Origin of the sequence: Enterococcus sp. FR204 (assembly GCF_031143325.1) — a bacterium.
GTDB lineage: Bacteria > Bacillota > Bacilli > Lactobacillales > Enterococcaceae > Enterococcus_B > Enterococcus_B faecium.
This window is the reverse complement of record NZ_JAKZIW010000013.1, coordinates 1-51,087: the sequence shown is the minus strand read 5'-3', so window position 1 is coordinate 51,087 and position 51,087 is coordinate 1. Positions and strand designations below refer to the sequence as shown.

General features: G+C 38.4%; 45 protein-coding genes, 1 other RNA gene and 2 pseudogenes. 32 read left to right on the top strand and 16 right to left on the bottom strand.

The window, feature by feature from the left end:
* Window positions 1-35: 35 nt before the first annotated feature.
* From RG571_RS05235 to RG571_RS05225, 3 genes are all read right to left on the bottom strand, one after another.
* Window positions 36-1,046, bottom strand: a complete 1,011-nt coding sequence (locus RG571_RS05235) for a peptidylprolyl isomerase (RefSeq protein WP_002319182.1) — start codon at window positions 1,044-1,046, stop codon at window positions 36-38.
* A gap of 179 nt (window positions 1,047-1,225) precedes the next feature.
* On the bottom strand, window positions 1,226-1,570 hold the full coding sequence (locus RG571_RS05230) for a YtxH domain-containing protein (protein WP_002319183.1): 345 nt from the start codon (window positions 1,568-1,570) through the stop codon (window positions 1,226-1,228).
* The gene (locus RG571_RS05225; protein ID WP_002319184.1) at window positions 1,563-1,997 is read right to left on the bottom strand and encodes an HIT family protein; all 435 of its coding nucleotides are present in this window, start codon (window positions 1,995-1,997) and stop codon (window positions 1,563-1,565) included. The genes RG571_RS05230 and RG571_RS05225 overlap by 8 nt, the downstream gene beginning before the upstream one ends.
* A gap of 137 nt (window positions 1,998-2,134) precedes the next feature.
* Here RG571_RS05225 and RG571_RS05220 point away from each other — a divergent pair, with 137 nt between their 5' ends.
* The 4 genes from RG571_RS05220 to trmB all read left to right on the top strand — a co-directional run bounded on the left by RG571_RS05220 (window position 2,135) and on the right by trmB (window position 5,800).
* Window positions 2,135-2,872, top strand: coding sequence for an ABC transporter ATP-binding protein (locus RG571_RS05220; RefSeq protein ID WP_002319185.1), 738 nt, complete (start codon window positions 2,135-2,137; stop codon window positions 2,870-2,872).
* Window positions 2,865-4,076 (top strand): ABC transporter permease, encoded by a 1,212-nt coding sequence (locus RG571_RS05215; protein ID WP_131774244.1) that lies wholly within the window; start codon window positions 2,865-2,867, stop codon window positions 4,074-4,076. Before RG571_RS05220 ends, RG571_RS05215 begins: the two co-directional genes overlap by 8 nt.
* Window positions 4,077-4,279: 203 nt before the next feature.
* Window positions 4,280-5,062 carry a phosphotransferase family protein gene (locus tag RG571_RS05210; protein WP_002286194.1) on the top strand — a complete coding sequence of 261 codons (783 nt, stop codon included), beginning with the start codon at window positions 4,280-4,282 and terminating at the stop codon, window positions 5,060-5,062.
* 69 nt (window positions 5,063-5,131) lie between these two features.
* Window positions 5,132-5,800 carry a tRNA (guanosine(46)-N7)-methyltransferase TrmB gene (gene trmB / locus RG571_RS05205; protein ID WP_002319186.1) on the top strand — a complete coding sequence of 223 codons (669 nt, stop codon included), beginning with the start codon at window positions 5,132-5,134 and terminating at the stop codon, window positions 5,798-5,800.
* 91 nt (window positions 5,801-5,891) lie between these two features.
* Here trmB and ade read toward each other — a convergent pair whose 3' ends face one another.
* On the bottom strand, window positions 5,892-7,646 hold the full coding sequence (gene ade / locus RG571_RS05200) for an adenine deaminase (RefSeq protein ID WP_308947525.1): 1,755 nt from the start codon (window positions 7,644-7,646) through the stop codon (window positions 5,892-5,894).
* 131 nt (window positions 7,647-7,777) lie between these two features.
* On the opposite strand from ade, the gene comGA reads away from it, so the two are divergent.
* From comGA to comGF, 6 genes and pseudogenes are all read left to right on the top strand, one after another.
* Window positions 7,778-8,707 carry a competence type IV pilus ATPase ComGA gene (comGA, locus tag RG571_RS05195; protein ID WP_002339890.1) on the top strand — a complete coding sequence of 310 codons (930 nt, stop codon included), beginning with the start codon at window positions 7,778-7,780 and terminating at the stop codon, window positions 8,705-8,707.
* Window positions 8,664-9,713, top strand: a complete 1,050-nt coding sequence (gene comGB / locus RG571_RS05190) for a competence type IV pilus assembly protein ComGB (protein ID WP_131774245.1) — start codon at window positions 8,664-8,666, stop codon at window positions 9,711-9,713. Before comGA ends, comGB begins: the two co-directional genes overlap by 44 nt.
* Window positions 9,710-9,989: pseudogene (comGC, locus tag RG571_RS05185) on the top strand (competence type IV pilus major pilin ComGC). Before comGB ends, comGC begins: the two are co-directional and overlap by 4 nt.
* Window positions 9,964-10,434 carry a competence type IV pilus minor pilin ComGD gene (comGD, locus tag RG571_RS05180; RefSeq protein WP_002317395.1) on the top strand — a complete coding sequence of 157 codons (471 nt, stop codon included), beginning with the start codon at window positions 9,964-9,966 and terminating at the stop codon, window positions 10,432-10,434. The pseudogene comGC and the gene comGD overlap by 26 nt, the downstream one beginning before the upstream one ends.
* The gene (locus RG571_RS05175; protein WP_002286177.1) at window positions 10,406-10,753 is read left to right on the top strand and encodes a hypothetical protein; all 348 of its coding nucleotides are present in this window, start codon (window positions 10,406-10,408) and stop codon (window positions 10,751-10,753) included. Before comGD ends, RG571_RS05175 begins: the two co-directional genes overlap by 29 nt.
* Window positions 10,716-11,141, top strand: coding sequence for a competence type IV pilus minor pilin ComGF (comGF, locus tag RG571_RS05170; RefSeq protein ID WP_002325315.1), 426 nt, complete (start codon window positions 10,716-10,718; stop codon window positions 11,139-11,141). The genes RG571_RS05175 and comGF overlap by 38 nt, the downstream gene beginning before the upstream one ends.
* A 143-nt stretch (window positions 11,142-11,284) precedes the next feature.
* On the opposite strand, the gene RG571_RS05165 is transcribed toward comGF, so the two are convergent.
* Window positions 11,285-12,244 (bottom strand): IS30-like element IS1252 family transposase, encoded by a 960-nt coding sequence (locus RG571_RS05165; RefSeq protein ID WP_000222577.1) that lies wholly within the window; start codon window positions 12,242-12,244, stop codon window positions 11,285-11,287.
* Window positions 12,245-12,338: 94 nt separating this feature from the next.
* Here RG571_RS05165 and RG571_RS05160 point away from each other — a divergent pair.
* The 3 genes and pseudogenes from RG571_RS05160 to RG571_RS05150 all read left to right on the top strand — a co-directional run.
* Window positions 12,339-12,539: pseudogene (locus tag RG571_RS05160) on the top strand (hypothetical protein); the annotation flags it as partial.
* 171 nt (window positions 12,540-12,710) lie between these two features.
* Window positions 12,711-13,718, top strand: coding sequence for a class I SAM-dependent methyltransferase (locus RG571_RS05155; protein ID WP_002339889.1), 1,008 nt, complete (start codon window positions 12,711-12,713; stop codon window positions 13,716-13,718).
* 24 nt (window positions 13,719-13,742) lie between these two features.
* Window positions 13,743-14,927, top strand: coding sequence for an acetate/propionate family kinase (locus RG571_RS05150; RefSeq protein WP_002286171.1), 1,185 nt, complete (start codon window positions 13,743-13,745; stop codon window positions 14,925-14,927).
* Window positions 14,928-15,364: 437 nt separating this feature from the next.
* On the opposite strand, the gene abc-f is transcribed toward RG571_RS05150, so the two are convergent.
* The 7 genes from abc-f to RG571_RS05115 form a co-directional block, all read right to left on the bottom strand.
* Entirely contained in the window at window positions 15,365-16,948 is a 1,584-nt protein-coding gene (gene abc-f, locus RG571_RS05145) for a ribosomal protection-like ABC-F family protein (protein ID WP_131774247.1), read from the bottom strand.
* A 104-nt stretch (window positions 16,949-17,052) separates the two neighbouring features.
* Entirely contained in the window at window positions 17,053-17,181 is a 129-nt protein-coding gene (locus RG571_RS05140) for a hypothetical protein (protein ID WP_002293651.1), read from the bottom strand.
* Window positions 17,182-17,516: 335 nt separating this feature from the next.
* The gene (locus RG571_RS05135) at window positions 17,517-17,660 is read right to left on the bottom strand and encodes a portal protein (RefSeq protein ID WP_002293650.1); all 144 of its coding nucleotides are present in this window, start codon (window positions 17,658-17,660) and stop codon (window positions 17,517-17,519) included.
* A gap of 223 nt (window positions 17,661-17,883) precedes the next feature.
* Window positions 17,884-18,363 (bottom strand): universal stress protein, encoded by a 480-nt coding sequence (locus tag RG571_RS05130; RefSeq protein WP_002293649.1) that lies wholly within the window; start codon window positions 18,361-18,363, stop codon window positions 17,884-17,886.
* A gap of 72 nt (window positions 18,364-18,435) precedes the next feature.
* The gene (locus RG571_RS05125) at window positions 18,436-18,720 is read right to left on the bottom strand and encodes a hypothetical protein (protein ID WP_002327297.1); all 285 of its coding nucleotides are present in this window, start codon (window positions 18,718-18,720) and stop codon (window positions 18,436-18,438) included.
* A 77-nt stretch (window positions 18,721-18,797) separates the two neighbouring features.
* A non-coding RNA gene (ssrS, locus tag RG571_RS05120) (6S RNA) lies at window positions 18,798-18,992 on the bottom strand.
* 71 nt (window positions 18,993-19,063) lie between these two features.
* Complete coding sequence (locus tag RG571_RS05115) at window positions 19,064-20,350, bottom strand: replication-associated recombination protein A (RefSeq protein ID WP_002289088.1); 1,287 nt, start codon at window positions 20,348-20,350, stop codon at window positions 19,064-19,066.
* Window positions 20,351-20,487: 137 nt separating this feature from the next.
* Here RG571_RS05115 and RG571_RS05110 point away from each other — a divergent pair, with 137 nt between their 5' ends.
* From RG571_RS05110 to RG571_RS05080, 7 genes are all read left to right on the top strand, one after another.
* Window positions 20,488-21,159 carry a DNA-3-methyladenine glycosylase gene (locus RG571_RS05110; protein WP_131774248.1) on the top strand — a complete coding sequence of 224 codons (672 nt, stop codon included), beginning with the start codon at window positions 20,488-20,490 and terminating at the stop codon, window positions 21,157-21,159.
* Window positions 21,125-21,613, top strand: a complete 489-nt coding sequence (locus RG571_RS05105; RefSeq protein ID WP_002289091.1) for a DUF3013 family protein — start codon at window positions 21,125-21,127, stop codon at window positions 21,611-21,613. The genes RG571_RS05110 and RG571_RS05105 overlap by 35 nt, the downstream gene beginning before the upstream one ends.
* A 12-nt stretch (window positions 21,614-21,625) precedes the next feature.
* Entirely contained in the window at window positions 21,626-22,573 is a 948-nt protein-coding gene (prmA, locus tag RG571_RS05100; RefSeq protein WP_002289093.1) for a 50S ribosomal protein L11 methyltransferase, read from the top strand.
* Window positions 22,574-23,338 (top strand): 16S rRNA (uracil(1498)-N(3))-methyltransferase, encoded by a 765-nt coding sequence (locus tag RG571_RS05095; RefSeq protein ID WP_002319196.1) that lies wholly within the window; start codon window positions 22,574-22,576, stop codon window positions 23,336-23,338.
* A gap of 232 nt (window positions 23,339-23,570) precedes the next feature.
* Window positions 23,571-25,784, top strand: coding sequence for a bifunctional (p)ppGpp synthetase/guanosine-3',5'-bis(diphosphate) 3'-pyrophosphohydrolase (locus RG571_RS05090; protein WP_002289096.1), 2,214 nt, complete (start codon window positions 23,571-23,573; stop codon window positions 25,782-25,784).
* Window positions 25,785-25,794: 10 nt separating this feature from the next.
* Complete coding sequence (gene dtd / locus RG571_RS05085; RefSeq protein WP_002289097.1) at window positions 25,795-26,241, top strand: D-aminoacyl-tRNA deacylase; 447 nt, start codon at window positions 25,795-25,797, stop codon at window positions 26,239-26,241.
* Window positions 26,242-26,411: 170 nt separating this feature from the next.
* Window positions 26,412-27,671: a cytochrome P450 gene (locus RG571_RS05080; RefSeq protein WP_002327293.1), complete on the top strand. Its 1,260-nt coding sequence runs from the start codon at window positions 26,412-26,414 to the stop codon at window positions 27,669-27,671.
* Between the two features lie 88 nt (window positions 27,672-27,759).
* Here the strand turns inward: RG571_RS05080 and RG571_RS05075 are convergent, their stop codons facing one another.
* Window positions 27,760-28,707, bottom strand: a complete 948-nt coding sequence (locus RG571_RS05075; RefSeq protein ID WP_308947782.1) for an aldo/keto reductase — start codon at window positions 28,705-28,707, stop codon at window positions 27,760-27,762.
* A gap of 393 nt (window positions 28,708-29,100) precedes the next feature.
* On the opposite strand from RG571_RS05075, the gene hisS reads away from it, so the two are divergent.
* The 4 genes from hisS (at window position 29,101) to RG571_RS05055 (ending at window position 35,310) form a co-directional block, all read left to right on the top strand.
* Window positions 29,101-30,393: a histidine--tRNA ligase gene (gene hisS, locus RG571_RS05070; RefSeq protein ID WP_002289103.1), complete on the top strand. Its 1,293-nt coding sequence runs from the start codon at window positions 29,101-29,103 to the stop codon at window positions 30,391-30,393.
* A 14-nt stretch (window positions 30,394-30,407) separates the two neighbouring features.
* Window positions 30,408-32,177 (top strand): aspartate--tRNA ligase, encoded by a 1,770-nt coding sequence (gene aspS, locus RG571_RS05065; RefSeq protein WP_002289105.1) that lies wholly within the window; start codon window positions 30,408-30,410, stop codon window positions 32,175-32,177.
* Between the two features lie 108 nt (window positions 32,178-32,285).
* On the top strand, window positions 32,286-33,161 hold the full coding sequence (locus RG571_RS05060) for a YitT family protein (RefSeq protein WP_002293644.1): 876 nt from the start codon (window positions 32,286-32,288) through the stop codon (window positions 33,159-33,161).
* A gap of 265 nt (window positions 33,162-33,426) precedes the next feature.
* Entirely contained in the window at window positions 33,427-35,310 is a 1,884-nt protein-coding gene (locus RG571_RS05055; protein ID WP_002301277.1) for an acyltransferase family protein, read from the top strand.
* 74 nt (window positions 35,311-35,384) lie between these two features.
* Here the strand turns inward: RG571_RS05055 and RG571_RS05050 are convergent, their stop codons facing one another.
* Entirely contained in the window at window positions 35,385-35,669 is a 285-nt protein-coding gene (locus RG571_RS05050) for a GIY-YIG nuclease family protein (protein ID WP_002304776.1), read from the bottom strand.
* Window positions 35,659-36,393, bottom strand: coding sequence for a tRNA1(Val) (adenine(37)-N6)-methyltransferase (locus RG571_RS05045; RefSeq protein ID WP_002299374.1), 735 nt, complete (start codon window positions 36,391-36,393; stop codon window positions 35,659-35,661). The genes RG571_RS05050 and RG571_RS05045 overlap by 11 nt, the downstream gene beginning before the upstream one ends.
* 128 nt (window positions 36,394-36,521) lie before the next feature.
* On the opposite strand from RG571_RS05045, the gene RG571_RS05040 reads away from it, so the two are divergent.
* The 4 genes from RG571_RS05040 (at window position 36,522) to RG571_RS05025 (ending at window position 44,806) form a co-directional block, all read left to right on the top strand.
* The gene (locus tag RG571_RS05040; RefSeq protein ID WP_002318535.1) at window positions 36,522-37,145 is read left to right on the top strand and encodes a 1-acyl-sn-glycerol-3-phosphate acyltransferase; all 624 of its coding nucleotides are present in this window, start codon (window positions 36,522-36,524) and stop codon (window positions 37,143-37,145) included.
* A 191-nt stretch (window positions 37,146-37,336) separates the two neighbouring features.
* Window positions 37,337-38,458 carry an exonuclease SbcCD subunit D gene (locus RG571_RS05035; protein WP_131774252.1) on the top strand — a complete coding sequence of 374 codons (1,122 nt, stop codon included), beginning with the start codon at window positions 37,337-37,339 and terminating at the stop codon, window positions 38,456-38,458.
* A gap of 6 nt (window positions 38,459-38,464) precedes the next feature.
* Complete coding sequence (locus RG571_RS05030) at window positions 38,465-41,593, top strand: AAA family ATPase (protein ID WP_131774253.1); 3,129 nt, start codon at window positions 38,465-38,467, stop codon at window positions 41,591-41,593.
* A gap of 18 nt (window positions 41,594-41,611) precedes the next feature.
* Window positions 41,612-44,806 (top strand): DEAD/DEAH box helicase, encoded by a 3,195-nt coding sequence (locus RG571_RS05025; RefSeq protein ID WP_002318538.1) that lies wholly within the window; start codon window positions 41,612-41,614, stop codon window positions 44,804-44,806.
* Between the two features lie 145 nt (window positions 44,807-44,951).
* Here RG571_RS05025 and RG571_RS05020 read toward each other — a convergent pair whose 3' ends face one another.
* Window positions 44,952-45,659 (bottom strand): HAD family hydrolase, encoded by a 708-nt coding sequence (locus RG571_RS05020; RefSeq protein WP_002294563.1) that lies wholly within the window; start codon window positions 45,657-45,659, stop codon window positions 44,952-44,954.
* A 764-nt stretch (window positions 45,660-46,423) separates the two neighbouring features.
* Here RG571_RS05020 and spxA point away from each other — a divergent pair.
* The 4 genes from spxA to pepF all read left to right on the top strand — a co-directional run bounded on the left by spxA (window position 46,424) and on the right by pepF (window position 51,016).
* A complete protein-coding gene (spxA, locus tag RG571_RS05015) occupies window positions 46,424-46,822 on the top strand; it encodes a transcriptional regulator SpxA (protein ID WP_002296384.1) in 399 nt (132 codons plus the stop codon).
* Window positions 46,823-47,153: 331 nt separating this feature from the next.
* A complete protein-coding gene (locus tag RG571_RS05010; RefSeq protein WP_308947780.1) occupies window positions 47,154-47,807 on the top strand; it encodes an adaptor protein MecA in 654 nt (217 codons plus the stop codon).
* Window positions 47,808-48,033: 226 nt separating this feature from the next.
* Window positions 48,034-49,032: a competence protein CoiA gene (locus RG571_RS05005; protein ID WP_258430675.1), complete on the top strand. Its 999-nt coding sequence runs from the start codon at window positions 48,034-48,036 to the stop codon at window positions 49,030-49,032.
* 175 nt (window positions 49,033-49,207) lie between these two features.
* Window positions 49,208-51,016 carry an oligoendopeptidase F gene (gene pepF / locus RG571_RS05000; RefSeq protein ID WP_002327288.1) on the top strand — a complete coding sequence of 603 codons (1,809 nt, stop codon included), beginning with the start codon at window positions 49,208-49,210 and terminating at the stop codon, window positions 51,014-51,016.
* Window positions 51,017-51,087 lie beyond the last annotated feature (71 nt).

Here is a 51,087-nt window from a genome sequence, read left to right as displayed (position 1 = left end):
AGCGAGACATAAGTCTTCGCTTTTTTTGTTTTCTTTTATTTTGATGAATCAGTTGTTTCTTTAGTTGAAGATTCTTTTGTTGAATCAGTTGATTTTGTGTCAGAACTCTTTGTTGAAGCTGTAGTTTCACTTGAGTCTTTCGTACTTGATGAAGTTGTTGTGAATGCACTCAACACATTTTCAAAGGCATCATCTTTGATTTTTACATTTGCATCTTTTAATTCTTCACCGATTACTTTAGTTGTGAATGCATTGTCACTTAGTTTAATTTCAGTAGCGATATCTTTTAGTTGATCTTTGTATTTATCCATGTCATTGCCTTTATTTTGGTTTTTCACCATTTTGACAACGTAGTATTCTGTCGCATAAGAAGTAGGATTTGTTGTAGTAATAACATCGGAGATCTCACCGTCTTTCAATTTGAAAGCTGCTTCTTTTACTTCTGCAGGAATAGTTGTTGTCGTTGAGTCGAATTTAACTTTACCGCCATCTTCTTTTGTCTCTGTATCAGTTGATTTGTCTTTGGCTAATTTAGAGAAATCATCTCCATCATCCGCTGATTTTTTCACATCTTTTGCTTCATCTTCACTTGATAATTTGATGATTTGTGCTTCTACTTCTGGATGGAAAGATTTCCAAGCAGTTTTCAAATCGTCATCTGTAATATCTACGTGAGCTTTCAAGCCAGCTTCAAAAGCTAAATTGTTACGAATATATTCTTTATAAGTATCTTTCGTATATCCAGCAGCTTCTAATTGTGATTCAAAAGTATCACCTAATGATTTCGCTTGTTTGTCGTATTCTGCATCCACTTGCTTATCGGTTACTTTATCGCCATATTTGTTATTGAATACTTTATAAATGATCATCCGTTGTACTAAGGATTGGTTCGATGATTCAAGTTTTGCTTCATCATAGAAATCAGATACAGTGATCGTTCCGCCTTTCATCGTTGCGATATCTTTATTAGTATCGCCTGAACAAGCTGCTAGAGTTAAAACAGCCAACGCACTAGTAGCTGCCAAAATAATTGATTTTTTTTTCATTAAAATTTGCACTCCTGTAATTAGTTATTATTTTTATATATTAACTATACCATATCCCATTTCCTTTAAAAACGTTGTCGTGGTAGTTTCAAACAAAATTCAAAATTTCATCACATTCCTAGGAATTACGCAAACTTTTCTCACTTATATAGTTAAATCTGTTGAGAAAATAATCATTATTATATTTGTTCAGTATACTCTGGCAGATCAGCTTTTAGTTTTTCTACTTGTTCATTGATTTGTGTGATACGTGGTTCAGCTTGGAATTTAAAATCTTCGATATCTTTTTTGATTGCTTCTTGGAAAGCAGGGATCACAGATTCAGCTGTTTCTTTTGTTTCGATCAATGCGCTTTTAAAATGATTCAGGCTGTTATTTAAATCGTTTGTCAGAGTTGCTGCTTCTTCCAATTCTTCGATCAGTTTCTTTCTTGTTTCATTCCCGCTCCTGGGCGCCAATAACAGACCTCCGACAGTGCCAGCAGCAACTCCAAATAACAGTCCTTTGAAAAAGTTTTTAATCATCGCAGGACACCTGCTTTACGATTGTTTCTTGAACAGCTTTTAGTTCTTCCGATCCATAACTATCTTGATGATTGCCAAAGTGAATAGAAAAATCATCCTCTTTGCTGTAGCGAGGGACTAAATGGATATGTGAATGAAAAACAGATTGATAGGCTAGTTCACGGTTGTTATTCAAGATATTAAGACCTTTCATTTCTGGAAAAGCTTTTTCCAATGCTTGAGCAATCTTAGGCACACGTGAAAAAACCTCTCCTGCAAGTTCGGGATCATATTCAAAAATATCTGCTACATGACGTTTAGGCACAACTAATGTGTGTCCTTTCGTTGCTTGAGAGATGTCTAAAAAAGCATAGACCTTGTCGTCTTCATATATTTTATAGCTTGGGATTTCTTGATTGATGATTTTGCAAAAAATACAGTTTTCCATATAAAACATCCTTTCTATAAAGAATAAATACTTCAGCTTAACTTTACCATAAGTTAAAGCTATTGTAAGGAAAAAAACAAAATACCGTCATTTTCTTCGTGGTATAATAAATAAAAATAAATGGCGGAGGAAAAAGAATGAGTTTAATTATCGATCATGTCACAGGGGGGTACGGACATCTCCCTGTGTTAAAAGATATCAGTTTCGATGTACAGCCTGGAGAGATAGTAGGGTTGATTGGACTGAACGGAGCAGGGAAAAGTACGACCATCAAGCACATTATCGGTCTGCTGGAAGCTTCAAAAGGAACGATAGAAATCAATCATCTATCCTTAAAGAAAAATACGGAAGAATATCGCAAACAAATTGGGTATATTCCAGAGACTCCTTCTTTATATGAAGAATTGACATTGAGAGAACATATAGAAGTCACTGCGATGGCCTACGATATACCTATGGATACAGCAATGAAAAGAGCAGAAAAGTTGTTGGAGACTTTTCGGTTATCTAATCGTCTTGACTGGTTCCCAGCTAATTTTTCAAAGGGAATGAAACAGAAAGTGATGATCTTATGCGCCTTTTTGATCGAGCCTTCTTTATATATCATCGACGAACCATTTTTAGGCTTGGATCCACTAGCTATCAATGCATTGCTTGAATTGATGGTAGAAATGAAAAAAGAAGGAGCCGGTATTTTGATGTCTACGCATATTTTAGCTACTGCAGAAAAATATTGTGATCGTTTTGTGGTCTTACATAACGGAGAGATACGAGCAGACGGTTCTCTTGAGATGTTGAGAAAAGAATTTCAGCTGCCGGATTCTTCTTTGGACGAAATCTATATTGCTTTAACAAAGGAGAAGGTACATGAGTAGTTTTTTTCAAAAACGTTTAGCAAGACATCAAAAGAAAATGATGAAATATATGCGTTATGTATTGAACGATCATTTTGTTTTAGTTTGTCTTTTCTTGATTGGCGGTGTGGGATTATATTATTCTAATTGGTTGAAAACCCTGCAGCCACCGTTTGCAATTGGAGGGCTCATAATCTCTGTATTTTGGATGCTCTGTTTATTCGTGGGTAAGATGGCTACTTTTGCAGAGGCAGCAGATATTGTTTTTTTACTTCCTAAAGAAAAAGAAATGCAAACCTATTTGGAACGAGCTTTTCGCTATTCTTGCATTTTTCCGTTGATCTTTTTGATATTGGCATGCGGATTGGCCATGCCATTAGTGGTGGTTAGTACGGAGCAATCCTTTTCGATGTTTTTCGTCTATCTGATCATATTATGGAGTTTGAAATTCAGTCATCTGCAAATCAAGAGAGCAGAATTGTTTCGACTAGATCAACAAGTTATTCGTTATTGGAAATTAGGCTGGTTTTTTTCTTCTCTGATCTTTTTGTTTCTATCATTTTATTGGCTGATATGGGCAGGAATAGCAGGTGCATTAGTACAGGCAAGTCTATATTACTGGTTTTTGTGGAAGCAACAAGAAAAAGGATTGGATTGGGAGAAAATGGTGCATGTAGAAGAACATAGGTTGCATCAGATCTATCAATTTATCAATTTATTCACAGATGTTCCTGAAATTACGGCAAAGATCAAAAGAAGACGCTATTTGGATCCTATATTGACTCATATTAAAAGAGAATCAAAAAACACTTATCTTTACTTGTTTGCAAGAAGATTGGCAAGAGGTTCTGATTTTAGTGGTCTTTATTTCCGATTAGTAATTATAGGTGGGTTATTGATTGCCGGAGTAGTCGACTTTTATTTTAGTCTGATTATCGGTTTCTTATTTTTATATTTGATCGGTTTCCAACTGTTACCTTTAGCGAACCAGTTCCGCTATATGGTTCTCATTCAGCTTTATCCAATCCATAAGAATCAGAAGAAGCAGGCGATTCAGCATCTACTCACATGGGTATTAATTATCGCGTCGGTTATTTTTGGTTTGATTGCTGCAGTCGTATTAGATGGGCAGCAGCGATGGGTTCCGCTAGCGGCTTATTTGATTGTTACTATGCTCTTTGTTAAACTATATGTACCAACTCGTTTGAAGAAGATGTCAGACTGAAAACAAAGCTGTGTAGGGTAAAAATGAGAATGAAAAATAGAGCGTTGACAGTAAGAATGCTGTTCGTTCTATTTTTTTTGAGAAAAGCTGGTTTTTTGAATGGCAATTAAATGAAAAAGAACGTATATGTGCTTGACGTGTAGTGTTCAGGCGACTAGAATAATAAGTACTGCAAAACAAAGAGTAAGAGGACGGGAGAATGCATGATGGAGTTTCAGTTAGACCAAGAGTGGCGGTTACGTCCCATCAAAGGCGACACAGGAAAAACATACATAGGCATGCGTGATGAGGACAAAGTCTTTATTAAACGAAACACGACTCCGATGTTGGCTGCTCTTTCAAGGGAAGGAATTACACCAAAACTTGTTTGGACAAAACGAACGGGGAATGGCGATACTTTGACAGCACAAGAGTGGCTGGAAGGTCGCTTGCTGACTCCTAATGAGATTGGTCAAAGAAACGACGTGATTGATGTTTTGTACCATTTACATCATTCAAATTCTCTTAAAACCATGCTGACCCGTATCGGTGGTCGTGTCATGACGCCGGAGAAGATGCTGCAAAAATATGAAAAAGAATTACCGGAAGAACTCCAGAAAAATCAATTTCTGCAAATTGTCCATCGTTTTCTTCGTGAGCAGATCCCGTCAATAGATAAGGAAAACTTATCAGTAGTACACGGAGATGTAAACCATCGTAATTGGTTAGTATGTAAAAATTATTTATATCTAGTCGATTGGGATTCAATCATGTTTGCAGACCCTGCGGTGGATATTGCAACGATTTTAGGAAATTATGTGCCACTGTCTAGCTGGAATCAGTGGCTGATCAGTTATGGCATACGCCCGACTGACGAAATGCTTGAAAAATTTCATTGGTATGCGGCCATGAATTTGCTCCAAGAAATCACCAGATATTGCAAACGTGAAGATCATCGACGGATGAACGAAGAAATTTTACAATTAAAACGAATTTTCAGTGGCTGAGGTTTGGCCCAAACTCTGCGGAGATTTGGCCAGACCTTTTTAATTAGAGGAAAGGAATGGAGATAAATAATGCGTGTCCGAAATCGTCCGGGAGCAGCGGAAATGTTAGCGGCTCACCCGAATTTTGTAATTAGTGATCCAACATTGTGGAAGGGAAAATGGAATGAATTGTTTGAAAACGATCATCCAATCCACATTGAGATTGGTATGGGGAAAGGCCAGTTCATCACTGGAATGGCAAAAGCCCATCCTGAAATCAATTATATTGGAGTAGAAATGCAGGTCAGTGTTGTTTCGATTGCACTAGACAAGTTGATCGAACAACCGCTTCCTAACCTGAAACTTCTACATGTGGATGGATCAGCGTTGACAAAGTATTTCGCTGACAGCGAAGTAGATCAAATCTATCTGAATTTTTCCGATCCATGGCCAAAAAAACGTCATGAAAAACGGCGATTGACATATAAGACTTTTCTTGCTGTAGATGAACAGATTCTTCGTCCAAATGGAGAAATCCATTTCAAAACAGATAATCAAGGATTGTTTGAGTATTCTCTGGCAAGTTTTTCTCAATATGGCATGATCCTCAAACAGGTATGGTTAGATTTACATCAAAGTCAATTTGAAGGCAATATTATGACGGAGTATGAAGAAAAATTTTCTTCAAAAGGTCAACGTATTTATCGAGTAGAAGCTCAATTTCAAGATAAGACCAAAAAGAAAAGTCTGCGAAACTAACTTTCTGCTTTCATAAAAACATTAATATCCATAAATAAATCCCAGAAAATGAACATTACAGATGTAATGTATTTTCTGGGATTTATTTGATTTAAAATGTATTTATTTCATCGGTTTTTCCACAAGGTGGAATCAATTGGAAGCGAGAAAATGAAAATAATCCTTTGTCGGTGATCTTCAATTCGGGTATGACAGATAATGTTAAGAAAGAAAGTGTCAAAAAAGGATCAAAGGTTTTAGCTGCTCCTAGTTGATGTGCTTTAGTTATTAATTCATTCAACTGTTCATAGACGATTGAAAAAGGTTCCTGTGTCATGATTCCGCCTATAGGAAGAGAAACACAAGCTATTTCCTGCTGTTTGTTGACAACGGTCATCCCGCCACCTTTTTGAATCAAAAGATTAGCAGCATACAGCATATCCTCGTCGTTTGTCCCAACGACAACTAGATTATGCGAGTCATGGGCAATCGTTGTCGCTATCGCTCCTTGTTTCAGCTGAAATCCTTTCACTATGCCTAATCCAATGTTTCCCGTTTGATGGTGACGCTCGATCACCGCAATCTTTAATTGGTCTTTTTCGATTGAAGGAATGAATCGTTCGCCTTGTCGGTCCACTTTTTCTACCAAATCTTTAGTCACTAGACTATTCGGGATAATTTCGATCACATGGACTTGTGAAGAAGAAAGAAGCAGCTCTAACGAATGTGGATTTAATGGTTGAGCGTTTAGTTTTGGCAGACAACACGTATATGAATTTGAATGATCAGCAAATAAATGGTCTTGGAGTTGCCCAGATTGAACAACTAATGTTCCCTTATAGAAAACTTCATGAATTGGCAGCTTGGTAAGATCGTCTGTTAAGAAGAAATCAGCTTGATACCCAGGGGCAATCGCACCTAGTGTTTTCAAATCAAAACATTCTGCTGCATTCAATGTTGCCATCTGAATGGCTTGTAATGGATCGATTCCAAGTGCAATAGCTTGACGGACGATATGATCGATTGATCCTTCTTTTACTAAATCATTGATCAGTTTATCATCGGTGACAAAGAAGCATCTTCTTGAATTTTCAGGTGTGATCGCCGGTAGTAGCGATGCCAGATCTTTTGCAACGGTCCCTTCTCGAACCATTAAATACATACCAAGATCCAAACGTTCTTTAGCTTCTTTTGCAGTTGTAGCTTCATGATCCGTCCGAATACCTGCTGCAGGATAAACATTTAACTCTTCCATGCCGATACCAGCTGCATGCCCGTCAATTTTTTTCTTATGCTGGTGCATCAATTGGATCTTTTCTAGGATGTCTGTTTCATTATTTGCTACTGCTTGATAGTTCATGACTTCAGCTAAGCCTAAAACTTCGGGTTTTTGTAAAAAAGGGGCTAATTTTTTTGCATTTAAATTTGCACCATTGGTCTCAAAAGGGGTTACAGGTACACAAGAAGGTAGCATAAAAAAGATATTCATGAGTGTTTGTCTTGCATCTTCTATCATAAACTCAAGACCTGTACTCCCAGCAATGTTTCCTATTTCATGGGGATCTGTCACTACAGTAGTAACTCCATGAAGCAAGGATACTTTTGAAAATTCGCTTGGTGATAAAAGTGAGCTTTCGATATGCACATGGCCATCGATGAATCCTGGCACTAGATATTGCCCATTAGCATTATGTACGCTTTTTCCTTCGTATTCACCGATTCCTACGATCACTCCTTCGCAGATTGCTACATCTTTTTCCATGATTTCTTTCGTAAAGACGTTGACGATCTTAGCATGCTTGATCACTAGGTCAGCAGGCTTTTTTTTACTTGCTACTTCGATATATTTCCTTAATGTTGTTTCCAATGGAGTGCCTCCCAAGATAAATTTTTATAAGTATAACATAAATTCGGCTTTTGCCAATATTTTTTTGTAAATTCATTTTATTTGAAACAAAAAGATCAAAAAGACGTATGTTTTTTGTGGAGGGGAGAATAATGGAAATAAAACGATTATCGGATCAAATGATAAGTGAAAGTTTTGCCAAACATGCCCAAGACGTATATATATTGCCAGCTTCAGAAGTATTTTACATCTATTTTCGCTATGAAAAAAAACGAACATTCTGGAAGAAAGTCTCTTCGGCAGATGGACAGCAACTGATCTCAAGATTTAAGTATTTGGGACAGATGGATATCGGAGAAAAAAGAAAAGCTCAGTTAGGTGCACTTACTTATTCTTTAGAAAAACAGGAAGTTCGTCTGCGGTTGTCTTCTGTAGGAGATTACCTTCAACGAGAGAGTTTAGTGATTCGGCTATTATACGGTACTTTTGAAACACCCCATCGTTGCTTTAGTTCTCGAGATTTTGCAACTATTTTACAGAAAACCGTCAGACGTGGATTATACCTTTTCAGCGGACCAGTCGGATCAGGCAAGACTTCTCTAATATATCGGTTGGCTTTGGAAGAAAAATTGCAAGTGATTACTATCGAAGATCCTGTAGAGATAGAAGAACCGTTTTTTCTGCAGCTACAGATCAATCCGAAAATAGCACAGACTTATGATACACTTTTGAAACTCGCATTACGGCATCGTCCAGACTTGCTAATCATTGGCGAGATAAGAGATGAATCAACTGCACATGCTGCGGTAAGAGCAGCACTAACAGGGCACCGGGTTTTTGCAACCGTACATGCACGCAATCTTGAAGGTACATTGGTCAGAATCCATGAACTGACAAAGAAAAAAGAAGAGCTATCTGAATGTTTAGCTGGTGTCATTTATCAAGAACTTTTGGAAGATGCCAATCACCATCCTTCTGTTTTATGGAGTTATCAATTTATGGAGGAAGAATCAGTAAAAAAATCATGGGAGGAAAGTTATGAAGAAGCTCAGGAAAATATTTGGCAGTCAGAACTATTCTAAAGGATTAACAAGAAGCCAGCAAAACCAGTTTGCACAAACCATGGGAGAACTGCTTTTATCTGGTTTTAGTCTGCAAGAATCCCTTTATTTATTACTCACGATCCGTTCGTTTCCACCTGTTATTTTGGCAAATATCCAACATCAGCTAAAGGAAGGGCAAGCGTTTAGTGAGGTACTTTCGCAAATAGGATATGGAGCAGAGCAACTGGTACAGATCGAGTTAGCTGAACGTCATGGGAATCTGCCGACAACTTTGTTGGAAATTGCCAAACAGTTTCGGCTTGTTGAAGGATTTCGCAATGATTTGAAAAAGCTGCTTGCATATCCGATGCTATTGCTCACCTTTTTGCTAGGTATCTTGTTTAGTATGCGGTTGTTCGTTTTGCCTCAGCTTATTGGTTCAGGAATGGTCATGCAAGAGCATTGGGGGATTCAGCTGATACAAGTCTTTCATTGGTATATTCTACTATTCATCCTAGCGGTTACTCTATTGGCTTTACTAGTAAGGTATCGTCTGATGAAGTTGTCTCCTGTTGATCAGAGTGAATGGATAAGCAGACAATTATTGATTGGACCGATATATTCCTTGTATCAATCGGCTTATTTGTCACTAGAGATTGGAAAGCTTTTTCATGAAGGTTTCGAATTAAGGCAAATCATAGTCTGCTTAAAGGAAACGAAACAAGAAAGTCTGATTCAGCATCTTGCCTCTAAGTTGATTCAAGGATTGGAGGCAGGTATGTCATTGGCTGAGCAGTTCCAGAATTATCGTTTTCTATCAGAAGAATTCAGTAAAATTGTTTTACAGGGAGAGGCAAAGGGAAGTTTAGGTAAAGAACTGATTTTTTACAGCGAATGGACAAGAAAACAGCTTTTCAAACGTCTTCATCACTGGATGCATTTTATTCAGCCAATCATTTTTTTGGGCGTAGCGGCTTTGATTTTATTAGTTTATGCCGCTGTTTTATTACCTGTTTACGGAAGCATAGAGGAGGTTTTGCCATGAAAAAGAGAAAAATATCTTATTATAGCGGTTTTACATTGATCGAAATGCTAATCGTCTTACTGATAATCAGTGTATTAGTGTTGTTGTTCGTCCCTAATTTGTCGCGTTATAGGAATCATGTAGACCAAAGAAAGTCGTGAAGCGATCATCCAGTTGGTAGACACACAAAAAGAGCTCTATGCGCTTCAAAATAATGGAAGAGTTCCTACTGTGGAGGAATTGTTGAATGAAGGCTATATCAAACGAGAACATGCAGAAATCTATCAGCGGCCTTGAAGGTAAGGTTTTAGCATCAGGATATACGTTGTTTGAATCACTCTTACTGATTTTATTACTTACAACGATCCTTTCTTTTCCAGTTCTCGCATTTTCTGCATGGAAGAATGAATTGGCAGTCTATCAATTTTTCGGCCAATTTGAAAAACGAATCTATTCTACGCAAAAAATCGCTATTGTGAATCAGATCCAAACAGGCTTTTATTGGAATAGTGAAGAGAATCAAATCATTTTTCATGTTCCGAATCCAGATAAAATAAATTGGGAAGTATTAGATATTCCTGATGAGATTACCTTGAAACGCCATGCTTCTATTACTTTTGCTGCTAGAACCGGGAATGAAAGTTCACTAAAAGCTTATCAATTTTATTGGGAAGAAAAAGAGCGGACGATTACGTATCAATTCCAGATAGGGAGTGGTCGCTATACAAAAAGAATTGAATAAAACAGGATTTGTTTTGTTGGAGTCCCTTACAGCGCTTATGATCGCTTCTGTCTGTGTCTACTTAGTGAGCTTTGGCCAGCTGTTTTTGCTTCAGGCAGAAAAGAAAAGTGGGGAGGAACTGCTATTTATTCGAATGATTTATGAAGATATCAAGACGCAGCGGATGTATCACAAAAGACCAGAGCGAAGGGAAGAAATGATCCCATACGATATCCAAATTGTCGATAATAATGGAGTAATCGAAAAAGTGTTTGTCAATATGGAGAAAGAAGCGATCAGTATTGAAAAAACAAGTAATTCCAGCATTTACGCTGATTGAATGTCTAATTGGACTGATGATATTGAGCAGTCTATTGCTCACATTCAATCTTTTGATTCAGCAAACCATCCAAGTAAGTGAATTTTTGCAGCGTAAAGATCAAAAAGAGTGGCTAATATTTTTAGCACAATTAGAAGAAGAACTCAAGAGCAGTCACAATGTCTCTGTGAAAAATCAGCAACTGCACTACACGATCGAGGATAAACAGTATATCATCGAAAGATATCAAGCAATGATACGTAAAAGAAGAACTTCCGGCGGACATCAACCTATGTTAACAAGTATCACTGAGCTTCAATTATTGGAAAAAGAACACACAATTTCTTTTTATGTACACTTTGAAAATGGAGAAGATGGATATGCCATATGGACAAAAAACGATCAGTAGAAAATGTTATAAGGGCTCTATTTTATTTTCTGTCTTGCTTTTATTTCTTTTATGTACGTTTTTATTGATGGCAGCATTAGAAAGCTACCGTTTGTCAATGGATCTTAATATACGAATCAAAAATTATTATATAGTTTGATTTGTCAAATTAAGCTAGACAAAATATCTTCATTCATGTAACTCATAAATACTTCCAGGGGTGTTTGATAATCCAAGGACTTTCGTGGAATATTGTTTCTCTTATTCGCCACTGAAGAGATAAAAGCTTGGTCGACTTGATTAAAATCCATGTTTTTTGGCAGACCATCTTTTCGCAGCAAGCCATTGGAATTTTCATTCAGTGCTCGTTGCGAAGGAGTCCCTGGATCAGCGAAATAAATAGCGATGTCATGTTGGTTACTTAAAGCCTTCCAATTAGAGAATTCTTTCCCACAATCAAAGGTAATGGATTTAAATAAATGTCTGGGAATCGATCCAAACCAGTGGTTCAGAGTATTCTCAATATCGATCGCCTTGCGCCCCTCGGGCTTCAAGGTGATGATGATTTTCGATAGACGTTCTACCAAAGTTATGACAGCACTCTTATGATGAATGCCTACAATGGTATCGCCTTCGATATGGCCGAACTCTTCTTTAAATGTCGGGTAATCAGTTTCTCTTTCAACGATATTCCGTTTAAAAGCCTGTTTTCCTCGGCGTTCTTGATGTCCATTTGGTTTCCGCTTACCCTTCATGGGCAAAGTCGATTCATCGAACACCTTTTCCTTGAACTGGCGATAAAGGGTTCTTACGGAACAGCTGATTGGTTTCTCTTTACGCCCAATGATAACGTCTGGCGTCCAGCCTTGGGCAATTTTTTCTTTAATGTAGGACTGTTGTTTCTTTGGCAAGACGATGTTTCGTCTGCCACACCGTTTCTTATTTTCTTTATACTGTTGGTAGTATTCGAGGGCCGTATGGCCTTCTTTCAAGAAATTAATGACGTTATAAATCGGTGTTCGAGATCGTTTCAGGTACTCAGCAATTTTCACAATTTTGATGTTTTGGTGGTAGTAAGACTCTATCATCACCAGTTCATCCGTGGTAAGATGGGTGTAGGTCATTCGTGATCACTCCTATGTTTTCTTTAGTCGGAATTACATTTTGAGTGTAGCACGAATGGCTTATTTATTTGTCTAGCTTAATTTTACAATCGGCGTAGCAAAAATAATGAAGCAAATGGCTTTATCGGAACAGTCTACGCTTGCCGAAAGTTCGGAAGGAGTTTTTTACTACACAACTGGATCTGTAACATATCAGTGGGTACAACAGTCCCTATTCTTAGAGGTGGAAGTCTCACCGTTTATCTTTCGGTTCACAGAAGAAGTAAAAAATGATACAGATACTAGTACAGAATGATGGAATGTTCGTGAAAACGCCCTCTTTTCTGTTATAACACTGTTTTTAATAAAAAAATGTTTGCCGTTTCACAAATAAAAAACAGTGAAAACGATTGAAATTTTGTCAATTGTTCGATAGAATTAAACAGGTGAAAAAATTGTTATAATATATCTAGAAATGAGGTGCACCATGTTACCAGAAAAAATGGAACAAGGGTTTAATCAAAACCTGGAAGCTATTCAGCTTTTACAGAATGCATTGGGAACTTCCTTTTTAGAAGCCTATGTCGAAAATGCAGAAAATTTAATAGATGATTATCAAGTACGTGTGGTGGATGGAGTGCCGACAAAAGAGACAACGCAACGGATCACAGCTCTTTATGAAGAGTTGAAGAAACTTTCTTTCGAGCCAGAAGAATGGCGCAGACTGTCTCAATTACTTTTATTGAAGGGCATCCAGACAGAACATTTGCAGGCGAACCATCAACTCACTCCTGATAGTATCGGTTTTTTATTTGTTTTTCTTATTGAACAACTATACACAAATAAAAAAGCACCGGTTAAGATTCTGGATATTGCGGCAGGAATGGGCAACTTGTTATTAACAGTTCTTTTAAACCTATCGAATGCGGGGTACCAAACAGAAGGAATTGGTGTGGATATTGATGATACATTGTTGGCTGTCGCAGCTTCTACAAGTGATTTGACACAAGCAAATGTTCAATACTTTCATCAAGACGGGTTGCAGGATTTATTAATAGATCCTGTCGATTTTGCAATCAGCGATTTGCCAATCGGTTATTATCCGAATGACGAAAAAGCAAAAGAGTTTTTAACAAGTACCGAAGAAGGCCATAGTTATGCACATCATTTATTGCTAGAGCAATCAATGAAATATGTGAAGCCGGATGGTTTTGGTTTGTTTTTGATGCCGAGTGGATTTTTAGAAACGGATCAAAGTGAAGAAATCAAAAAATGGTTTAAAGAAGAAGGTTATCTTCAAGGAATGATTCAATTGCCAGATGAATTGTTCCGTAATAAACAATCGCAAAAAAGTATTTTGATCTTACAGAAAAAAGGACCACAAGCACAACAAGTAAAAGAAGTCTTGCTTGTGAAACTTGCTTCATTAAAAGAACCAGAGAAGGTGACGGAATTTTTCAACGAGTTTAAAAACTGGAAATCATCTGCTCTGTAATCATTCAACGAGAAGGAGAGTCATATGTCTAAAACAATTGCAATCAATGCTGGGAGTTCAAGTTTGAAATGGCAATTATATCAAATGCCAGAAGAAACCGTAGTTGCGAAAGGGATCGTCGAACGTATCGGTTTACAAGATTCTATTTTTACCATCAAGTACGGCGATAATCAAAAATTCGAACAAATCATGGATATCGAAAACCACGAAGTAGCAGTAAAAATGCTGTTAGATCAGTTGATTGAACTGCAAATTTTAAGCTCTTATGATGAAATCACCGGAGTAGGGCACCGTGTTGTTCACGGAGGAGAAACTTATGGGGATTCAGTAGTGATCGATGAGAAAGTAATGGACCGCATTGCTGAATTAGCAGAATTTGCTCCTTTGCATAATCCTGCAAACTTAATGGGGATCAAAGCGTTTAAAAAGATTTTACCTGACATTTTGAGTGTGGCTGTATTCGATACATCTTTCCACTCAACAATGCCAAAGCAAAATTATTTATATAGCTTACCGGTGTCTTATTATGAAGATTTCAAAGTAAGAAAATATGGCTTCCATGGCACAAGTCATCGTTATGTGTCGGAACGTGCGGCAAAATTATTGAACAAACCGATCGAAGAACTAAAAATCATCACTTGCCACTTAGGAAATGGTGTATCGATCACAGCAGTCGATGGAGGTAAATCCATGGATACTTCTATGGGATTCACACCATTAGCTGGGGTGACAATGGGTACACGTTCAGGTGATATCGATCCAGCTGTTCTCCCATATTTAATGGAAAAATTAGAGATTGATATTGATGAAATGATCAATGTTTTGAACAAGAAATCTGGTCTGCTAGGCCTAACAGGATTGTCTAGTGATATGCGTGATCTTGAAAAGAACTATGAAAAAGAACATATTCGTTTAGCTTATGACATTTTCGTGGACCGCATCCGAAAATACATCGGCGGTTATGTGACAACGATGAATGGTGTTGATGCAATTGTCTTTACTGCTGGTATCGGCGAGAATGACGGACATGTACGTAGTGAAATCATCAAAGGTATGTCTTGGTTTGGTTGTGAAATCGATCCAGCGTTGAATGAATTGCGTGGTGAAGAAGTAGATATCTCTACAAAAGAATCAAAAGTAAGAGTATTAGTGATCCCAACAGATGAGGAACTAATGATTGCCCGTGACGTGGAGCGTCTGCGCGGCTAAGCCAAAGCATTCGTTAGGATAAAAGATGAAACGCATGCAAGAGGGAATTCTTGCATGTGTTTTTTTGCGGAGAAGACCGCAAAATGGTAATTTAACTTCAATTTCCCTTCTTTTTTACAGGATCTTCTTAGGGAATTTTGCTTGGAAAAGTGGTCAAAAGGGAAAAGACTGGCATTTTATTTATTGATTTTTCAGGAAAATCCCAATATTTTATTTTCATTCATCTTTATAAGGGACATTACATATGTAAAAAGAAAAAACATTTTTAGATCAGCCTCGTGGGCTGTCGACTTTATTCTTCACTTTATGTTTAGCTAGAAAATCGATCCGAAACATTTATTGATCGAATAATAAAAACTTGATTTTCATACCTGTGCTTTGACTGAATCGTGAAAGCACAGGTATGAAAATCAAGTTTTTTGTTGCGAAAAAGCGTCCTAATCAATCAGTTGGCCGAGCGGCTGGCGGCTGATCTGCTCCTGCTCAATAACGAGTGCTTCTTGGAAGTGTTGCTGCAAAAAGTAGCGATCATGGCTGACTGCTAGGAGCGTTCCTTGATAGTCTTGCAGCATTTCTTCAATTTCTTCTCGAGCATAGCTGTCGAGGTGATTGGTTGGTTCATCCAAAATCAGGACGTTGATTTTTTCTAAAAAGAGTTTCAGCAACGCCAAACGGATTTTTTCACCACCGGATAAATCTTTGATCCGTTTACCCACATCGCTTTGATAAAAGCCACTTTTGGCTAATTGCCGTCGAGCGACTTCTTCGTTTCCAGTCAATGTGATGGCGTAAGCCAGCAAACGGCTATCGGGATCGGCAAACTGCAGCTGCTGCGGCAAATAACCGATTTGCAAGCTACTACCTAATTTGATGGTGCCACCGTAAGGCTTTTCCTCACCGAGTAATAATTTGAGTAAGGTTGATTTTCCTGCACCATTGTCGCCGATGATGGCTAAATGATCTCCACGATAGACTGCAAAACTGCTGTCTTTGAATAGTACTTGATCAGCGCACTGCTGGTGCAAGTTTTGAATGATGAAAACTTCTTTGCCAGATTTTCCACCATTAGACAAGCTTTGCAGCCGATTTTTCGGGGGAGGTGGCGGTTTGACGAGTGTCAGTTTCGCCAGGCGGCGTTCCAGTTCTTTGGCTTTTTTGAAGAAGGACTCATTGTCTCCTTCATGTGCCCACTGACGAAAACGACGAATCATGACTTTCAACCGCTGGACTTCTTTTTGCTGCAGTTCGTAATTTTTTGTCAGCTCAGCCAAGCGAGCTTCTTTCAAGACTCGAAAACGGCTGTAGTTTCCGGGATACTCAATCAATGCACCTTCTTCCAGTTCCCATGTTTTTGTGGTGACTTGATCGAGAAATTGCCGATCATGAGAAACGACCAGAACCGATTTTTTTGTATTCTGTAAATAGTTTTCCAACCAGCGAATACTGTTAAGATCTAAATGATTGGTCGGTTCATCGAGTAAAAGTAAATCGGCATCGGCTGCTAAAATTTTGGCTAAAGCGACTTTAACTCGTTCGCCTCCGCTAAGTTCTGTTAACCGTGCTTCCTGACGGTGTGGAATCCCTAAGCCTTGCAAGATCGCTGCAATCCGGTCTTCTAATACGTAACCGCCTAGTTCTTCAAAGCGATGCTGCAGCTCACCGTAACGGGCCAGACACTTCTCTAAGTTTGTATCTGGTTCTGTCATCAATGCTTCGTAGCGACTCATTTGCTGTTTGAGGTCCTGTATCTCAGCGGCAGAATGGAGCAAGTAGTGGTTGACGGTTGCTTCGGAAACTGTAAGTTCTTGTTCGACCGTCCCGATCTTTAAGCCTTTTTTGCGACTGATAATACCGCTGTCGACACCTTCTCTGCCGGTCAAGATTTGTAAAAAGGTTGATTTGCCAGTTCCGTTGATACCGACTAAGGCAATTTTTTCACCAGCTTCAATTTGACAGGATAAATCCTCAAATAATGGATTCCCGCCGATTGTTTTTTTAATAGAAATTGCTTGTATGATCATGATCCCTCTCCTTGAGACCACTCAAAAAGGCCATGGTTATCCATGGCCTGTGTTATTTAAACTCAGATTCTCATGAGAAAAATACCTTGAGATGGCCATTGATTTTACGTGAATTCAACTGTTTTGGACAAACTTGTCCCGTCAACAGCAACTGTAAAACCAATTGCATGGCTAAATGCGATATGGTATCGTTGGTAATTTTCATTACTTGTTATTTTAGTCATGCGCATCATAGTATTTTCCCTCCTTCGTGTAGTTGTCTTTTTCAGTGTACCTGAAAGTGTCAGAAAGTTCAACTAGCGCTGACATTTACTTAATATTTATCGATGCGTAATTCTGTCAGAGAGCTTTTTTTTATCTAACTGATGGTAATGTCTCGTGGACCACATCATTGTATTCTGAGCTAAACCAGCGTTCAGGCGAAATCATATGGTGTTTGATAAAAACTTTGTCTACATGACTTCCTTTTGCTTAATACCGTTGCATTAAACAGCTCTTCTCTTTGGAAATCACCAACATCGCGTTCAGGAGTATCGTTGTGGTTGCAATGGCAAGCGGTAGCCTTTCATCAATTCTTGAATGATTTACCGAATGTAGCACTTGCCTTCTCGCGGTACCCGAACCCGAAATAAAATTTTAGTTTGGCGATAAAATCGGTATCCGCCATCGATACTTCATATTTTTTCGTATCAGATTCATCGGAAACTTCCACATTGACGAACCAATAAGCTTTGGCATGCTTAGGTCGTTTTAAACCACACCAGGGCGACTAATCGCCCGCCGGTGTTCACTTTTTTTATTTTACTTGAACTCATTGACTGTTTTCCCTTTATTTTAAACATTATAAAGACCGATGAGTGCTTGCCGCGTCTTTTGTTTTTATCACGGTTTTTTGTGCAAAAAAACCTGCCGATAGTTGGCAGGTCGTCTACGTGTTAAGCTTTGGTGTGGTCTTTAGCTGGCAATTGGTTTTCTAAATCAGTTCGGACAACAAGCACATCGCAAGCTGCGTTTCTAATAACATATTCAGAAACAGAACCAATAAATAAACGTTCTACAGCATTCAATCCTGTGGCTCCTAACATAATCAAATCTACTTGATTATCTTCTGGGATTTCTCTGGCAATAATTTGTTTTGGTGAGCCATATTCTACGACAGAGGTTACATTATTCAAGCCAGCTTTCTTCGCATTGCTTTCATAATCTGCCAATGTTTGCTTTGCCATTTCAGTAGCTTGTTCTGCAAGCATTCCATCAAAGGATGAAACGGTTTGGAAAGAACGTGTGTCAATGACATGTGCTAATAGAAGTTCTCCGTTATTTCGGATAGCTACATTGACCGCCTTTTTAAAAGCTAATTCAGCTTCATCAGAACCATCTACGGCAACCATGATTTTTTTGTATTGTTGTAACATAAGCATTCACTCCTCAAGTCAATCGTATTGTACTCTTTTATTGTAGAACACTTTAGGGAAAAAGAGAATTATTTACTGCTTTGGTTCAGCAATTTTTTTTGCAAATCGGATACTGAAGGTGGCAGAAACAATAATTACGATCAGTAAAAAGACCAAGGCAATAAAGCGTTGATTGAAAAAGGCTGTTAAAATACCCATTATGCCTAAAACAGCATATGCAGCTCCGTAAAATTGTAGGAATCCTTGATTTTTATCATTTTTGTTGATCAATACAAAAAAGATATCCTGTTTATTAAATAAATAATAGCTAACGAATAATAATACTAAAGTGGCGATAATCATTAAAATCCTAATCATGAACAAATCCTCCAAAATAAGCAACAAATAGAAAAAGCAATTTGCCAAGAGCAAATTGCTTTATTCTTTAAAAGATGGTAATCTCCGTTAATGCCGTTGTTTGTCCTGTAGTATTGATCCCGCGAATTCAAGCAGGTGGGTCCCATGGTCGTAGCTTCGAACTACCAAATGATAAGGCATGTTACCAGCAGTGACACAAGACGGGTCCCAAGATATCAATAAAAATGTTCGGTCAACACACAAAGAGGACAATTCGAACATCACAGATTTCCCACCTCTATAGTAGCATATGAATTTAAAAAGAGCAATGAGAGAGCTCGCAGAAACAAAACCGTTTTCTTGTCTAGTTTTTTGGAGGATGCTTTTTCCACTCTTTTATACGGTAATACTGTTGACCCAGAGCCTGTTCATATTTCCCTGTATCTTTTGGCTGATAATACTGAGCATTCTTCAGTTTATCTGGTAAATATTGCTGATTGACCCAAGCTTGATCAAAATGATGAGGATACTGATAACCCACGCCACGGTTGAGGGATTTCGCACCTTTGTAATGGCTATCTCTCAAATGATCAGGAACATCTCCAGCTTTGCCCTCTCGAATATCAGCAAGTGCTGCATCTAATGCCATGTAGGCAGAATTGGATTTTGGCGACAAGCAAAGATCGACGACGACGTCTGCTAGTGGGATACGTGCCTCAGGCAATCCCAATTTTTCAGCAGCTAATACAGCGTTCACTGTACGAGCCGCAGCAGCAGGATTACCTAAACCTATATCTTCATAACCGATAACCATCAGACGCCGGCAAATACTTGCCAGATCACCTGCCTCAACTAAACGGGCGAGATAATGAAGTGCAGCATCCACATCACTTCCACGAATCGATTTTTGAAAAGCCGAAATAACGTCATAATGAGCATCTCCATTTTTGTCATGGGTAAGAGCTTTTCTTTGGACACATTCTTCAATGATCGACAGTGTAAGATGAATCCTTCCTTCTTTATCTGAAGGAGTCGATAGTGTAGCCAGTTCCAGCCCATTCAATGCACTCCGCAAATCGCCGTTCGTTGCACGCGAAAGGTGAAGAAGAGCATCTTCGTCTAACTGGATTGCTTGTTGTCCAAGGCCGCGTTCTTTATCCCTTAAAGCATGTTCGACTGCCAACTGGATGTCTTGTTCTGTTAATGGTTTGACTTCAAAGATCTGTGTACGGCTGCGGATCGCTGGATTGATGGTAATATAAGGATTCTCAGTAGTCGCTCCGATCAAGATGATTCGGCCACTTTCTAAATGAGGAAGCAGAAAATCCTGTTTTGTTTTATCTAATCGGTGTACTTCATCCAATAAGAGGATCACTGTACCACTCATTTTTGCTTCTTCCGCTACAACTTGTAGATCCTTTTTTGAATCTGTAGCGGCGTTTAGCATGCGAAATGCATAGTTAGTAGAGCCGGCGATCGCACTTGCGATACTCGTTTTTCCAGTACCAGGAGGTCCATATAGAATCATGGAAGAGAGCATGCGAGCATCGACCATGCGGCGTATGATTTTTCCTTCCCCGACTAGATGCTGCTGACCAACGACTTCATCGATCGTTCGAGGTCTCATGCGATAAGCCAATGGCTGTTGCATAGGATTTTCCTCCTTCTTGTTTTTACGTCCCTTAATTATATCATATTTAGCAAGATGCCTAGAAAGAACAGCCTTCTGTTGTTTTGTTTTCATAGCTTATCCAACTAATATTGTGTATGATAAAGTAGGTGAGAAAAATGACGGATAAACAAAAGATAGATGAATTTTTTTGGAATAAAACGACGCCAGAAGTGGCACGGGATTTATTGGGGATGTATTTGGAGCATGACACACCAGAAGGAGGATTAGCTGGATATATTGTAGACGCGGAAGCATACCTAGGTCCAGAAGACGAGGCTGCCCATAGCTATGGTTTAAGAAGAACACCGCGTGTGCGGGCAATGTATGAAAAACCAGGTACGATCTACCTTTACACGATGCATACTCATCGGATTTTGAACATCATTACTCAGCCAGAAGGGATTCCTCAAGGAGTAATGATACGTGCAATCGAACCCGCCGCAATGATTGATCAAATGAGTAAAAATCGTGGCGGAAAAACTGGTCCAGATATCAGCAACGGTCCGGGAAAATTAGTGGAAGCATTAGCAATTCCTCAAGAACTTTACGGTCAGTCTATAGCAGATAGTTCGTTACGCTTAGTTTTTGAGAAAAAAAAGACACCAAAAAAGATCAATGCTTTGCCTAGAATCGGTATCCCAAACAAAGGTGTATGGACAGAAAAGCCGTTGCGTTTTGTTGTGTCGGGAAATCCTTATATCTCTTTACAAAGAAAAAACCAAATCGAGAAAGATTGGGGTTGGAGGAAAGAAAATGAAAAAGAAGGATCTATTAACATACTTAGATGAAATAATTGAAAAACAAGTGACAGACTATGATGTAGCTTTAGATTGGGATACAAAAAATCATACGATCGAGATCGTTGTTCGCTTGTTTGCAGAAAATAAAGCACAATTTGAGATTGATGATGCAGAAGGGATCGTTTCGCAAGAACCAATTATCGAATTTGAAGACGGCGTACTTCTTTTTAATCCTCAGAAATCTGTTTTTGATGAACGCAATTATCTAGCAGTAATCCCTTATGAAGGAAAAAAAGGGTTGGCAAAATCAGTAGCTGATTCTTTAGTGGAATATCTAAATGAAGTATTAGCTCAAGGGCAAAGCGATTTGCTTGATTTTTTGGATGAAGACGATGACGAAGCTGTATTCGAGCTTCACTGGGATAATCAGCAACTAGCAGAATTAGTAGAAGTAAAACAGCAAAATGAAGCAGATACTTATTTACCGTACCCAAGTTATTAAGGAGTGACAGATATGAAATGGAATGAAGTAAAAGTAGAAACTGAAAGTGAAGCAGTCGAAGCAGTTGCTAATATTTTGATGGAGGCAGGGGCGAGTGGTGTCGCGATTGAAGATTCTTTAGATGTTGAACATTTTCAGTCGGATCAATATGGTGAGATTTTAGATAAAAATGATTTTACATCGCTGAAAGAAGGCGCACTAGTCATGGCTTATTTTCCGGAAACGACTTTCTTACCGGAAATCTTGCCTTTTATTAAAGATCGTATCACACAATTACCTGAGTTTGGTCTAGCTATTGGAAAAAATAAAGTAACAGTTAGTGAAGTAGAGGAAAGCAACTGGGCAACAGCCTGGAAGAAATACTATCATCCGGTGCGTATTACGCGAATGCTGACGGTTGCGCCAAGCTGGGAAAACTACCAGACAGAAGATCCTCTAGAAAAAATTATCACACTAGATCCTGGTATGGCATTTGGCACAGGCACTCATCCCACGACTTCCTTGACATTGACAGCACTAGAAACAGTCTTGCGTGGTGGTGAAACATTGCTAGATGTGGGAACTGGGTCGGGCGTGCTAAGTATTGCAGCAAAATATCTTGGTGCAAAAGATGTCTATGCCTTTGATTTAGACGAAGTAGCCGTTCGTTCGGCGAAAGAAAATATGGATATGAATGAAATAGCCAAAGATGTCCATGTATCAGCTAACGATCTTTTGACAGGAATCGAGATTGAAAGTGATGTAATCGTTGCGAACATTTTAGCAGATATCATCTTATTGATGATCCCAGATGCTTGGCGTTTACTGAAGCAAACAGGCACGCTGATCGTTTCAGGAATCATTGAAGAGAAGAAGCAAATGGTTCTGGATGCCATGTTAGAACAAGGGTTTATCGTGGATCAAATTTTCCAGCAAAAAGACTGGTATGCAATTATTTTGAAAAAACCAGAGGTGGAATAGATGCAGCGGTATTTTTTAAAAGAATCATATGAATCAAAAGACCATTTTGTTTTAGAAGGGGAAAACTATCACCACATTGTACGGGTTATGAGGATGGAACCCGAGGATGAAGTTTTTTTGGCATTCAATGATCAAATAGCCATTGTTGCAGAAATCACGGAGATTACTGAAGAGGCTGTTTATCTGAAAGAAATTAAAAAAGAAGAAAATCAAAAGGAACTGCCAAGTTCGATTACCATAGCGAGTGGCTATCCTAAAGGGGAAAAGCTGGATTGGATCGTTCAGAAATCCACTGAATTAGGAGCGCAAGCTTTTCTTGGTTTCCCGGCATCAGCCTCTGTCGTTAAATGGGATGCAAAAAAACGTATGAAACGACAACAACGGCTTGAAAAGATTGCTCAAGAGGCAGCGGAACAATCCCATCGGCAGATCGTGCCATCAGTAGAGTTATTGGAAACGAAACAAGATTTATTTGAGCGGCTAGATGATTATGACGTGGTCTTGGTTGCTTATGAGGAATCAGCAAAGCAAGGCGAAAAATCAAATGCAGCCAAAATTCTTAGTGAAACAAAACCAGATAGTCGAATCTTAGCTGTCTTTGGACCAGAAGGTGGATTATCCCGCGATGAAGTCGATTATTTTGTAGAACACAAAGGGATACTTTGTGGATTAGGACCAAGAATCCTTCGTACAGAAACAGCACCTCTTTATTTATTAAGTGCTGCTAGCTATCAATGGGAATTAATGAATCCTTCTTTCAGCTAACGTTCTTCATTAATAAAAGAGTATCGACGGAAAGAATTGAAAAAATAGTCAACAATTTGTATAATAGAAACAATTATTTATACAATGGATACGAAAAATCGTTTGAAAAAGCTTTTAAAAAGCGAACATTTCCGTAAAAAAACGTATAACTGCACGGATTTTGGGACAATTATCAAACAGATATTTGTCCCGATTCCCGTTTTACCGAAAAAAGAAAGGGGGATCGATTCCTGTGACAAAAGAAGAAATTTTAACGGGACCCGGTGTCATAAAGCTCGTTAGTCAATACATGGGTCCCGAACATGTAGCATTTGTTGAGAAAGCATGCGAATACGCGACTGCTGCACATGACGGACAGTTTAGAAAATCAGGCGAACCCTACATTATTCATCCTATCCAAGTCGCAGGTATATTAGCAGATTTAAAAATGGATCCCCATACAGTGGCTACAGGTTTCTTACATGATGTTGTTGAAGATACAGAAATCACTTTAGAAGATCTGAGAGAAGAATTTGGCGATGACGTTGCTATGTTAGTGGACGGCGTAACCAAATTAGGGAAAATAAAATATAAATCCCACGAAGAGCAGCTAGCAGAAAACCACCGAAAGATGCTGCTAGCAATGGCTCAAGATTTACGAGTTATCATGGTCAAATTAGCTGATAGACTACATAACATGCGTACGTTGAAGCACCTGCGAGAAGATAAGCAAAGAAGGATCGCTCAGGAAACTTTAGAAATCTATGCGCCTCTTGCACATCGTCTAGGGATCAGCCGGATCAAATGGGAATTAGAAGATACAGCACTTCGTTATCTAAATCCAAAACAGTATTACCGTATCGTCCATTTGATGCAGACGAAGAGAGAAGAACGTGAAAAATACGTAAGTGGTACTGTTGAAGATATTCGAATAGCGACAGAAGAGCTGGGGATTTTTGCAGAAATCTATGGACGGCCAAAACACATTTATTCAATCTATCGTAAAATGAAAGATCAGAAAAAGCAGTTCAACGAAATTTATGACTTGCTAGCTATTCGAGTGATCGTAGATTCAATCAAGGATTGTTATGCTGTATTAGGAGCAATCCACACAAAATGGAAACCAATGCCCGGCAGATTTAAGGATTATATTGCCATGCCAAAAGCTAATATGTACCAATCTTTGCATACTACCGTGATCGGTCCGGCAGGAAATCCGGTAGAAATTCAAATCCGAACACAGGAAATGCATGAAATCGCTGAATTCGGGGTTGCTGCACACTGGGCCTATAAAGAAGGAAAAAATGAAAAAGTAGAACCAGATGGTATGACGAAACAATTAAGCTGGTTCCATGAGATACTCGAACTTCAAGACGAAAGCTATGATGCTTCTGAATTTATGGAAGGCGTAAAAGGAGATATCTTTAGTGATAAAGTCTACGTCTTCACACCAAAAGGAGACGTTACTGAGTTACCAAAAGGATCCGGACCATTGGACTTTGCATACAGTATCCATACAGATATCGGTAACAAAACCACTGGTGCAAAAGTAAATGGCAAAATGGTGCAGCTTGATTACAAATTGAAAAACGGCGATATCATTGAGATCATGACTTCTCCAAATTCATTTGGCCCAAGTCGCGACTGGTTGAAATTAGTTGCTACTAGCAAAGCAAGAAATAAGATCAAACGTTTCTTCAAAGCCCAAGATCGAGAAGAAAATGTGATCAAAGGCCACGAATCCGTGGTCAAATGTATTACAGATCTAGGATTTACGCCTAAAGATATTTTGACGAAGAACAAACTGCAAGAAGCACTCGATCGTTTTAATTATCAAACAGAAGATGATCTCTATGCAGCTGTAGGGTATGGAGAAGTTAGCCCCTTGACGATGGCCAATCGTCTGACTGAAAAAGAACGTAAAGAACAAAAAATCGAGCAGCAAAAGCAAGAAGCAGAAGAAATCATGAATCAGCCGAAAAAAGAACCTGACAAAATGAAAGTACGTCATGAAGGTGGCGTTGTCATTCAAGGGGTAGAAAACTTACTAATTCGTATCAGTCGCTGCTGTAATCCGATTCCTGGTGATGATATCGTTGGTTATATCACTAAAGGCAGAGGGATATCCATTCATCGTCGAGATTGTCCGAATGTTCAGCCTGACAAACCAAATGTAGCAGAACGTTTGATTGAAGTCGAATGGGAAGATACATCGAATACACGAAAAGAGTATGATGCAGATTTGGAAATTTACGGCTATAATCGTTCAGGCTTATTGAATGATGTACTTCAAACAGTCAATGCGCTAACGAAAAATCTCAACAGCGTTGAAGCACGGACGAATAAAGATAAAATGGCGACGATCCATTTGACGGTTGGTATCCAGAATTTATCCCACCTAAAGAGTATCGTGGATAAAATCAAAGCAGTACCTGATGTCTACAGTGTACGCCGGACGAATGGATAGGAGGACAGATATGAGAGCAGTTGTTCAACGGGTAAGTAAAGCTGCTGTGTCAGTCGATCAGCAAGAAATTGGAAAAATTGGCTACGGCCTACTTGTTTTATTAGGCATTCATGAAACCGATACGCAAAAAGATGTGGACTATCTGGTAAAAAAAATTGCACAAATGCGTATTTTTGAAGATGAACAAGGAAAAATGAATATTAGTGTAGAAGATGTGGGAGGACAAATTTTAAGTATCTCTCAATTCACACTGTTTGCGGATACGAAAAAAGGAAATCGACCAAGCTTTGTGGAAGCCGCACGACCAGAAACAGCTATTCCTTTATACGAATCATTCAATGAAGGAATCAGAAGTCGCGGCATCACAGTCGCTACCGGACAATTCGGAGCAGATATGTCGGTTTCTCTCGTCAATGATGGACCTGTAACGATCATTATTGATTCTAAAAACAAATAAAGTAATCTGGTTTTCACTAGTAAAAACTATGAAACACGTCGCTTAAGTTAGACTGAAAAACTCTAACTTGAGTGGCTTTTTTGTCTGCAAAAAGCGCTTCTTTTGTCAGCAGTCGGAAAAAAAGTTAAGCTTAAATTATACAAGTTATTTTTTATAGGAGGTTGCTGAAGATGAAAGAAGTACCAGTAGTAGATATCAAAATCACAGATTTAAAAAAATTGTATCAAAAAGGATACAACATGTTGGAGGAGTTACGCCATGAAGCGGACGCTCCCGTCGTCAAAGCAAAGATTTTCAATAAAGAAGCTATCACGATCTACGGATCATCAGCAGCAAAAGTATTTTATGATCCAAGGAATTTCAAACGAAAAGGTGCTATGCCAAAATTAGTATTGAAGACACTTTTTGGTCAAGGTGGAGTACAGACTTTGGATGGAGCTGCTCATCACCATCGGAAAAATATTTTTATGGATCTAATGACACCGAAAAGAATGGAAGATTATCATCGTATCTTAGATAAGAATCTGACACAAGCACTTGAAGCACAGCATGGTCAATTTGAACTATTTGATTTAAGTAAGATGGTTTTCTTTACATCTATTTGCGAGTGGGCAGGTATCAATTTATCAGCGATTTCTAAAGATGAGGTCGAAAAATTAGCAGAATATCAAATCTCTATGATCAGCGGAACGTTTACTTCTCCGATTGATCACATAAAAGGTGTCGAAAATCGCAAAAAATCAGAAAAATGGGCGCAAGGCTTGATTGAAGAAGCTCGACAAAATCCTGTGGCTGGAAAAGAAAATGTGGCATTATATGCTTTTGCCAATGCCACAGATTTAGATGGTCAGCTTTTACCTCTGGAAGTGGCAGCTGTTGAATTATTGAACATCATCCGTCCAACGGTTGCTCTAACTGTGTGGGCGGCATTGATGGGACATGCACTTTTCAGTAGACCAGATTTGTATCAGCAATTAAAAAATGACTTTTCGACGTTGCAAGATCCGTTTATTCAAGAAATGAGACGCTATTATCCTTTCTTCCCAATGCTACCTGCGATTTCGCTGAAAGAAGTAGAAGTAGATGGTTATCGTATACCAGAAGGCAGTTGGGTTATTTTAGATTTATATGGAACAGACCATGATGAACGAACAGTTGAAGCGCCAGATTCCTTTATGATCAAACGGTATGTAGGGAAAGCAAAAGATATTTCCTATAAAGAAGAATATGAGATGATTGCACAAGGCGGGGGAGATTTTCGACAAATGCATCGCTGTGCAGGAGAATGGATCACTCTTCATAGTCTACGTGTGTTTTCCGATCAGCTAGTAAATAAGTTTGAGTTCTCTGTACCTGAACAAGATTGGACGATTCCATTCAATCAGTTTCCGACTTATCCGAATAGCCGAGCGCTACTTTACAAGAATTAGATTAGCATAAACTTATCGAAAAAAAGGAAGATCAAACAGTGCTGATCTTCCTTTTTTCATATTACTATAAATTGATAAGGTCAATTGATCAAAATCCACGAAATGCTTCATCAATGGTTTGATAATCTTCATTGGATAAATGCAAATCTAAAGCTTGGACATTGTCAGATACTTGCTCTGGACGCTTAGCTCCAGGTATAACTACAGACACTCGTGGATTCTTCATGTACCAAGCTAAAACAAGTTGCACAGGAGTGGCTTGGTATCTTTTAGCAATGGGGCGAAGTACATCGACAGCGGTTAAAATTTCTCTGAAACGTTCTCCTTGGAAATCTGGATTTCTTTTTCGAGGATCTCCTTCACCAAATTGTTTTTCCTCACCAAGTTCATATTTTCCTGTCAGCAAACCGGAAGCAAGAGGAAAATAGGGAACAAAACTGATTTTGTTTTTTTCAAGATAAGGGAATAATTCTTTTTCAGCCTGCCGATGGATCAAACTGTATTTATCTTCTACTACATCGACATATCCATCTGCATTCGCTTCTTTCAATTGTTCTAACGTGAAGTTTGACACACCGACTGCTCGGATTTTTCCTGCTTCTTTTAATTCATGCAATGTAGCAACTGATTCATTTTTTGGTGTGCTTTCATCCGGAAAGTGGATATAAAAAATTTCGATGTAATCAGTTTGCAGACGTTTTAGTGCATCTTCCACCGATTGTTTGAGAAACTCAGGAGAATTATCAAATGTTCGCCCTTTATTTGGTACATGAGCAGCTTTTGTAGCGATGACGACACGTGAGCGATCATATTCTTTTTCCTTCAGTACCTCGCCAATCAGTTCTTCGGAACGGCCGTTTCCGTAAGCATAAGCGGTATCGATCAAATTGATCCCGCTATTCAAAGCTGTACGAACTACTTGTTTTCCTGTCTCATCTTCCAAACCGTCAAAAAGATTATGTCCTCCAACGGCATTTGCTCCTAATCCAAGCTGTTCTGCGTAGACTTGTGAATGTCCGATTCTTATTTCTGCCATAGCTGATTCCTCCTTTTTGTCTAGTCTAAAACAAAATACCAAAAAGCTGAACTAAAACGTTTTTGTGAGGGGAAATAGTCAGATATCTCTTGACTTTGAGACTGGTTTTTAGTAGGTTATAAGTAATATCGAATGTCAATGAAAGAGCGAGTAAGTTTTTGAAACTTTACAAGAGAGGATCATCGAGGCTGAAAATGATCTAAAGTTTCATTAGCCTAAAGACACTCTGGAGATGGACGAGTGAAAAGCCGTCCCGCGTACGAGCGTTATTCGTAAGAGGAAAGAGAAATCTTTCAAAATTAGGTGGTACCGTGTATGAATTTCATTCACCCTTGTTCATGATGAACAAGGGTGATTTTTTTATTTACATAGCTAAGAAAGGGAGAGAAAACTATGAGTTTCCAAAGACCAAAAGGAACAAATGATATTTTGCCAGGCGAATCAGAAAAATGGCAGTTTGTCGAAGAAACAGCACGTTTATTATTCAGAGATTATCAGTATAATGAAATGCGTACACCGATTTTTGAACACTATGAAGTGATATCCCGAAGTGTAGGGGATACAACGGATATCGTTTCAAAAGAGATGTATGATTTTTATGACAAAGGGGAACGCCATGTGACGCTTCGACCAGAAGGTACAGCACCAATCGTTCGTTCTTTTGTTGAGCATAAATTGTTCGGCCCAGAGTATGCGAAACCGTTCAAAACTTTTTATATGGGACCAATGTTTCGCTACGAACGCCCTCAAAAAGGACGGTTACGTCAATTCCATCAAATCGGAGTAGAAGCATTTGGATCAGAAAACCCTGCAACTGATGTGGAGAGCATGGTGATGGCACTTGATTTCTTCAAACAGTTGGGGATCACGCAAATCCGGCTAGTCATCAATTCATTAGGTGATAAAGAAACGCGTCAAGCCTATCGTCAAGCATTGATCGACTATCTTTTACCTTTTGAATCAGAGCTGAGTGAAGACTCTAAACGCCGCCTTCATGAAAATCCATTACGCGTATTGGACAGTAAAGACAAACGAGATCAAAAATTTGTGGCAGAAGCTCCATCTATCTTAGATTATCTAAGCGAGCCTGCTCAAAAACATTTTGATACCGTTGTTTCCATGCTGGATGCATTGGCTGTTCCTTATGAAATCGACAGTAATATGGTTCGCGGACTAGATTATTACACACATACGATTTTTGAAATCATGAGTGACGCACCAAAAATGGGGGCACAAGCAACGATTTGCGCAGGCGGACGTTATGACAATCTAGTGGAAGAACTAGGTGGTCCTTCAACACCTGGCTTCGGATTTGCAATGGGTATCGAGCGATTACTCTTGACTATGGAGGCAGAGGAAGTAGTTATCCCTGCATTTAATGAGTTGGATGCTTACGTGGTCGCACTCGGAGACGAAACAAATATCGAAGCATTGAAAGTGGTCCAAGCGATTCGAAACTTTGGTTTTTCAGCTGACCGCGACTTCATGAACCGTAAAGCAAAAGCGCAATTTAAGACAGCAGATAAAGCGAATGCCAAATTAGTATTGGTGATCGGTGAAGATGAGCTTGCTAGTCAAACGATTAATGTCAAAGCAATGGCAAGCCGAAAAGAAAAAAGTTTTCCATTAGAAGAAATATATGAACATTTTGATGAAGTCTATGATGAAATGACTTTATTCGAGTAGGAGGAAAAAAATAAATGGCACAAAGAACGATCTATTGCGGATTAGTTTCCGAACAACAATTAGAACAAACAGTTACATTAAAAGGATGGGTACAAAAAAGACGAGACCTTGGGGGAGTAATCTTTATCGACCTACGTGATCGTGAAGGAATCGTTCAAATCGTCTTTAATCCTGAAATCAACAAAGAAGCATGGGAAATCGCGGATAAATGTCGCAGTGAATACGTGATCGAAGTGACTGGGGAAGTTAGAAGACGCGGAGAAAATGCAGTAAATCCTAAAATGGCCACTGGTGAATTCGAAGTGATTGCAAGTGAAATCGTGATTTTGAATCAAGCAAAAACCCCGCCATTTCAAATTGAAGATGATCAAGCAATCAGTGACGAAATACGTTTGAAATATCGTTATTTGGATCTGCGTCGTCCAAAAATGACTAAAAACATCAAATTAAGAAATGCGACAACAAAAGCGATTCGTCATTATTTAGATGATAATGACTTTCTCGATATCGAAACACCTTACCTAGGGAAATCTACACCAGAAGGCGCAAGAGACTACCTAGTTCCTTCACGTGTCCATGCTGGACATTTCTATGCGTTGCCGCAATCTCCTCAATTGTTTAAACAATTGCTGATGAATGCTGGATTCGACCGTTATTATCAAATCGTTCGTTGTTTCCGCGATGAAGATTTACGTGGAGACCGTCAGCCTGAATTTACGCAAGTAGATATTGAAACAACGTTCTTAACAGCAGAAGAAATCCAAACTTACACAGAGGGATTGATTGCGAAGGTAATGAAAGAAGTTCGCGGTATCGAAGTCACATTGCCATTTCCTCGTATGACCTATGATGAAGCAATGGCTCGCTACGGCAGCGACAAACCGGATACACGTTTTGACATGGAATTGATCGATCTAAGCGATACAGTCAAAGAAGTAGAATTCAAAGTCTTCCAAATGGCTCTTGAAAACGGCGGTGTCGTGAAAGCATTGAATGCTAAAGGCGCTGCAGATCGCTACTCACGAAAAGACATGGATCAGTTAGGTCAATATGTAGGACAATTCGGAGCTAAGGGGCTTGCATGGCTGAAAGTAGAAGAAGACGGATTGAAAGGTCCAATTGCTAAATTCATGGGAGAAGCAACAGAAGCAATCATTAAAGCAACAGATGCAAAACCAGGTGACTTGCTGATGTTTGGCGCAGATAAAAGTGAAATCGTCGCTGCTGCATTAGGTGCTATCCGGACACGTTTAGGAAAAGAATTAGGATTAATTGATGAATCGAAATTCAATTTCTTATGGGTAACTGATTGGCCACAATTTGAATTTTCAGAAGAAGAAGGTCGATATGTCTCTGCTCACCATCCATTCACGATGCCAAAAGAAGAAGATATCCCGTTATTGGCTGAAGACCCTGCAAAAGTCTATGCAGAAGCTTATGATATCGTCTTGAACGGTTATGAACTAGGCGGAGGTTCTATCCGTATTCATACTCGTGAGCTTCAAGAAAAAGTACTAGAAACTCTAGGCTTTACAAAAGAACAAATGGAAGAACAATTTGGTTTCTTGTTAACAGCTTTAGATTACGGATTCCCTCCACATGGCGGTATTGCATTAGGATTGGACCGTTTTGCAATGTTATTAGCCGGAGAAGATAATATTCGTGAAGTCATTGCCTTTCCTAAAAACGGAAAAGCAGCCGATGTGATGAGTGATGCACCAAGTATGGTTTCGCCTTTACAATTGTTCGAATTGAATATTGATGTAACGAATATAGAAGAATAGCCGATAAAAAGGTAAAAAGGATTTGTCAAATACGCTTCTTTTGACAACCTTGATTTAATTGAAAAACACTTTATAATGAAGCCATAACATATAAAGCGGGGCTTTTCCATGAAAAAAACATTCGAAAATTGGGCTTATCATGATTACACGACCAAGCTTTCGGTATCTATCGTTTATGCGTTGATCGCATCAGTCGCATTGAATTTCTTTTATCAGCCAGGACATATTTATTCAAGTGGTATTACTGGTCTAGCTCAGATTTTGACGACTTTGTCAAAATCACTGATAGGATTCGAAGTACCGGTATCAACAACTTTGTATTTACTGAATATACCTTTGTTTGTATTGGCGTGGTTAAAAATCGGGAAGAAGTTTACAATTTTCACTTTTATCACAGTCACTTTGACCTCCCTTTGTATCCATATTTTACCGGAAACAGTCCTATCTACTGATCCAATCATCTGTGCGTTGTTTGGGGGGGCTGTGATGGGACTAGGTATTGGGCTAGCGTTGAGAAACGGCCTATCATCGGGCGGTCTAGATATCGTGAGTATCACGATTCGTAAAAAAACAGGAAAGTCGATTGGTTCTATTTCGATCTACTTCAATGCATTGATCGTTTTTGTTGCCGGAATTCTATTTGGCTGGCAATATATGTTTTACAGTACGTTGTCTATTTTCGTCAGTGGAAAAGTAACTGATGTCGTTTATACTAAACAAAAGAAGATGCAGGTAATGATCGTAACGAAACATCCAGAAAAAGTAGTAAATGAAATCCAAAACTGTATGCGTAGAGGGATCACGATCATCAATGAAGCAGAAGGTGCTTATAAGCATGATAAGCAGACAGTATTGATGACGATCGTTACACGATACGAACTGCCTCTACTTAGAGAAGCAATGAAAGCTTCTGATCCACAAGCTTTTGTAAGTATTGCAGAAAACGTCCAGATACTTGGTCGTTTCTATGAGGATGGCATTTAGATCGAGTTTGACAAAAATTCATGAAATACTGCTGTAGACAGACGTTCGTTTGTCTGCAGTTTTTTTCTACCATAGTAGAATCAGCAAAGAAAAACTGCTTTTTTATTTGAAATTTTCTTAAAGTTGAAAAAAAGCATGTTTATTTTTTTAAATTTATGGGATGATAGAAAAAAATAGTAGAGAAAGGACACGATTCTACTTGCTATTTTCACTTAATACCCGTATATTACGAATGAAAAAAGTTTATGAAAAGTTGGAATATTGAATGGAAAAACAAAAAAGGTTAAAAAACAGCCGCTACATCACTGGGTTTGATGGGCTCCGTTCATTAGCTGTGGTGGGTGTTATCTTATATCACCTTCTGCCAACTAGTATGAAAGGCGGCTATTTGGGCGTTCCGATTTTTTTCGTTGTATCTGGTTATTTGATCACGGATCTGCTGCGGCAGGAATGGGAACAAAATGGAAAAATCAATATTTGGCAATTTTATGTCAGAAGAATGAAGAGACTCTATCCGGCACTTGTTTTTATGCTTGTGACAGCTTCGGCTTATATCACTTTGTTTCAGCGAGGGCTGTTAAACAATCTTCGAGGAGTTGTGGTCAGCAGCTTACTGTATGTCAACAACTGGTGGCAAATCAATAACGGTTTATCTTATTTCGATCGATTTGCTAATGAGTCACCGTTTACGCATATCTGGTCTTTAGCAGTAGAAGGTCAAAACTATTTGGTTTGGCCGATCTTGTTTGTATTGTTGATGGTATTTGTTCGTAAAAGAAAATGGATCTTTTATACTGTGTTAGGTACATCCTTCCTCTCCGCCATCTTGATGATGATCTTGTATACACCAGGAGGCGATCCAACCCGTGTTTATTACGGTACCGACACTCGTCTGTTTTCTATATGGTTGGGAAGTGCGCTTGCGTTTGTTTGGCCAAGTACGCGTTTAAAGAAAAACATCCCGAAACAAGCGAAAAATATTCTGAATATCGCTGGAGGAATCTCACTTTTGGCACTGATTCTTTGCTTCTTCTTTTTAGATGATCATTACAATTTCATCTATTACGGAGGAATGCTCCTAGTGAGTCTGTTATGCGTAGTGCTAGTTGCAGTGACAGCACACCCCGGAGCAAGTTTGAATCGATGGCTGACAAATCCAGTATTTACTTGGATTGGCAAACGAAGCTATGGCATTTATCTGTATCAGTTTCCAGTTATGATTTTTTATGAAGCAAAGGTGACTGATATTGCCGATCACGTTTTGTTGCATACTTTAGTGGAAATCACATTGATTCTAATCATCAGTGAACTTTCTTATCGATATGTGGAGCGTCCGCTAGCACGTTTTGATTATGGTCGTACATTCCAAGTGATGAAAGGATGGTTCAGCAAACCGATCATCAGTAAGAGCAAACCATGGGTTGTTCCAGGCACATTACTTGTAGCAATTGCACTCGTTGGTTTCGTTACGGCACCGAAAAACGCTGTAACAGCCGATCAAAAACAACTGCAGGCAAAAATCGCTGAAAGTAAAAAACTAGCAGAAGAAACCAGAAACAATTCAGAAAACACCACTAGTTCGGTTGACCAAGCGATCCTTGATAAGTACGAGTTGTCCAAGGCACAAGGGAATAAGGCACAAAAATTAGAACTAACGGCATTTGGTGATTCAGTTATGTTGGATGCTGCAACGGATCTACAAGAACTTTATCCAAAAGTAGTGGTAGATGGAGATGTCGGACGACAATTATATGCCAGTGTACCGTACATTGAAAAATTAAAGGAGCAAGATTTGTTGAAAGACACTGTTCTGATTGGACTAGGAACGAATGGCTCATTCTCGGAAGCTCAGTTTGATAGTGTGATGGATGCAATCGGTGATCGAAAAGTATACTGGGTCAATGTCCGAGTACCGACGAAGCGCTGGCAAAATGACGTGAATGCGATGCTTGAACAGATGACGAAAAAATACGACAATATGACGCTGATTGATTGGTACAGCTACAGTAATGACCATAGTGACTGGTTTTATGATGATCAAGTCCATCCAAATCCTGAAGGGATGACACATTACATTCACTTAGTCAGCGAAGCCTTGCTAGGAGGAAGTTCAAGTACGAACAGCAGTGAGACAAACGTGACAGAATGATAGCTACAAAAAACTTCAGGCAAAAACATTTGTTTTTGCCTGAAGTTTTTTTATATTTATCGTGTTTTTAACATTCATATAGATTCAGGAAGCAAAACGGTTGAGTGTGTCTGTAAATAACGTTCTTTTTGTTTTCGGGTGAGTTTTTTGAATGCAGCTTCTGCTTTTGTTGCTTCGCTTCTTGAAGAAAATACTTCTGCATGGATCATCTTAACAGGTCTTCTTTTTTGAAGACGAGTATATTTAGCGCCAGTACCATTGTTATGTTCCTCTAATCGTCTAGAAAGATCGGTTGTATATCCACCATAAAATGTCTGATCTTTACAGAATAACACGTAAAAATAATGTTCATTTGCCATAGAGCATCTCACGAATCTCTACAGTGTATTCTCCATCCATATTGTAAGTGATCAATGGTGGAGCGACTTTGAATCCGTCTAATTTGCCTTCTTTGATTCCTTCAACTAACAAAATATTTGCCTCTTTTCCAGGTTTTGGGTAAACAAATTGGATCCTTTTAGGTGCAATTCGATAGTCTTGCATGACCTGAATGATTTCTAAGAACCGATCAGGACGATGGACCATAGTAAAGCGTCCATTTGTTTTTAGTAGCTTACTTGAAATATCGATCACTTCTTCTAACGTCGTATGGATCTCATGACGGGCGATTGCCAGGTGTTTATTAGGGTTCGTTTTATTTGTTGGCAGCCCTTTGAAATAAGGTGGATTACAGACGACTAAGTCACAAGAATTATGCCGAACGACAGATAAGCTGTCTTTCAGATCGATGGTGTGGACGGTCATTTGTTCATTTAAATGGTTAAGCGCGATACTACGTCTTGCCATGTCTGCTAGACGAGGTTGAAGTTCGATAGCGTCGATAGCCGCCTGGGTTCGTTTACTTAAAAAAAGTCCAACTGCGCCATTTCCTGCACAAAGGTCAACAATCTTCCCTTTTTTAGGTACACGGGAAAAGTGAGCAAGCAGCACAGCATCTAAAGAAAAAGAAAACACTTTGGAACTTTGGATAATCTTGATATCTTCTGCGTATAATTGGTCGATTCGTTCGTCTTCGTGAAGCATGGATTCCCTCCAAAATGAAAAAAATAGTCGTCTGTATTATACTATTTTTATTAAAAAGAACCAAGGTGGCTTGTCAAACCTCTATTTTTTATGCATACTATGACCATAAGAAGGGAAAGGAAGAGACTATGTTTTATCGATTTATGCGCGGGGTAGTTCGAGTACTATTAGCCTTAGTTAATGGAAATGCCCGCTATGAGAATAAAGAAGTTTTACCGCAAGATGAGAATTACATACTAGTTGCTCCCCATCGTACTTGGTGGGACCCATTATATCTGGCGGTAGCTGCAGCACCCAAGGAATTCAGCTTTATGGCAAAAGAAGAACTGTTCAAAAATCCAGTTCTGCGATTTATATTAACTCGATCCAATGCTTTTCCAGTTAAAAGAGAAAAACCAGGACCAAGCGTCATTAAAACACCTGTAAAGATTTTGAAATCGACAAATTTGAGTTTGATCATGTTTCCCAGTGGGACAAGACATGCTACAGAACTTAAAGGCGGAATGGCATTGATTTCCAGAATGTCTAAAGCGAAAATCGTGCCAGCTGTATATCAAGGTCCGTTGACACTTGGGGATCTGTTCAAGCGTCAGAGAGTGACAGTGCGTTTCGGCGAACCAATCGACTTATCAGATATCAAGAAAACGGATAAAGAAGGTATGGCGGAGATCGAACGACGAACACAAGCAGCTTTTGACAAATTGGACAAAGAAGTGAACCCTGATTTCAAATATGAAGTCAAAAAAAAATAAAATGATAAGTTTATGCGTGGGCGGTCTTTTGAATCTACTGTCCTGTTCAGTTCAGACTTTTTCAATGAAAACGAGGGAGAGACGTCAAGTCTGCCCTCTTTTTGCGTTCCAATATGTAAAATAGAAGACAGGTGTCATGTAATGGATCAAAGTGTTATAATAATTAGAAGGACATTTTTTGAGGTGATTGAATGCGTTTTTTACATACAGCCGATTGGCATATCGGAAAAAAACTACAAGGTTATGACTTGATTGAAGACCAGCGTCATGTACTATCTTCTATACTAGATATCGCGAAAGAAGAAAAAGTAGAGGCAATCGTGATTGCCGGAGACTTATATGATAGGAGTGTCCCAGCTGTTGATGCCGTAGAATTATACAATGAATTGATGGTCGATTGGAATTTAAAGGAAAAGATCCCGATTTTTGCTATATCAGGAAATCACGATAGCAGTACGAGACTTTCAGCGGGTACGCCATGGTTCAGTTATTCGAACTATTTTTTGCGAACACAGCTAGCAGAAGCATTTGAACCAGTCGAGTTTAAAAACGTACAATTTTTCTTTCTTCCTTACTTTGAACCAATTGCAGCGAGATTATATTTTGAAGATGACAATATCCGAACGATCAAGCAAGCGGTAGCCAAGGTGATAGATAAAATGCAGGAGCTATTTGATTCAGAAAAAAAACAAGTATTGATTAGCCATTTTTTTGTAATGGGAAGTGTAAAATCTGATTCGGAAACGAAAATCGAAGTAGGCGGGTTGGATTCAATCCCTGGTGAACTACTTACACCGTTTGATTATGTAGCACTAGGACATTTGCATAATCAAGCTGCTTTGAGACAGGATAATGCTCGCTATAGCGGTTCCCCATTGAAATTCTCTTTATCTGAGATCAACCAAAAAAAAGGCGTATGGATCGTTGACCTGACAACAGGCCTGGAGTTGAATTTTAGGGAGATCGAACCCCTGCATGACATTGAAGAAATAACAGCGAGTTTCAAAGAATTGCTGGATCCTGCCTTTTATCAGTCCGTCAATCGGGAGAATTACATCTATATCTATCTCGCTGATAGAACGATCATCCCGAATATGATGAACCAGCTTCGGCAAATATATCCTCGTATTTTGGGGATTGAACGGGCAAACGGTCGAGCAGAACAAACAAAGCGCAAACGAAAAGTACTAGAAATGAAAGATCCTCAAAAATTAGCAGAAGCATTTTTTAGTGAAATGACGGAAGAGCAGCTAACTGCAAACCAAGAAAAATGGCTCGGAGAAACGTTGCAAGAAATCATGGAAATGGAATGATCAAGAATGAAACCGAAAAAATTACAACTTAAAAATTTTGGTCCTTTTATCAATGAGACCGTAGATTTTTCACGTTTGACAGAAGCACCGCTTTTTTTGATCAGCGGGAAGACAGGAGCTGGCAAAACGACGATTTTTGATGGGATCACCTTCGCACTTTTTGGTGAAACTTCCGGAAGACTTCGCTCTGGAAAAGAGATGCGCTCTTTGTTTGCTACACCAGACGAAGAAACAAGCGTGACTTTTTCTTTTGAACATCAGCAGATGAGCTATGAAATCGAACGAAAACCAGAACAAGTTTTAGCAAAACGAAAAGGAAACGGAACAAAAAAACAGGCAGCCAAAGTAACGTTGACCATTTTTGATGGGAAAGGAAAAGAAATAAAACAAATCACAAAACGTACAGAAGCAGATCAGTTGATCAGAGAACTGATGAATCTCGATGCGAAACAGTTTTCTCAAATCGTTTTACTACCCCAAGGAGAATTCCGTAATTTTTTGGTTTCATCAAGCAGTGATAAAGAGACTGTTTTACGTCATTTATTCGGTACTCAATTTTTCCAACAGTTCAATGAGCGATTAAAAGAAAAAGCAAAACAACAGCAACAAAAATTGGATCATTTAGAGCAAGAGCTGCATCTTCTGCAAAAAAGGTTTGTTTTAGTCAAAGAAGAGGAACCAGCAGCAGGGTTTGAAGCCGTTTTAGCCCAATGGACAAACCATCAGGCAATACTCGAAAAACAAATCACGGAAGAAAAAGAAGCTCTAACGGAACTTCAGGAAAAACAAAAGCAACTAGAAAATTCCTACTATCGTTTTGAAAGCTTGAAAAAAAGTTATGAAGAAAAAACGATATTAATAAACAAGCAAAAGGAATTAGCTGCTCAAAAAGACGAAATAGAGGAAAAGAAACGATGGATTGGGTATTATGAATTTACGCAACGATTAGTCGAACCAATCCAGCGCCTACAAGAAATAAAAGCTGAAAAAATAGAACTGTCACAAAAAAGTAGTGAGCAAACAAAGAAACTAGCGATGACTACGCAGAATTATGAAGAGTGGCAAAAAAATGAAGCAAACCGCGTACGCCGACAAACAAAAATCAAAGAAGCTGCTCAAAAACTGCAAAACAAACAGATGATGGTGCCAATTGTCGAATCCTTACGTAGTAAAAAACAAGACGCAGAACAATTAACAATTTCATTGGATAAAGAAGAATTGAATGCCGAGAAGCTGTATCAAAATCTCGCTATCTATCAGGAAAGAACTCGAATTCTTCAAGAAAATTTACTGGATCAGGAAAAACTGCAAGAAGATCGTCTTGCTTTTGGACAGTTAAAATATCTAGATGAAAAGCAGCAAGAAATAGAAAAACAAAAAGCAAAAGACACTGGGTCGCTCGCACAGATAAGAGAAGAACTCAAAAAAGCAACTGAAGAAATAACAAAAAATAGTCAGCTATTGAAAGAACAGACAGAACAAGCAGAACAGCTGAAAAGCCAATGGGCAAAGCAGCAAATTGCTCGTCTTCAGCTTTTTTTGCGTCCAGGGGAGCCATGTCTTGTTTGTGGATCAACGGAACACCCCATACAACAATTAAAACACGAACAGCCAAATAAGGAAGATATCTTAAAAGTAGAGCAACAACTGGCAGAAGCTGAGTCTGCTATAGAAAGAACTCAGCAAATCATTGCCAAAAGTGAAGCACATGAAAATAATCTTCAACAACAATTATCAGATTTAGAACAAAAAATCATGGCAACGAATATACAATTGGCTGAACAAGAAGAACACTTGCAACAGGCTTTGAAAAAGGCATTTCCTGAGATAACAGAACAAAAAACAAAAACAGCTCTTGTAGTAATCGAACAATCTTTAGATAGACGAAAAAGCAAGATGGCCAATACAAGAATAGAGCTGAAAGAAATAAGACAACAAGCAGAAAAGCTCGAACAACAATTAGCTGTCTACAAACAGCAGCAGACAGAAAAAAATAATCAGCTCCAGCAACTGCAAGGAGAAATCAAAAGTTTAGAACAACAATTGCAAGATACGGATAGTAACTGTTTAGAAGAGGAGATACGACGACTTGAAAAACAGTTAGAAAAAGACTCGAATCAACTAGCTGTTGAGCAGAAAGCAGGAGTGCAATTGTTGCAAGATCTTCATACGCTTCGGACACAGCTTGATCTTCAACATGAACAAATAGAAAAAATAGATGAAAAAATAGAAAAGGAACAAGAAAGAATAGCTAAAAAGTTAGAAAGCCAGTCGTATTTTTCAACAATTGAAGAAATCTGTGCATTTGCACAACAGCAAGTACAATATAAAGAAAACCAACGTACAGTTACTTCTTATCATGAAGAGCAATTAGTGACAGCTGACCGGCTGCGTCAATTAGAAAATATCCAGCTAACTGAGACATTCCCAGATACAGAAGAGATCAGCCAACAGTTAGAAGAGATAAGACGTATGATCGAAATAAAGCAAGAAAAGATATACGGTTTACAAGAACAAAAAATTAGTAATCAGAAAATCTACGATGAATGTCTTTCGATTTATCACACAAGCCAGACGAAATTAGATGAGCTTACGCAATTACAGCAGCTTTCGCAAACATTCAACGGAGAAAATCCTAAGAAGACTAGTTTGGAACGGTATGTGCTTCAGGTTTATCTTCAAGAAGTGTTACAAGTAGCAAATGATCATCTCCAACATTTAACGAAAAATCGTTATCAATTTGAGCTAGCGGATACCATTGGCAGTTATCGAGGGAAAACCGGATTAGAAATCAATATCTATGATGATCAGGCAGGTATGTCTCGAAGTGCGCATACCCTGTCTGGCGGTGAGAGTTTTATTGCAGCACTTTCTTTAGCATTAGCTCTTGCCGATGTGATCCAGACACAAGCTGGTGGTGTAGCAATCGATGCATTGTTTATTGATGAAGGATTTGGGTCATTAGATGAAGAAGCTTTGGAAATGGCAATGGAAGCTTTAGAAACGATCGAAAGTGAAGGAAGAATGATCGGCATCATTAGTCATGTAAGAGAATTGAAAGAACGAGTATTACAACAAATAAGAATTGATACAGAAGGTAGCGGACAAAGCAAAATACGCTATCAACTTGGATAAAAAGGGAGATTGGTAACTATGAAATGGAGTATTCCAGAAAAAGTCATTGCACGTGGACGTCAATACTTGCAAGAAGGCCGAGTGTTATCGGTTGTCCCTGACCAAGAAGAAAACGTGTGGCATGCAGAAGTCTTGGGCAGTGAATTGTATATGGTTGATTTGGATGGTACAGCAAAAGAGATAGATTACTGCCAATGTCCCTATTGGGAGGAACATAAATATTGTAAGCATACAGTTGCTGTGGAACTTTATTTACGGTCGAAAAATCTATCTCGTATCATGAAAAAAGACCAGCCAATGCTAGAACCGGTAAAAGCAACAAGTGAGGGAGAAATCATTGCAAAAGGTTTTTCTCGTCTAAAAACACAAAACAATCCTCAAGCGGTGCAACCTTTGATTATTGAATACCAAGTAGAAACGATTGAGACTAATCAGTATCACCCAGAGCTTTCTATTTTGGCACTTTACTTGCGTATCGGTTCATTGGCATCACCGAAAAAAACATATATCGTAAAAAACATCTATGATTTTTTACAAGCTTACGCAGAAAAAGAAACTTACACTGTTAATAAACAGTACCAGTTTCGTCTAGATAAACGGGCGTTTCAAAAAGAAGATCAAAAAATACTCACGCATCTTGCAGGAAGTGCTCAGACGCATCAATTATTAGGTACGAACGGCTTACAAGTCAAAGGAAAACTAGATAAAAGATATCTGCTTCTCCCAGTAGAACAAGCCCGCTTCCTGTTAGAGCAGATGAATCAGACTACACGTTTGCATCTGCAGATAAATGAACAAAACGATCAAGGAATACAATTTTCCGATCAAAACAAACCTTTATCATTCAAAGTGGAAAAATTTGGAGAAGATTATTTGCTGCAAGCATTGAATGATTTTGATTTTTTCTTTATGCATTATCAGTGGGGAGTTATCCAAGGGACATTTTATTCTCTGACGAAATATCAACAAACGGTTTATCAAACTTGGAAACAATTGATTCGCCGATTGGAGAAACCAGAAGTAGTGTTCAAGAAAAAAGAATTACCGTCTTTGTTTAAAGAGATTATCCCTCTGCTTTCAGAGATCGGCAACGTAGCTATTGCCCCTGCAGTAGAAGAGGAAGTAGCAGATATCCCCGTCGAATTTATTTTCTTTTTCCGAAAAGCAAAAGGAAAAATCCAAGCTCGAGTCGATTTCGTCTATGGCGAAGTCATCTATTCGACTGACCCGAAGCATGAGGTCTCGACAGAACAGGCTTTTCAGGTGTTACGTGACACAGTAGAAGAGAAACGAGTACTTGATCTATTCAGAATGTATCGCTACCAGAAAAATGAAACTGGTTATGAACGTCCATTGCCAAGCGGGGAAGAACTATATGCCTTTTTCCGCACAGAACTATCTGTCTTCCGTCAGTTTGGTGAAGTCAGACTTGGAAGAAAATTGCGAGAGTTGTATTTAGATGCGCATAAACATCAACCGAAAATCGAAGTAACCGAGACCGGTTCATGGCTCGATATTCGATTCGATGTGACAGGGATAGAGGAGCAAGAAATCGATCATGTCCTGCAAAGCTTGCTGAGAAATGATGCTTTTTATACATTAGAAAATGGTCAGGTTCTTTCTTTTGATTCAGAAGAATTTCAACAAACAAGCCAAGTGTTGCAACAATTACGGGAATCGATACGTACAGAAGAAAGAACGATCCATGTACCTAAAAATCAAGGATTGATCATTCAAAATCAATTGGAAAAAAGCAATGCTACTTTTAGTGAATCGTTCCAAACGATGGTACAAGATCTCATTCATCCAGAAAGATACCAGGCGCAGCTTCCCAAAGGATTAAATGCAACGATGAGAGATTATCAAAAGCAAGGTTTTCGATGGTTGAAGATGTTAGGTCATTATCAGTTTGGCGGTATTTTAGCCGATGAAATGGGACTTGGGAAAACACTACAGACAATTGCCTTTTTACTTTCGGAAAAAGAAGAACGGAAAAGCTTCTCTGCTTTGATCGTAGCGCCTGCGAGCTTAATTTACAACTGGCAGGCAGAGGTGAGAAAATTCGCCCCTTCTTTGAGTATCCAAGTAATCAATGGGAATAAAAAAGAACGTGAAGAATTACTGGCTAAAGACACAGATATCCGAGTGACTTCTTATGCCAGCTTAAGACAAGATCTAGCTAATTATCAGTCGCAAAAAATTGATTATTTGATTCTTGATGAGGCACAAATGGTCAAAAATAGCAGTACGAAAACTGCACAAGCATTGAGAGAATTAGCTGTACCTCAGCGGTTTGCACTGAGTGGGACACCAATCGAGAATAATTTAGAAGAATTGTGGTCATTGTTTGCAACGATTATGCCAGGATTTTTCCCGACTAAAACAAAATTCAGGGAACTTGCCGCAGAAGAAATTGCGCAAATGATTCGACCGTTTATTTTACGGCGAGATAAACAAACTGTGTTGAAAGACTTGCCGGAAAAAACAGAGATGAATCTATATTCTGCACTTACAGAAGAACAAAAAACTGTTTATTTAGCTTACTTGCGTCAAATGCGTGAAGAAATCACATCAATGGATTCTGAAGCATTCAAGAAAAACCGGATCGGGATACTTGCTGGTCTGACAAGACTGCGACAAATTTGCTGCGATCCTCGTCTGTTTATTGAAGATTACCAAGGCGGTTCCGGCAAGCTCGAACAAGTAAAAGATCTACTGGTAGCTGCCAAAGAGAACAAACGAAGAGTTTTGCTGTTTTCTCAATTTACAGGGATGCTGACTATCTTGCAAGAAGAGTTAGCCGAGCTAGGGATCTCGACATTTTATTTAAGAGGCAGTACGAAACCACAAGATCGGTTAAGTATGGTAGACGCATTTAATGCTGGCGAAAAAGATGTTTTTCTGATTTCCTTAAAGGCTGGGGGAACTGGATTGAATCTCACGGGAGCAGATACGGTCATCTTGTATGACCTTTGGTGGAATCCTGCCATTGAAGAACAAGCTGCTGGACGTGCACATCGGATCGGACAAAAAAATGTGGTAGAGGTGTGGCGTATGATCTCTGAAGGAACGATTGAGGAACGCATGGATTCACTCCAGCAAGAAAAACGCGAACTGTTCCAAAAAGTGATCCAAGGTAATGAAGAACAGTTGACGAAACTGACTGAAGAAGACATCCGCATGATTTTAAGTGTAGGAGAAATCGAGGAGTAAGAGACTCGAAAAAGCGTTCAGTAATGGGTAAGAAAGTCTTTCTAAAGAAGCGATTGTTTATTTGATTTAAAAAATAGCAAGGAGGCTGGGATTCCATTTTATCCCAGCTTCCTTGCTATCATTTTTTTATTTCTATTTTTAAAGGTTATACAAAGATTGTCTTCATTGTCTCTAACAGCTGATCAAAAGAAGAAATCTCGATATCGCAAATTGGAGTCTGTTCAATTTTGCGTTCTCGATGGTTGAACCAAAGCGCTTGCCAGTTAGCACTTTTTGCACCTAGAACATCATTGTCGTAATTATCGCCAACGTATAAGGTCTCTTCTGGAAGCATATGAAATTCTTTCTCAGCCAGCTGAAAAATCTCTTTTTCTGGTTTTTGGAAACCTGTTGCTTGAGAAATGAGCATATTGCGGGAAGGAATCCAATTGTTCAATTGAAGTTGCTTCAGTTTTTTTGTCTGATGGTCAGTCGGCCCATTTGTGATAATTCCTAATGGGACATTCTTTTCCTTCAAGAAATCGAGGGTTTTTTTGACCTCCTCATGCAAGCAGATATTATCAAGTTCTTCCTCGTAAATTTTTTGAAATAAGAGGCCATCTTCTTCCGTAATATGAGGGTAGTCTAAATCTTTTAGTGATTGGCTGATCCGATGTGCTCGCATATATTCTAGTGTCCAATCTCCTGCCATTACTTTTGGGAAGTTTTCATCACTATGATGGCGGAACCGGATATATAGTGGATGCATATCTGCATCTGAAACAAGCGGAACGACTCTTTTGACCGCGTTTCGAAATGGCTGCTGCTGATCATACATCGTATCATCAACATCAAACACAACTGATTTAATCAAAATTTTACACGCCTTTCGGTTTTCATTGATTTTTTCACAAATCCTTGACTATTGTAACAGAAAAAATTGTCTAAAAAAGCTGATAAATAAAGGTTTTTCTTACTATATTTCTATTTCCTTGACAGAATAAGGTTTTTATATTTCAGTTTTTTTCACTAAAAATCGTGAAACACGTCAATAAGTTTGATGAACAAATTAATCATTATGGTAGAAGTCGATTGATTTATTTTAATGCAATCTCTGTGGAATTTTCGAAAGATTTATTTTTTTAATACAGTCTCAATATAACTATTCAAACATAAAATAACGTTATTTGATTTATTTGTTTATAGTAAATTTTATTTAGTAATAATTGCTTTAAAATACTACGCTTATATAACAGAGAAAATAAGCGTTATAATAAAGAACAGTATTATTTAAAATGACAGAAAACATTACTATTAAAGAAATAAAAAACATAAAAAATCTTAAGAAATCGGTTTCATTTAGCTTTTGAGATAAAATAATAGTACAGTTTTATGCGCTGTTTCATATGTTTAGAAAATTTGAATTAGATTTGAAAACTCTAATTTTTAAATGATAAAAAAAGCGAGAATGCTGGTTTTACTGTATATTAACCTTAGATAACTTTCATTTTTTTAAAAAAATTATGAAAAAAAGGTAGCTATTTAAAAGTTGATTATGTATAATAGAAACAGATGGGAGATTATTATGATCTTCTGTTACAAAAAAGTGATTCTTATCACGAAAAGGAGTGGTGCACGTTGTTAACATTATATACTTCCCCAAGTTGTACTTCCTGCAGAAAGGCTCGTGCGTGGTTGCAAGAACATCAGATTCCATTTGTTGAACGTAATATTTTTTCAGAACCATTGAACAGTTCTGAATTAAAAGCGATTTTACAAATGACAGAAGACGGAACAGAAGAAATCATCTCGACACGTTCCAAAGTATTCCAAAAACTGAACATGGATTTAGATGATCTGCCGTTACAAGAATTATTGGAACTTGTGCAAAACAATCCTGGATTGCTTCGCCGTCCAATCATGATTGATGATAAACGTCTGCAAGTTGGTTTTAATGAAGATGAAATTCGTCGGTTCCTACCGCGCGATGTACGACAATTAGAATTACGTCAAGCACAATTGATGGCTGGATTATAGAAGGATAATACGAAACTTGGAAAAGACTATTACAAAGATAGTTTTTCCAAGTTTTTTTGTTTTTACAAAAAGTATTCTTGATTAGATGTATAAAAAGGTAGTAGAAGATGATGATTGCACGAAAAATAGAGAGGAAAAATTAGCTGAAAAGTCGGCTATATAGTATTCGTCTGCCAAAAATGTTATAGTTAAATAAGATAGCTTGAAAGGTTGAAAAATCCGCTGGTTTTATTAAATTCACTTAACAGCGAGATTTTTTTTCTTTACATTTAAGCTGATTTCGCTACAATGAATCTATATTAAACATTGTGGCAAAGTGAGGTGTAGCAAAATGGAAATGAAACATATTAATGAAAATACGATCCGTGTACTAATTGGTCATGAAGATTTAGAGGAACGGGGCGTTTCATTTTTGGATTTACTTGGCAATCACAAAGAAATCGAAAATTTCTTTTATAGTATTTTGGAAGAAGTTGATATCGAAGAGGAGTTCCGAGGAAGCGAAGCTGTCACTTTCCAAGTTTTGCCAAAAGGAGACGGATTAGAACTGTTTATCAGTAAAAATCTTCCGGATGAAGAAATTTCTCAATCAGAAGATTCTACTGTTGATTCAGAAGATGTGAGTGACTTTCTTCGTCAGCAGATTATTGGTAGCGATCCGGAGGAAGAATTATCTGGAAGCGCCCTAGAAGAACAGGAAAGACAAGCAACTTTTGCTTTTGAAGATTTTGAACAAGTGATCCAACTTGCAACAGATGTCGAACTAGAGTCTGCTTGGACTGATTTGTATTTATTCGAAGAGCGCTATTACCTAGTCGTTCACTTCTGGATGGAAAATCTCAACCAAGCGGATGTAGAGAATCAGATTGCTCGAATTTTGGAGTTTGCTGAAAAGAGCGATCGTACACCAGAAACATTGAATGAATATGGAAAATGTCTGATGGCGCGTAATGCTATCGAGCGAACGAAATTTTATTTTGTATAAATCAGCATTATAGTAAGAGACTGTGACAAAAATTGTGTCGCAGTCTTTTTTTCGTATAAATAGTGTTCAAAAGCTTGCATCTGCGGTAACAAGCCCAACCAAACGAAAAATAGTGGGAACTATTTTTGTTTAGCTGTTCTTATTACTTGATGCAGAATAGCTTTTTCACGCCCTCTTTTTTCGTGTAAATAAATTCTTAGACGTAAATAAGTTCAGAGGGAGAAAAATGCTGCTTGCAATGAATGAATATAATAAGTGCTGTTTTGCTAAACATGCAGAAAAAGGAAAGAAATATTATTGTCGTGGCTGTCGAAAAAGAGTGATTTTGAAAAAGGGAAAGAAAAAATGTGCTCATTTTGCCCATCAAAAATCAGATAACTGTTCGGTCTTTAGTGAAAGAGAATCAAAAGAGCACTTACAGTTAAAGGAATGCTTCATGGATTGGCTGGGACAGTCAGTAGAACCAGTATTTTTGGAAGCCTATTTGCCGAGGTTGCGGCAAAGGCCTGATATTTTGTTGGCGAATCTAGCAATAGAAATCCAATGTTCTAGACTGTCTCACCAGAGATTTATTGAAAGAACCCAAAATTATTTGAATAACAGTTACCAAGTATGGTGGATACTTGGTAATTCTTTTCTTGGACAATCGCAATTCTCATTGATAGAAAAAAGTTGCTGCTACTATAATAGAAAAAGAAGAGTGCATTGCTGGAAAGCTGATCTCAAGAAACAAAAGCTTTATTTGTATCATCATATTACAGAGACTGTATCAGGGCATATTTCCTTTTGCAGTAGCTGCTGGACTTTTTCTAGTAGGGACCTTAAAGAAATATTCACTAGTAACGAAATTAAAATGAACCAAATGAAAAAAATAGAAAAAGTGAGTGAAGATGGGAAGAAATGGCTGACACGCCAACTTATTCACAAGCAAAAGAATACAGTATCCATAAAAGAACAATGCTACTTGCGTCATAAACATCTTTTGCATCTATCATCGTGGATCTATCAAAAAAGTCGGTTTTTCTTTTATTTACAAGAACAGGTTTTTCTTTATCGAATGTTGTACGAAGAAGCCTTGGAAAACCAGAAAGTTCCTGATTTCAACTCATGGCTTTGCCAAATAAAAGAACATAAAAGGGAATGGCTTTTTCCTATGATTGATGAAGAGATGGTCTATCAGCAGTTTTTTAACGAATGCATACATTTGTCTTCTTTGAAAAAATAGTAAGTATAAAAATAGGCTAGGAATCGGTTTTCTATGTAAAACAAGATTTAGTTATGCTAAAATTGATGGAAGCAGACACATGAATGAGTAGAAAAGTTAGATGCTGTGACATGTGGATGTTAGACTATGATCTATTTTGATAGATAGAGCTAAGGGAAGAAAAGGAGTGGATTTCATGGAAGTAAAGCAGTTGCCAAAACGAGAAGAATTGCCTGGAAATTTAACTTGGGACTTGACCAAGATCTTTTCAAGCGACCAAGAGTTTGATGAGAAATATTTGGAATTATCAGAAGAGTTAAAACAATCTGAAAAACACAAAGGAACACTTGATCAAGGCGCTTCTCAATTTTTAAATGCGATTGAATTCGTATTGAGGGTTTATCGCCAAACTGAAGTCATTTATGTATATGCGCACCTTAAAAACGATCAAGACACTGGAAATACAGATTACCAAGCGCTTTATGCAAGAGCAAGCAGTCTGTTTTCGAAAGTTAGTGAAGCCGTTTCCTGGTTTGAACCAGAAATATTGCAATTGTCAGATGACCAGATTTGGCAATATTTCAAAGAAGAACCAAAATTGGAAGTCTATCGCCATTATATCCAGCAAATAGTAGATAATCGAGCCCATGTCTTATCTGCTGAGCAGGAATCTCTTCTTGCTGGAGCAGGTGAAATCTTTGATGCTTCAAGTGATACATTTGCTGTTTTGAATAATGCAGATCTAGTTTTTCCAACGATTGAAGGAGAAAATGGTGAAATAGTCCAATTATCTCATGGCGTGTATGGTCAGTTGCTAGAAAGCACGGATCGAAGGGTACGCGAAGCAGCATTTAAGGGATTGTACAGTGTTTACGAACAATTTAGAAATACATTTGCTTCTACTTTAGGCACACATATAAAAGGACATAATTTTAAAGCGAAAGTCCGTAATTACAGCTCTGCCAGAGAAGCGTCTTTGAGCAATAATCATATTCCTGAAAGTGTATACGATACTTTGGTAGACGTGGTAAACAAGCATTTGCCTTTGTTACATCGATACATGGAATTACGGAAACGTTTATTAGAAGTGGAAAAACTGCACATGTATGATCTTTATACACCGGTCTTAGGGGAAGCTCCAATTACCTTTACGTACGAAGAAGCAAAAGAAAAAGCTTTAGAAGCACTGAAACCAATGGGTGAAGAATACATGGCCATCGTAGAAAAAGCATTCTCTGAACGTTGGATCGATGTTGTCGAAAATAAAGGGAAACGAAGCGGTGCTTATTCTTCGGGAAGCTATGACACAAATCCATATATTTTATTGAATTGGCATGATACGCTGGATCAGCTATTTACGCTTGTCCACGAAATGGGACATAGTGTTCATAGTTATTTCACTCGTTCGAACCAGCCTTATGTGTACGGCGACTACTCCATCTTTTTAGCAGAAATTGCTTCGACAACGAATGAAAATATCCTAACGGAGTATTTATTGGAAACAGAAAAAGACCCTCGTGTACGGGCTTATGTACTCAACCATTACTTGGATGGGTTTAAAGGAACAGTTTTCCGCCAGACACAATTCGCTGAATTCGAGCATTTCATGCATACGGAAGATGAAAAAGGTGTGCCATTGACTAGTGAATACCTAAGTGATAGTTATGGTAAATTGAATACAAAATATTATGGTCCAGCAGTCGAAGAAGACCCAGAAATTAAATTCGAATGGTCACGGATACCGCATTTTTATTATAATTACTATGTTTTCCAATACTCGACTGGCTTTTCTGCTGCTTCAGCACTGGCGAAGAAAATACTAAACCAGGAACCAGAGGCACTAGAGAACTACTTGGCTTACCTAAAAGCAGGTAACAGCGATTATCCTGTGGAAGTAATGAAAAAAGCAGGAGTTGATATGACACAGGCTGCATATATCGAAGATGCAATGTCGATGTTTGAACAACGTCTAAATGAATTAGAAGAATTGATCGATCGTTTATAAGGCTTTCTATTTTTGATTTTCTCGAATAGAAACGAAAAAAATACGTCGGCTCTCTTGTAAGGGAGTCGACG

Excerpts from the sequence above, each read along its gene's own strand:
- RG571_RS05075 (WP_308947782.1), bottom strand. The coding sequence starts at position 28,707 with ATGGCAGAAATAAGAATCGGACATTCACAAGTCTACGCAGAACAGCTT.
- RG571_RS05110 (WP_131774248.1), top strand. The coding sequence starts at position 20,488 with ATGACGGATAAACAAAAGATAGATGAATTTTTTTGGAATAAAACGACG.
- RG571_RS05050 (WP_002304776.1), bottom strand. The coding sequence starts at position 35,669 with ATGGCAAATGAACATTATTTTTACGTGTTATTCTGTAAAGATCAGACA.
- RG571_RS05125 (WP_002327297.1), bottom strand. The coding sequence starts at position 18,720 with ATGATTAGGATTTTAATGATTATCGCCACTTTAGTATTATTATTCGTT.
- RG571_RS05230 (WP_002319183.1), bottom strand. The coding sequence starts at position 1,570 with ATGATTAAAAACTTTTTCAAAGGACTGTTATTTGGAGTTGCTGCTGGC.
- RG571_RS05035 (WP_131774252.1), top strand. The coding sequence starts at position 37,337 with ATGCGTTTTTTACATACAGCCGATTGGCATATCGGAAAAAAACTACAA.
- RG571_RS05095 (WP_002319196.1), top strand. The coding sequence starts at position 22,574 with ATGCAGCGGTATTTTTTAAAAGAATCATATGAATCAAAAGACCATTTT.
- pepF (WP_002327288.1), top strand. The coding sequence starts at position 49,208 with ATGGAAGTAAAGCAGTTGCCAAAACGAGAAGAATTGCCTGGAAATTTA.
- RG571_RS05010 (WP_308947780.1), top strand. The coding sequence starts at position 47,154 with ATGGAAATGAAACATATTAATGAAAATACGATCCGTGTACTAATTGGT.
- RG571_RS05225 (WP_002319184.1), bottom strand. The coding sequence starts at position 1,997 with ATGGAAAACTGTATTTTTTGCAAAATCATCAATCAAGAAATCCCAAGC.
- RG571_RS05005 (WP_258430675.1), top strand. The coding sequence starts at position 48,034 with ATGCTGCTTGCAATGAATGAATATAATAAGTGCTGTTTTGCTAAACAT.
- RG571_RS05150 (WP_002286171.1), top strand. The coding sequence starts at position 13,743 with ATGTCTAAAACAATTGCAATCAATGCTGGGAGTTCAAGTTTGAAATGG.
- RG571_RS05080 (WP_002327293.1), top strand. The coding sequence starts at position 26,412 with ATGAAAGAAGTACCAGTAGTAGATATCAAAATCACAGATTTAAAAAAA.
- aspS (WP_002289105.1), top strand. The coding sequence starts at position 30,408 with ATGGCACAAAGAACGATCTATTGCGGATTAGTTTCCGAACAACAATTA.
- RG571_RS05045 (WP_002299374.1), bottom strand. The coding sequence starts at position 36,393 with ATGCTTCACGAAGACGAACGAATCGACCAATTATACGCAGAAGATATC.
- RG571_RS05055 (WP_002301277.1), top strand. The coding sequence starts at position 33,427 with ATGGAAAAACAAAAAAGGTTAAAAAACAGCCGCTACATCACTGGGTTT.
- RG571_RS05115 (WP_002289088.1), bottom strand. The coding sequence starts at position 20,350 with ATGCAACAGCCATTGGCTTATCGCATGAGACCTCGAACGATCGATGAA.
- RG571_RS05130 (WP_002293649.1), bottom strand. The coding sequence starts at position 18,363 with ATGTTACAACAATACAAAAAAATCATGGTTGCCGTAGATGGTTCTGAT.
- RG571_RS05165 (WP_000222577.1), bottom strand. The coding sequence starts at position 12,244 with ATGACCTACACCCATCTTACCACGGATGAACTGGTGATGATAGAGTCT.
- comGD (WP_002317395.1), top strand. The coding sequence starts at position 9,964 with ATGCAGAAATCTATCAGCGGCCTTGAAGGTAAGGTTTTAGCATCAGGA.
- abc-f (WP_131774247.1), bottom strand. The coding sequence starts at position 16,948 with ATGATCATACAAGCAATTTCTATTAAAAAAACAATCGGCGGGAATCCA.
- RG571_RS05220 (WP_002319185.1), top strand. The coding sequence starts at position 2,135 with ATGAGTTTAATTATCGATCATGTCACAGGGGGGTACGGACATCTCCCT.
- RG571_RS05210 (WP_002286194.1), top strand. The coding sequence starts at position 4,280 with ATGATGGAGTTTCAGTTAGACCAAGAGTGGCGGTTACGTCCCATCAAA.
- RG571_RS05060 (WP_002293644.1), top strand. The coding sequence starts at position 32,286 with ATGAAAAAAACATTCGAAAATTGGGCTTATCATGATTACACGACCAAG.
- RG571_RS05105 (WP_002289091.1), top strand. The coding sequence starts at position 21,125 with ATGAAAAAGAAGGATCTATTAACATACTTAGATGAAATAATTGAAAAA.
- hisS (WP_002289103.1), top strand. The coding sequence starts at position 29,101 with ATGAGTTTCCAAAGACCAAAAGGAACAAATGATATTTTGCCAGGCGAA.
- RG571_RS05235 (WP_002319182.1), bottom strand. The coding sequence starts at position 1,046 with ATGAAAAAAAAATCAATTATTTTGGCAGCTACTAGTGCGTTGGCTGTT.
- RG571_RS05030 (WP_131774253.1), top strand. The coding sequence starts at position 38,465 with ATGAAACCGAAAAAATTACAACTTAAAAATTTTGGTCCTTTTATCAAT.
- RG571_RS05025 (WP_002318538.1), top strand. The coding sequence starts at position 41,612 with ATGAAATGGAGTATTCCAGAAAAAGTCATTGCACGTGGACGTCAATAC.
- RG571_RS05040 (WP_002318535.1), top strand. The coding sequence starts at position 36,522 with ATGTTTTATCGATTTATGCGCGGGGTAGTTCGAGTACTATTAGCCTTA.
- comGA (WP_002339890.1), top strand. The coding sequence starts at position 7,778 with ATGGAAATAAAACGATTATCGGATCAAATGATAAGTGAAAGTTTTGCC.
- prmA (WP_002289093.1), top strand. The coding sequence starts at position 21,626 with ATGAAATGGAATGAAGTAAAAGTAGAAACTGAAAGTGAAGCAGTCGAA.
- trmB (WP_002319186.1), top strand. The coding sequence starts at position 5,132 with ATGCGTGTCCGAAATCGTCCGGGAGCAGCGGAAATGTTAGCGGCTCAC.
- comGB (WP_131774245.1), top strand. The coding sequence starts at position 8,664 with ATGAAGAAGCTCAGGAAAATATTTGGCAGTCAGAACTATTCTAAAGGA.
- RG571_RS05215 (WP_131774244.1), top strand. The coding sequence starts at position 2,865 with ATGAGTAGTTTTTTTCAAAAACGTTTAGCAAGACATCAAAAGAAAATG.
- dtd (WP_002289097.1), top strand. The coding sequence starts at position 25,795 with ATGAGAGCAGTTGTTCAACGGGTAAGTAAAGCTGCTGTGTCAGTCGAT.
- RG571_RS05140 (WP_002293651.1), bottom strand. The coding sequence starts at position 17,181 with ATGATGCGCATGACTAAAATAACAAGTAATGAAAATTACCAACGATAC.
- RG571_RS05155 (WP_002339889.1), top strand. The coding sequence starts at position 12,711 with ATGTTACCAGAAAAAATGGAACAAGGGTTTAATCAAAACCTGGAAGCT.